General features: G+C 33.5%; 35 protein-coding genes (1 of these 35 running past the window's edge). 29 read left to right on the top strand and 6 right to left on the bottom strand.

What is annotated here, in order from left to right; genetic code table 11:
• Window positions 1-6 precede the first annotated feature (6 nt).
• From tssD to ACFFLS_RS05610, 12 genes are all read left to right on the top strand, one after another.
• Complete coding sequence (tssD, locus tag ACFFLS_RS05550; protein WP_379689324.1) at window positions 7-132, top strand: type VI secretion system tube protein TssD; 126 nt, start codon at window positions 7-9, stop codon at window positions 130-132.
• A 257-nt stretch (window positions 133-389) separates the two neighbouring features.
• Window positions 390-1,181 carry a hypothetical protein gene (locus ACFFLS_RS05555; protein ID WP_379685533.1) on the top strand — a complete coding sequence of 264 codons (792 nt, stop codon included), beginning with the start codon at window positions 390-392 and terminating at the stop codon, window positions 1,179-1,181.
• Window positions 1,182-1,201: 20 nt separating this feature from the next.
• Window positions 1,202-1,816: a hypothetical protein gene (locus ACFFLS_RS05560; protein ID WP_379685534.1), complete on the top strand. Its 615-nt coding sequence runs from the start codon at window positions 1,202-1,204 to the stop codon at window positions 1,814-1,816.
• Between the two features lie 199 nt (window positions 1,817-2,015).
• A complete protein-coding gene (locus tag ACFFLS_RS05565; RefSeq protein ID WP_379685535.1) occupies window positions 2,016-3,794 on the top strand; it encodes a type VI secretion system Vgr family protein in 1,779 nt (592 codons plus the stop codon).
• Between the two features lie 6 nt (window positions 3,795-3,800).
• Window positions 3,801-5,144: a hypothetical protein gene (locus ACFFLS_RS05570; protein ID WP_379685536.1), complete on the top strand. Its 1,344-nt coding sequence runs from the start codon at window positions 3,801-3,803 to the stop codon at window positions 5,142-5,144.
• 388 nt (window positions 5,145-5,532) lie between these two features.
• A complete protein-coding gene (locus ACFFLS_RS26130; protein ID WP_379685537.1) occupies window positions 5,533-6,132 on the top strand; it encodes an immunity 17 family protein in 600 nt (199 codons plus the stop codon).
• Between the two features lie 9 nt (window positions 6,133-6,141).
• Window positions 6,142-10,782 carry a DUF6531 domain-containing protein gene (locus tag ACFFLS_RS05585; RefSeq protein ID WP_379689221.1) on the top strand — a complete coding sequence of 1,547 codons (4,641 nt, stop codon included), beginning with the start codon at window positions 6,142-6,144 and terminating at the stop codon, window positions 10,780-10,782.
• Window positions 10,783-10,786: 4 nt separating this feature from the next.
• Entirely contained in the window at window positions 10,787-11,998 is a 1,212-nt protein-coding gene (locus ACFFLS_RS05590) for a leucine-rich repeat domain-containing protein (RefSeq protein WP_379685540.1), read from the top strand.
• Between the two features lie 862 nt (window positions 11,999-12,860).
• Window positions 12,861-13,226, top strand: coding sequence for a hypothetical protein (locus ACFFLS_RS05595; RefSeq protein ID WP_379685541.1), 366 nt, complete (start codon window positions 12,861-12,863; stop codon window positions 13,224-13,226).
• Between the two features lie 160 nt (window positions 13,227-13,386).
• Window positions 13,387-13,923 (top strand): hypothetical protein, encoded by a 537-nt coding sequence (locus ACFFLS_RS05600; protein ID WP_379685543.1) that lies wholly within the window; start codon window positions 13,387-13,389, stop codon window positions 13,921-13,923.
• Between the two features lie 224 nt (window positions 13,924-14,147).
• On the top strand, window positions 14,148-14,591 hold the full coding sequence (locus tag ACFFLS_RS05605; protein ID WP_379685545.1) for a hypothetical protein: 444 nt from the start codon (window positions 14,148-14,150) through the stop codon (window positions 14,589-14,591).
• Between the two features lie 188 nt (window positions 14,592-14,779).
• Window positions 14,780-15,508, top strand: a complete 729-nt coding sequence (locus tag ACFFLS_RS05610) for a hypothetical protein (RefSeq protein ID WP_379685546.1) — start codon at window positions 14,780-14,782, stop codon at window positions 15,506-15,508.
• Between the two features lie 197 nt (window positions 15,509-15,705).
• Here the strand turns inward: ACFFLS_RS05610 and ACFFLS_RS05615 are convergent, their stop codons facing one another.
• A complete protein-coding gene (locus tag ACFFLS_RS05615) occupies window positions 15,706-16,584 on the bottom strand; it encodes a helix-turn-helix domain-containing protein (protein ID WP_379685547.1) in 879 nt (292 codons plus the stop codon).
• A 251-nt stretch (window positions 16,585-16,835) separates the two neighbouring features.
• On the opposite strand from ACFFLS_RS05615, the gene ACFFLS_RS05620 reads away from it, so the two are divergent.
• The 4 genes from ACFFLS_RS05620 (at window position 16,836) to ACFFLS_RS05635 (ending at window position 21,784) form a co-directional block, all read left to right on the top strand.
• On the top strand, window positions 16,836-18,479 hold the full coding sequence (locus ACFFLS_RS05620) for an alpha-L-fucosidase (RefSeq protein WP_379689223.1): 1,644 nt from the start codon (window positions 16,836-16,838) through the stop codon (window positions 18,477-18,479).
• 340 nt (window positions 18,480-18,819) lie between these two features.
• Entirely contained in the window at window positions 18,820-19,635 is an 816-nt protein-coding gene (locus ACFFLS_RS05625; RefSeq protein WP_379689224.1) for a helix-turn-helix domain-containing protein, read from the top strand.
• 208 nt (window positions 19,636-19,843) lie between these two features.
• Window positions 19,844-21,016: a hypothetical protein gene (locus tag ACFFLS_RS05630; RefSeq protein ID WP_379689227.1), complete on the top strand. Its 1,173-nt coding sequence runs from the start codon at window positions 19,844-19,846 to the stop codon at window positions 21,014-21,016.
• 240 nt (window positions 21,017-21,256) lie between these two features.
• Window positions 21,257-21,784 carry an RBBP9/YdeN family alpha/beta hydrolase gene (locus ACFFLS_RS05635; protein WP_379689228.1) on the top strand — a complete coding sequence of 176 codons (528 nt, stop codon included), beginning with the start codon at window positions 21,257-21,259 and terminating at the stop codon, window positions 21,782-21,784.
• Between the two features lie 297 nt (window positions 21,785-22,081).
• Here ACFFLS_RS05635 and ACFFLS_RS05640 read toward each other — a convergent pair whose 3' ends face one another.
• Window positions 22,082-22,828: an NUDIX hydrolase gene (locus ACFFLS_RS05640; protein WP_379689231.1), complete on the bottom strand. Its 747-nt coding sequence runs from the start codon at window positions 22,826-22,828 to the stop codon at window positions 22,082-22,084.
• A 395-nt stretch (window positions 22,829-23,223) separates the two neighbouring features.
• Between ACFFLS_RS05640 and ACFFLS_RS05645 the strand changes: the two genes are divergently transcribed.
• The 10 genes from ACFFLS_RS05645 (at window position 23,224) to ACFFLS_RS05690 (ending at window position 46,056) form a co-directional block, all read left to right on the top strand.
• Complete coding sequence (locus tag ACFFLS_RS05645; RefSeq protein ID WP_379689234.1) at window positions 23,224-25,482, top strand: TonB-dependent receptor; 2,259 nt, start codon at window positions 23,224-23,226, stop codon at window positions 25,480-25,482.
• Window positions 25,483-25,492: 10 nt separating this feature from the next.
• A complete protein-coding gene (locus ACFFLS_RS05650) occupies window positions 25,493-27,805 on the top strand; it encodes a glycoside hydrolase family 3 protein (RefSeq protein ID WP_379685565.1) in 2,313 nt (770 codons plus the stop codon).
• 304 nt (window positions 27,806-28,109) lie between these two features.
• Window positions 28,110-29,000 (top strand): alpha/beta hydrolase, encoded by an 891-nt coding sequence (locus ACFFLS_RS05655; protein WP_379685567.1) that lies wholly within the window; start codon window positions 28,110-28,112, stop codon window positions 28,998-29,000.
• A 751-nt stretch (window positions 29,001-29,751) separates the two neighbouring features.
• A complete protein-coding gene (locus tag ACFFLS_RS05660) occupies window positions 29,752-32,202 on the top strand; it encodes a beta-glucosidase (protein WP_379685568.1) in 2,451 nt (816 codons plus the stop codon).
• Between the two features lie 324 nt (window positions 32,203-32,526).
• Window positions 32,527-36,225: a two-component regulator propeller domain-containing protein gene (locus tag ACFFLS_RS05665; RefSeq protein WP_379685569.1), complete on the top strand. Its 3,699-nt coding sequence runs from the start codon at window positions 32,527-32,529 to the stop codon at window positions 36,223-36,225.
• Window positions 36,226-36,401: 176 nt separating this feature from the next.
• The gene (locus tag ACFFLS_RS05670) at window positions 36,402-39,371 is read left to right on the top strand and encodes a SusC/RagA family TonB-linked outer membrane protein (RefSeq protein WP_379685570.1); all 2,970 of its coding nucleotides are present in this window, start codon (window positions 36,402-36,404) and stop codon (window positions 39,369-39,371) included.
• 15 nt (window positions 39,372-39,386) lie between these two features.
• Complete coding sequence (locus tag ACFFLS_RS05675) at window positions 39,387-41,129, top strand: RagB/SusD family nutrient uptake outer membrane protein (protein WP_379685571.1); 1,743 nt, start codon at window positions 39,387-39,389, stop codon at window positions 41,127-41,129.
• 248 nt (window positions 41,130-41,377) lie between these two features.
• Window positions 41,378-43,171, top strand: coding sequence for an alkaline phosphatase (locus ACFFLS_RS05680; RefSeq protein WP_379685573.1), 1,794 nt, complete (start codon window positions 41,378-41,380; stop codon window positions 43,169-43,171).
• Between the two features lie 34 nt (window positions 43,172-43,205).
• The gene (locus ACFFLS_RS05685) at window positions 43,206-45,479 is read left to right on the top strand and encodes a GH92 family glycosyl hydrolase (protein ID WP_379685574.1); all 2,274 of its coding nucleotides are present in this window, start codon (window positions 43,206-43,208) and stop codon (window positions 45,477-45,479) included.
• 13 nt (window positions 45,480-45,492) lie between these two features.
• Complete coding sequence (locus tag ACFFLS_RS05690) at window positions 45,493-46,056, top strand: hypothetical protein (protein ID WP_379685575.1); 564 nt, start codon at window positions 45,493-45,495, stop codon at window positions 46,054-46,056.
• A gap of 372 nt (window positions 46,057-46,428) precedes the next feature.
• Here the strand turns inward: ACFFLS_RS05690 and ACFFLS_RS05695 are convergent, their stop codons facing one another.
• From ACFFLS_RS05695 to ACFFLS_RS05705, 3 genes are all read right to left on the bottom strand, one after another.
• Entirely contained in the window at window positions 46,429-49,644 is a 3,216-nt protein-coding gene (locus ACFFLS_RS05695; protein WP_379685576.1) for a TonB-dependent receptor, read from the bottom strand.
• Window positions 49,645-49,945: 301 nt separating this feature from the next.
• Window positions 49,946-51,313: a HAMP domain-containing sensor histidine kinase gene (locus ACFFLS_RS05700; RefSeq protein WP_379685577.1), complete on the bottom strand. Its 1,368-nt coding sequence runs from the start codon at window positions 51,311-51,313 to the stop codon at window positions 49,946-49,948.
• Window positions 51,297-51,995, bottom strand: coding sequence for a response regulator transcription factor (locus ACFFLS_RS05705; RefSeq protein ID WP_379685578.1), 699 nt, complete (start codon window positions 51,993-51,995; stop codon window positions 51,297-51,299). Before ACFFLS_RS05705 ends, ACFFLS_RS05700 begins: the two co-directional genes overlap by 17 nt.
• 213 nt (window positions 51,996-52,208) lie before the next feature.
• On the opposite strand from ACFFLS_RS05705, the gene ACFFLS_RS05710 reads away from it, so the two are divergent.
• The 3 genes from ACFFLS_RS05710 (at window position 52,209) to ACFFLS_RS05720 (ending at window position 57,136) form a co-directional block, all read left to right on the top strand.
• Window positions 52,209-53,330, top strand: coding sequence for an IPT/TIG domain-containing protein (locus ACFFLS_RS05710; RefSeq protein ID WP_379685579.1), 1,122 nt, complete (start codon window positions 52,209-52,211; stop codon window positions 53,328-53,330).
• A 737-nt stretch (window positions 53,331-54,067) separates the two neighbouring features.
• Window positions 54,068-56,302, top strand: a complete 2,235-nt coding sequence (locus ACFFLS_RS05715; RefSeq protein WP_379689236.1) for a DUF6055 domain-containing protein — start codon at window positions 54,068-54,070, stop codon at window positions 56,300-56,302.
• 414 nt (window positions 56,303-56,716) lie between these two features.
• Complete coding sequence (locus ACFFLS_RS05720; protein WP_379685583.1) at window positions 56,717-57,136, top strand: response regulator; 420 nt, start codon at window positions 56,717-56,719, stop codon at window positions 57,134-57,136.
• A 359-nt stretch (window positions 57,137-57,495) separates the two neighbouring features.
• Here the strand turns inward: ACFFLS_RS05720 and ACFFLS_RS05725 are convergent, their stop codons facing one another.
• A protein-coding gene (locus tag ACFFLS_RS05725; RefSeq protein WP_379685584.1) for a DUF4374 domain-containing protein crosses the window boundary here: on the bottom strand, window positions 57,496-57,671 show its end. The gene runs 583 nt beyond the window's last position; the window shows 176 of its 759 coding nt (coding positions 584-759); its start codon lies beyond the right edge, outside the window; its stop codon occupies window positions 57,496-57,498.

Below are 57,671 nucleotides of genomic sequence, written 5' to 3' on the forward strand. Positions count from 1 at the left end.
GCTTTTATTGTATTCTTCAGCGAGCAGTTAGACGCTATGGCAGAAACTCCGATGACTACAGAGATTACTTTCTCTGCAGAGAAAATTTCATTAGGAAATGCAACATTAGATAACAATTGGGCTAAATTATAATTAGTCTCCATAATCAAGAAGCGGTAATCTGCCGCTTCTTGTTTTTTTGCAGACAAATAATTTCATCCTTTTAAATTCGGAAAAGCTATTATCTTAAAAATATTAGGCGATTATTTAATCGTATAGCCGTAGAAAGTGAAAATATAGAAATCATTCCTATTTTCCTTTTTTAGGATGTATACTTGATTTCATCTAATTAATAAAAGATTATTCAATAGAACTTCTTCTTTACAAAATAAATTCATCAAAATAGCACAATGTTTAGATCATCATCTTCTGGAAAATATAGAAACTCAAATTTATTAGGAACTAAAGATCCTAGGTACAATATTGAAATGGATAGATGGGAAAACACAAGTGCTTTAGCGTCTATTATTGAAAGAAGAAATATAGAATATCGACCGAATAAGCCATTTGATGTGGTTCCGTATTTGGTAACAAAACTGGTTGACAATTCAATAAGACCAATATTTAGAGAAGGAATTTTCACGAGAGAGCTTGGGCTTACAATGAGAGATATAATGAAGACCCATACGGGTAGAAATTATATATCTCAGTTTATGAGAAAAAACGATATGTTTTACGGATATAAAGCCAAGAATGACGGGAAATACTCTGATGTAATACTTAATATTGTTCAGTTCTCTTTAGATAAAGAGTATAAAAAACATGAAGGAGCGCTTGGTTTTGCGCACCGTGAAGGAAATGTTACCTTATCTGAATCAAGTGTGGGCAAATTACTAATTAATATTTATGTTAATGAATCTTCTATTGAATCTATTTCGCATGAACTTTTTGTTCACAATGCAGGAGAAATAGAAGAAATTATTCAAGGTTTTAGAAGAGGTGGCTTAGAAGAAGCGCTAAGGGTTCAAAAATACGACGCTGACGATGACCATTTGGCACTTCGTGATTTAAACTCTAATCATCAAGGAGTTAAAATGTATAAAAAACTAGCAGAAGAGCTCGAAAATCTCGACCCAAAATATGAGAAGATTTTTGACAACATAGAGAAAACGAATTTATCAAAATATAGTGATCTAAAATAACTTTTAAAGCTCTTACTGATATGAAGAATATAATTTTGATACTTATTTTTTTAGTGTTTTCAAGTTGTGAGAAAAAAGAAAAGAGAGATGAAAGTTCGATTTTAAAAAGTAAAAATATTAATGAAATTGTAGCGGCAGTTATTGCTCAGGATAGTTTACCGGTATCTAAAAACAATGCGAGTTCAAGAATGTTTTGTGTAGATCTTACAAAAATTAATATTTATATTCCAGAAAAATCAGATAACCCGAATTTGCCTCCTCCTCCTTCATTTAATGGTATTTCAATAAATCAATTATTAAAATCGAAAGTTAAAGAAGAGATATTTTTTTCTACAGCTGATTCTGCTTTTTTGATTTCACAAAATAAAGAACAAAATGAATTTCAAATAGAAGAAGAAATAATAAAAAAAATAAATTCTACCACATCTAAGGAAGAAAAAATAAAACAGGAAAAAGGTGAAAAATACGATTTTTATAAAATAACAATACCTGTTTTTTCAAAAGACATGACTAAGGCCTATGTCGAACTGAATCATTTTTGCGGCAGTCTTTGTGGAGAAGGGAGAGTGCTTTTTCTTTCTAAAATTAACGGAAAGTGGATTATTGTAGCTAACTACCAAAAATGGATCAGCTAAAAATAATTTCATAAGAATTTATTTAAATATTTAAGACGAAATTGCCTGAGTTTGTTATATGAAAAAAAGTAAATATTTAAAATTAATGCAATATATAATAGTCAGGACATCATTTTTGAATAAGAATGAACATTTTTGATAATTTAGAAAATTATCAAGGATTAAAAAAATATACCACACCTATTTATAAAATAAAATTATGAGACCACCAACAATAATATTTGGAATCGATTCAAAAAAGATTAGCCACTTTACGAGCATCGAACTGGTGCAGGTGATCAATGATCATCATCAATTTATAATTTCTGTACCTCATTCTGTTGTAGAAAGTCCTTTAGCATATACTTTGGAGAATGCGCAGGAATGGCTGGGGAAAGTGGTACACATTGTGTTGGAAGAAAAAAATAACTTTTTGGGAGTTATTACCAATATCGATTTTGATCAAGAAATGGGGCATTCTGGCAATCATATTGTTGTGTCCGGGTATTCTAAAACTATTTTATTAGAGTCGGGTGAAAAGATGTATTCATGGGAAGAATCAACTTTAAAAGATGTTGTAAAAGAAGTAATCAAAAACGGGGCAGGAGAACAGCTTCAGAACGATATAAATCCAGAATATAGTAGTAAGATGGAATATCAGACTCAGTATTTGGAGACCGATTTTCAATTCATACAAAGATTAGCAAAGCAATACAATGAATGGCTGTATTATGACGGAGAAAAATTAGTTTTTGGGAAACCAAAAAGTTTCGACGATCCGATATCCTTAACCTACAACAGCGATATTTCAAAATTAAAGATTTCGGTACAGGCAGTGCCAAATAAATTCAGTGCATTTACTTATAACGAAAGTAATGATAAACGATACACTGCCAATTCTAAAGATGCCGTAAGCGGTCTTCCAAAACTAGGAAACGAAGCATTTGAAGCCTCAAAAGAAATATTTGCAACACCAGCTTTTACACATGATTTAATAAATGCAGCAGATGATGTTGCCTTAGAATCTTTCTTAAAAAAGAAACAAGAAAGCGCCGCAGCCAATACAACTTATGTTTCGGCAAGCACTAAGAATTCTAAATTAAAAATAGGAAGTATTGTCAATATTCAATCGAGTATTTTAGAGAATACAAGCATAATGAAACAAGAAGTAGGTACTTATATTATTACCGAAATAACGCATCATGCAACTCATTTAGGAGAATACCAGAATAACTTTAGAGCAATACCCTCAAAAGTAGTTTGTCTGCCAGAACCAGATGTGGCTTATCCAATTGCACAGACACAGCAGGCAATTGTAGAAAGTAATACTGATCCTAAAAACAAAGGAAGAGTAAGGGTTCAGATGTTATGGCAGGAAGGCAGTTCGATGAAAACACTTTGGTTACGAGTAATGTCTCCAGACGCTGGAAGCAGTGAAAAGGTAGGAACCAATCGTGGAATGGTTTTTATTCCGGATCCGGGAGACCATGTTATGGTGCATTTCCGTTATGGAGACCCAAACAGACCTTTTATTCTAGGAAGTGTTTTTAATGACAAAACTGGAAACGGAGGAGGAAGTGATAATAACAGTAAGACGATAAAAACCAAGAGCGGTAACGTAATCTCTTTTGATGACAGCAAGCAGAGTATTACAATAACAGATGGTGCCGGAAACTCTGTAGCACTAGATGGCGCTGGAAATATATCGGTAAACGCATCTGCATCAATATCATTGTCGACAGGAAGCAGCAGTCTGAAGCTAAATTCAGACGGGACAATAGATTTAGCAGGAAAAATAGTTACGATTACAGGACAGGACTCTTTGGACCACAGTGGTAAAAAAGTTACAATTACAGGTTCTGAAGAAGCTGTAGTTACATCGCCTATAAAAGTTGATATCAATTCTGCAGCAGAGGTAAGCATGACAGGTACAGCCAAAGCCTCATTATCTTCATCGGCTATTACAGCAGTTGAGGGTACAATTATAAAATTAAATTAAGCATTAATGAATCCAGTACAGCAGAACATTGAAAAATTGGTCGTAAAATGGGAAAAAGCCTGTAAAACTAAAGAAGTAAATATTGTTTGCATTACCCATACACAAAAAGAACAATCAATGATTGATGCTTTTTTGGAATATATTTTGGCTGTTGACAGCAGGAATAAATTCTTTGTCTGGATTTTTGAATCGGTTTTTGAAAGTTTAGAAACTTTTACAAATGCTATATTGCTTGAGATGCAGGAGTCTATTGCGATGTGGAATACCATGAAAAAACCAGAACAATATGAAGGTACAGTAATTGACTGGACGCCGGAATTTAAATTGGAGAATCCAGAAAATGCAATGCAGTTGTTGATAAATAACCTAAACAGTTTTGCTGCTTATTTAAATCCGGAAGAAGGAAATAAAGTTTGCTACGTTTTTAAATCTTATGGGATTACAAAAAAGGAAGCTGATGTATGGATCAAAACTTCGCTTAAAAACAGTTTCCATAAAAATAGTGTCTGGACTGTTACACAAACAAGTGAAGATTCTTTGTACAGAGATGCTATTTATAATCATGATAAGAAGATAAAAAATATTGATTCGGAAATAAATGTCAATGGAATGCTTGAAGAATTAGTTGCTCAGGCAGATTTGACCAATCCGGAAAATGCATACAGAAACGAGCTTGTAAAATTAATGCATGCTGTAGAAGATCGTAAAAAAGAAAAAGTGGGCATTCAGGCAAAAAAGTGTTTGGATATTGTTGTGAAGCAATTAAAAAATGATCCAAATTGGATTGCCCAGATCGTAACAGTTTATGTAATATTATACAATGATCAAATAGGCTATAAAAACTACGACGAAGCGCTTTACTTTGCAGACAAAGCGGTTGAGGCTGCAGTAATAGCACAGCAGACAATAGATGAATCTTTAGGAAGCCGGCTTGCGGGTCAGGCCTATATTGGTAGAGGAAGTATTTATGTATTAAAAGACGACTGGCAGAAAGCCAATGCCGATTACATAAATGCCAAAAAGGCTTACGAAGACTGCGGTGATTATTTAATGCAGATAGAAAGTTGCCGTCTTTGTGGCTGGAGTGCAGAAAAATTTGATCATGAAATAAATGTAATTCCTTACTATGAAGAAGGTTTTAATCTGCATACCAAAATAGATCACCAATTGCTTTTAAACTCTAATTTTCCTTTGATGCTGAAAGATGTTATTTACAACACAGCTTTTGAAAAAAAAGTAACAAAAAAGGCTCTCGACGAATTATTAATACCGCTTTTTGGAGAAAATTATAAATCAGAAATTGCTGCTTATGGAGATCCTGATAAGTTGCATAATACAGAATTTAAATGAGACATGTAAGTAAAGAAACAAACCCTGAAATTACAAATTTTGTAAACAAATGCCTTTCTGTTTTTCCAGAAGAATATAGAATGCCTATTTGTATAGTCGTGTTAATAGTGATATTCTTTTTTTTAATACGTTATTCTATAAGCAGTCAGTTTCCTAATAGAAAACCAAAAAAAATCGGTAGCATATCGATATCAAATGCTACTTTTCAAACAATCATTTTTATGTTTTTCATATTAATGAGCTTTTGTATTTCTATGTATTATTATAAGAATTCAAAATATTAAATGTTGAGTTTATCATTAAAAAGCATTTTTGAAATTAAAGATTAAAAACAGCTCTGGCAGTTGATATTAGCGCTTATGGTAGGTAACTTTTACGAATTGCTTTTATGACAGAAATAAAACCACATTATGCTTTTTTATTAATTACATTTTTTCTGATTGTACACCTTATCGCAATTATTAGAAATAAAGATTGGGTATTGCATTCAGGAAGTGGAAAATACAATTTTGGTTATTTTATAAAAATTTTTGGAAGAACAGCTGTAAGATGCTTTATAGGATTTTTTACAGTTTTAGGAATCATAATTTCATTTTTAACTTTTTACAATTATCAATATAATAATACTATTAACAATTCAAGAATCAATATTATGAAAGATCAAGTAGCAACCTACAGTAGTCAATTTACAAATTTTATGGCTTTAAACCCAGAATATACCTATCTTATTCTAGCAGGAATAGGCTTTATTGTTGCTTTTGGTTTTTTTAAAGATTGGGATTGGCTGTTAGAAACGTCTAACTCTAGCAGTAGTTCAATTAGCTTGAGATTTTGGCTTGAACTTGTTGGCAGAAAAACAGTACGTCTCTATTTGGCCTTTCTTTTTCTTTTTGTATCGATAGTATGTCTTTTAATTTTTGTTTATGAAAACAATACTAAGGAACAAAATACAATTTCTAAAAAAGAAGAAATTGTAAAACTTAAATAATAAACTAAAATGGCAGAGGGAGAAAAAGCAGCTGATAAGAATTATTTTGAAAAAGTTAGTGAAAAAGTAAATGAATCTGTAAACAAACAAGTTGAGAGCGTACAGCAAAACAACAAGGAGATTCAAAATACACTAAATAATGATAAACTTTCACCGGCAACAAAAACGACAACGGTACTTGTTAATGCAGCTAAAGCAATAAATACGATAACAAGCTCAATTGACACTATTAAATCAGATGTAAACAAAGTTATTACTGAGGGTATAGAAAGTGTATTAATGCCTTTATTAAAAGGCTTAGGAATGAAGGGACAAGCCTGTCTGCCAATTTCTAAGCAGCTTGATCCTGTATTAGGTATAGATATTCATATGGTAACTATTCCGCCATCACCAGCACCTGTACCTATGCCGCACCCGTATATAGGTCTGCTTTTTCGTCCAAAAGATTTCTTGTCAGTTACGGTTGCTTCTCTGATGCCATTACCTCCAGAACCTCCTCCAGTAGAGAATCCTGATAATCCTACAGAAGAAGAGCAGCAACAAGTACTATTACATGAAGGTAAAAGTTTTGTATACAACTTAATTTTGAGCAAACTTGGTGCTACAGTAAAAATAGGAGACTTTGCACCACGTGCGGTCGCAAGTACTCCAACTAAGAGTATTCCTCATTTTCCTATGGGCGCAGGTTTTCATCCGGTGTATTCTAGAATGTGCAGTAAAAATAACGGACATGCATTATTAGGAAGTTTATTGGCTTTGGCAGATGGAGACCCTATCAGCGGAGGCGGTGCGCATTTACATAACAGTTGCCAAGATGTAGGGATTTTTTCGCCTCATACTATGCGTCCGACCAAGAATAAAGACGACGGTATTAAAATGGGGTTAGAATTATATTTACCAACAAGTGTGATTATTCCGATACCACCAAAAGGAACAATCATAACCAATCCAATTCCCGCACCGTTTAATCCAGTTGCTATAGTAAAAAAATTATTACTGAATGGTTTTGCTAAGTTTGCAAAAAAAATAAAGGGACGCTTAATAAAATTTAATCATAGTGGCAAATGCCCAAGGTCGCTCAAAAGAGTTCTGTGCCGATTAGGGTTCGAACCGATAAATCTGGTAAATGGAGCAGTAATTTACGAGGGTAGCGATTTTGATATTGCAGGACCTCTAGCATTAAACTGGACACGTCAATGGTATTCTGATTCTCCCTATATCGGCTGGCTCGGACATGGCGTACATTGTAATTACGATCGTGCTGTAGAATTATATCCAGAATTGGGTACCGTAGGACTTCGTATGGATGATGGAAGAATCGCCGCTTTTCCTGAATTGCAGCTTGAAGGACAATTTTACCTAAGAGAAGAAAAAATAACGCTAAAAAGAACTTCTGATGGGTATCAGGCGTATGATTATAATAGTCGACTTTTTTATGATTTTACACTTTTTGACGGAAGAAAATACCAGCTTACTAAAATCTCCAATCCAGACGGACTGGCTCTTGTTTTTGAGTTTGAAGGCTATCGCTTGACTAAGATTATAGAAGCTGCAGGCAGAGTTATCAAAGTAAGCACTAAAAATGGCTTTATTGAAAAACTAGAACTTGAAAGCCCTGAAGGCCTTGAACTTTTAATTGCCTACGAGTACGATGAGCTGTACAATATGACCGCCATTATAGACGCACTAGGCAACCCTACCCGTATAGAGTACGATAAAAACCTGATGGTAAAGAAAACGGACCGTAACGGACAGGCTTTTTACTGGGAATACGACAGCCAGAACAGATGTACTCATACTTGGGGTGACGGAGGCTGGCAGGAAGGCTGGATGGAATATCATCCGCAGGACGGCTATAATTTGGTTACAGATGCAAACCAGGCTGTAACAACTTATTACTACGATGCAAACCAGCTGGTAACCGAGATAGAAGATCCAATGGGGAATTCTGTTTTTTACGATTATACCGAATACATGGAGCTTTATCGAGAGATAGATCAAGAAGGTCGCGTTTTTGCATTTGTTTATGATGAAAAAGGCAATAAAACGACAACCATTTATCCTGACGGAACAGAAGAAATGACGCTTTATGATGACGAAAACCGTCCTTTTATCTCTATTGATCCGGAGGGAGAGAAAACGGTATTTCTTTATGAAAAAGAAAAAGCCCATCAGCTAAAAACGATAATTGCACCCGATAAAAGCCTTACCAATTTTACTTATAATGAGCAGGGAATGCTTCATACCATTGCCAAAAACAGCAACGAACTAGAGCTGGTTTATGATAAAGCGTACAACCTTATAGAATGGCGCGAAAACGGTCAGAAACTAAAAACATGGGAGTATGACTACCGCGGACGTGTGCGTGCCATTTACACTCCTATGCAGATGGCTGATTATTTTACCTATGATGCCCTAGACAGGGTGCAGAAGATTATAGAAAAAGACAGCAATGTTATAGAATTTGATTATGATAACTATGATGATGTAACAGCTTTAAGAGACAATAAAAATAATATCAAGTTTAGCTATACTCCAATGGGAAGCCTTGCTTCACGAGAACAAAACGGCGTAAAAGTCCGTTTTGACTACGACAAGATGGAGCAACTCAAAGGGATTCGAAACGAAGACAACGAAACGTATTATTTTGTTCGCAACAAAGCAGGACATATTGTAAAGGAAACTGCTTTTGACGGTATCGTAAAAAAATACAGCCGAAATCTGGCAGGAGAAGTAACCAGAATAGACCACGGAAACGGAAAATATACAGAATACGAGCAGGATGCTCTAGGGCGTATTACCAGAGCCGATTACCATGACGGCACTTGGGAAATCTATACCTACAACAAAAACGGACAACTGGTAGAAGCCGGCAACCAAAACGTTAGTATTTTGTTTGAACGTGATGCTGTTGGGCGTATTGTAAAAGAAACACAAAAACAACAGCTCGATGCCAACGAAAAGGGCATTATCCTTACATCGACTTACAATACTTTAGGACAGCGTATTAATTTAAGCACCAGTCTTGGCGCCAATATAGACACGCATTACAACCAAAAAGGACAATTGGAGCGAATAGAAGCCCAAAGTAAGGAGCTCAAAGAACAGCATCAGACTTGGGAAACTACCCTGAAGCGAGACGAACTCGGCAGAGAAATTGAACGTTTTGCCACAGGAGGCTTACACATAAAAACCAGCTACAATAATAGCAGTAAACAAAAAGAGCGAGAAGTATTTGCAAACGGCAAACGTACAGGATCTCGTTACTACAACTGGGATACCAACCAACAGCTTCGCAGCGCCGTAAACCAAATAACCCAAAGCATGACTTATTTTGATTATGACGACTTTGGTAATTTGGCCAAAGCGAGTTATAACGGAAAAGAAGAACTGTACAAAACACCAGATGCTGTAGGAAACCTTTACAAAACCCGCGACCGCAGCGATCGCAAATATGGTAAAGGCGGAAAATTGTTAAAAGATGAAACGCATTATTACAAATACGATGAACTGGGCAATTTAGTACATAAAAGCCCAAGAAACATAAGCGAACCATTAAAGTTCGAAGCACCAACCAACTGGATAGACAAATTAGCAGGTAATAAAGCCGAAGAAACCAGATTACAGCAAGAACACGAACAATGGCAAAGTGGTGATACAACTTATACCTGGCTCGCCAACGGAATGCTGGAAAGTGTAACCAACCCCGACGGGAAAATAGTACGTTTTGAATATGATGCCTTAGGAAGACGTACTGAAAAAATTGCAGACAACGAAATTAATCGTTATTTTTGGGATGGCAATGTTCTTATACACGAATGGAAATATGATCTAAAAGAAAGGCCTCAACTAATTGTTATTGAAGATGATTTGGTTTATGATAAAGTTGAACCAATAGAGAATTTAATTACTTGGGTATATGAGGAAGGAGCTTTTGTGCCTTCTGCTAAAATTATTGGAAATGAAAAATTCTCAATAATTAACGATTATATTGGTCGTCCTGTTCAGTGTTATTCTCAAAATGGTTTATTAGTTTGGGAAACGGATTATGATATCTATGGTGATTTAAGGAATTTAAAAGGAGATAGAAATTTTATTCCTTTTAGGCAACTTGGACAATATGAGGATATAGAGACTGGCTTATACTATAACAGGTTCAGGTATTATAATCCTGAGGCTGGGCTGTATTTATCTCAGGATCCAATTGGATTGTCTGGAAACAATCCTAATTTTTATGGATATACTTTTAATTCTAATATAGAATTTGATCTATTTGGACTGAACAGTATTCCTCTCCCAAGTAAAGGTCAAGCATATCTTATACAGAATGTAAGAAAGGATGGTGGCTTTCATTACCAAGCAATTGATTCTGATGGGAATTTGGTTCATTTAATAGGTACTGATAATGTTGAAGTTGCAACTTCTAAATTGACAAAAACTGTAAAAGCAGATAATTATAAAATAATTGATGTTTCTAAAAAAACAAGTCTTAAAGACTTTAAAGATAGTTATAAAGGGAAAAAATATGATTTAGGTGAATTAGATTGTTTTTCAGCTGCAACTGATTATTTAAATAGAATGGGAGCTAAGTTAAACCTTATAGGAGATGATAATGCAGCAAAATTTGATAGTATAAAATGTAAAGGCTAATAAAATGAACGAATATATTAGAAACATAGAATTTAAATATGACATAAAAATCATAAAATCAAAGAATACTGAAAATGGCGTAAATAGTTATTATACAGATAGGAATAACAATGTAACAAAATTGTCTTTAAAGGATATAAAAATTAAAAAAAATTTAGATGATTTACTTCCATTTTCGGAACATTTAAAAGAATTAGAACTTGTAGTTTGTAATATTTCTTCAACAAAATTTTTAAAAAAATTTCCTAATTTAAAAACACTTAAGTTGGTGGGGAATAATATAAAGGGAACGGAGGGTCTAAATAAATTACGAAAATTAGAAAGATTAATATTATGGGAAGATTTATTTTCTATTACTGGATTAGAGAATTTAAAAATTAACGAATTAGATATTAATAGTGAAACAATATGTGTAAAAAATATTTGTTCTCTTCCTTCGTTGAAAAAATTATATATTTCTCAATGTCAATTATCAAATTTAAAAGATTTAGCGCATAAATTTCCATTACTGGAAGAGTTAAAAGCAGGATCTAATTTTGATTTTTGTAATATGTCTGATTTGGAAGAGCTAGTGTATTTGAAAAAATTAGATTTGTCTTACTGTCATATAGAAAAAATTGAAGGTATTGAAAAGTTAATAAATTTAAAAGAACTACTTCTAAATTATAATGTAATAAAAAAGATTCAAGAACTAGATCAATTAGTAAATTTAGAAGAATTAGGACTAAGAGGTAATTATATTAACAAAATTAATGGTTTAGAAAATTTAAAAAAACTTAAAAAACTTGATTTAAGTAATAATGATATAATATCTTATGATGTTGATTTCAATAAAGGACTAAAAATATTAGATTTGCGATTTAATAAAATCTATAAAATAAATGAAAAATTATTTGATGTAGATAATATTTTACTGACTTCCAATAGAATAGATAGAATCTCAGAAAAATATTTACAAAAAATAAAAAATAAATGTACGATTGATTTAAGACTTAATCCTTTGAGTGGTTTACCCGAAAATATACCCGAAAATATAACGTTGATAACCAAAGTAGTAAACCAAGATACAGGCTATTTTTATAATTACCGTTACCATGAAGGGAGTCATGCACGAATGGATACTCCAAGTTTCGAAAGCTGGTTAAAAACGTTAGATTCCATTGTTTTTGAAAATAATCCTTGTACTCTGAAAAATATGGATAACTTTTTTAATTAAATGTACTTATTGTATAATATATCGAAGTTATTATTTCCGCTCAGTACAAATGAATCTTATAGAAAAATAGGTAATGTTCCAAAATTAGTGATAATCATATTTAGAAATATATTTTATTGATTATTAAAATTTAATTCATAAAAATGAGAACAGGATTTATCTTGATCTAGTCTATTTTTTGTAGAAAAAACATATCATAAGTAATTGGTGTTTCAAAAATACCTTATAATGCGTCAAACATGATTTAATTGAGAGAATTAAAATCTACTGTATCACATTGTATAGTACCTTGTAAATAAAATAAATATGGAATCAACAGGACAATTATATGGTTTTTATTCTAATAAAACCATCGAATCGGTCTCACCGCTCCCGCACGAATCCTTTCGTGTGGCGTAATAAAAAGAAAACCCGCTGAATTTTTTTTTGGCGGGTTTTATAATTATGTTGATATTGTTTCAAATTAAGGAAATAAAACGTTCTTATTCACGAATAGAAATATGACCAGAAAGAAAGACCTCAATTAATTGTTGTAGAAGATGATTTGGTTTATGACAAACCAGAACCAATTGAAAATCTAGTTACTTGGGTTTACGAGGGAGGAAGTTTTGTGCCAAGTGGTAAGATTATTGGAGGAGAGAAGTTTTCTATTATCAATAGATTATATTGGTCGTCCGGTACATATTCACAAACTGACTATTTAGCATGGCAAACGGAGTATTAAATTTCAGATTTAGGAATTAATAACAGCTGTTTGTTATACAAGAAAAAAGAGTAGAACTTCTGGTATCTAAAAGTCAATTAGGATATGCTAAATTCTTAGGTAATAATGGTTTTAATTTAATCAAACGGAAATAACATTATGGGAATGTTACAATGTGAAAAACACGGTCTATCTGGAATCGCAATTAATATTGAAAAATCTATATGCCATAAAATTAATAGAAATCAACAAATTTTATCATCTGATTTAATTGTTGTTAAAGTTTATTTGTATGACAATGACCAATATTTATTCAATTTGAATTACATTATTACTAAAGAGTCTAAGAAAAAATACAATATTAAATCAATATATGAAATTCATAACGAGGAAGATGAAAAACAACTAAACGAAATTGATAGTTTGGTAGGCGTCATTTGTGAAAAGTGTTTTGTTGAGTATAAATTCATTAATAATATTAAAAAAATTGTCAATGAATATAAACATAGAGATTTGAAAAATTAAATATGAACTAATGGAGTGCTCCTAAATTGCTAGCCGAAAAAAAAAATAAATCTTTAAGTTGTAAATAAAATATCTGTACTATTAATTTTGTTAATTGTAACTCCTAAAATGTATTTTCTTTTTAAACCTAAGTTTTATATAAAATCTTATGCTGTAAATAATGAATATTAAAGATTATCTGATTAGTTTACAATTTGAGCGAGATTGGCAAGTTGAGATAAACTCCTATAATTCACTTCCTATATTTGATAATACTGTTGTATTTAGTGCAATTAATAAAACACTAGGAAAAGAATTTTACATAGAATTTGAAAACGATGAAACTGGCTATGTGTTGAATGAAGTTATTCTGAGCAGAAGTAATTTTTGTCTGAATCTAGACGAAAACTCTAAAATCTACAATCAAATTTCATCAAATACAAATATTGATGTATTAATAGGATATTTGAATAAAAAAACCAATCCAAATGATTTAGATTTAATGTATCTTAAGATAAATGGAGGCTGGAAAATATTTTTAAATAGATTATTCAATACGAATGAAAAATATGATGAAATCGAGTTTTTGTTTTTTGCAAAAAGAGACAATCAAATAATAGAAGTAAGTTGGATAGAATCAGCTAAATATAGAGCTACTGTTGGAAAAACAAAGTATAAAAATAATTCAGATTTTATTAATAATCAAGAACTTGAATAAATTGCGATTTATGACTTTACAAATCTTGAACTATTAAAGGAATTTATTGAAGATTATTTGTCAAAACCTAGATAATCCTACCGGTGATTTGTAATCAGCTCCCGAAAAAGAAAATCAAAACTTTTAATTGAGAAAGATTGTATTTTAGTTGATACACGACAAAAATGAAGATGTATAAAACAAAGACATAATAGAATCAGGAATAGAAAGATGTAAATAATGATATGATAAATAAAAATGTTTATCTCAATTTAAAGTTAAGTGATTTTGTTGGAGATCAATATAATACAATTGAAGATTTTACCTATGCTGATGTATTGGGGAAATCTACTTTAGTTGGGTATCATATTATATTCTTTAATCGAATTGAAAGTGAATTAGGCGCTTTAATTATAAACGATTTAGGAGATAATCATCAATTGATCGATTTAGCTAACAGAATATTGAAGACTATTTCTTTTGATTTCAACATAGGTCAAAAATATAGTGATACACTAACTAAAACTTTTGGAGCTTATCAATATAAAGATTCTGTTTTTGAAGATATAACTCGATTTTATTTTCTGAAAAAAGACTTTTTAATTATTCTTGGAATTTCTGATAAGAATGTTTTAAAAACTATAGAGATTGTAATGGATAGTGAGATAATAAGAAATAGAATGAATTAGGCAATGTCCTAGTTCAGAGTTTTTACTATAATAGATTTAGATAATATAATCCTGAATAAAGACTTTATTTACCCCAGGCTCCAATTAGATAGTAGGGAACAATCCGATTTTTTATGTGTATGCCGATGATTCGAATAGTTGGTTGGATGAATCAAAACTTATCAAATTAAATAGTAATAAATAATTTTATGGAAAATGTTCGTTTTTTTTATTCTAACAAAGAAGTATTGACCTCCTTCCGAAACGAAGTAATAGAGCGTGATGATGTAGAAAAACTTAAAAAAAATATACAAATAAATTTTTGCCTTGATTATTCATTTAAAAGCTTAAAAACAATTTCGCTAGAATATTTTAATTTATGTGTAGGCAGAGTAGTTAAAAGTAAGCGAGAAGAAACTTTTGACTATTGTGATTTGCTAGATTCAATATTTTATTTATTTGTGACTGATTGTGATCTTAAAAAAAATGAGGTACGGAATGTTTTTGAATTATTAAAAGCTCACATTACTTTAAATCAGCAATCAAAAATTGAAATTGAGGAAGAGTTATTAAATCATTCTAAAACTTATATTTCGATTATTATTCAACATATACTTAATGAAAAAATCGACAACCAAATAATAAACAAAAATCATGAATTATTAGGTTTTGATGAGTTTTCGGCTCTTTTTAATGGAAATCATGAGATGTTATATGATTCTGTTGAAATGGATTTAAGAAGTATAAATAGGATGAGAAATTTGTATAAAGAAAAATCACCAGCCAAGCCAATAGGGTTTCAAGATTTTAGTAATATGTTTGCAACATTAGGAAAAATTGAATTTTGGAAAAGACTAAATATAAACTTAGATCAAAATAGAATTAATCAATTATTTGTAAATGAATTTGGAAAAAACTTAAATTACTTTTCCTTTTGATAGTATAGATTTTGCTTTTAACTCCGTTCTATCCGAAATCCTTTCGTGCCTTTCAAAAATAAAAATAAATGTAAACCTCGCTATTTTAGAGGGGTACATTTTCCAATTTAGATAATTTCCTATCTAGAAAACAAGAATGTAAAATTGTTTAACCTGATGATATTCATCTTTGAAAGTTTGGTTTAACGCTAATAGTTTTACCTTAAATGGCTGTTTTGATGGCGATATTGACCGGGTGTAAGACTTACTATATGTTTGAACATTTTTGAGAAGTGCGGTAAATTAGAAAAACCAGTATCAATAGCAATTTCTAAAAATGTCTTATCTGTTGTTGCTATGAGATATTGGGCCCTTTCTATTTTTTTTTCATTTATATAATTTAAAGGCCTTTGTCCTGTATGAAGTAAAAATTGTTTTGAAAAATAATCCTGGTTTTGATTTACTCTTTTAGATAATTTGGAAACAGTAAGATTTTCGCTCAAATGAAGCTGTATGTAACGTATCGTGTCAAGTATTTTTGAAGATGTTATTTGTGAATTGGTTGCTTTAAAATCTTTAGAATTTAAAAATCTGGAGATTAACTGAAAAAGAATTCCTTGATTTTCAAATTTAAGATAGATCGGCATAGTGTCGTTTAGAGATTGATATTCTTTGTAATATAATTCCTTTTCATAAATCTGAGGATTGTCAGACCTGTTTATTCCTCGACCTGGATTATTTTGGAGCATTTTTTTTATCAATGCAACATCAAAATCAGAAGCAGGCAATTTTATGATATTCCGATTATTGTTAAAAAGCGAAGTCCCGTCTGGAGATTCTTCAAAAAATTGAATAAAAAACTGGCTCAGGTAATCTTTACAATTCAGATTACATAATGTAAAACTGGGAATAAGATACAAATAGCCAGGTTCTAAGGTAAAATGACCCGTGCTGTCAGAAACAGATCCAATTCCTTCATCAATGTAGTATAAGCGATTGTATGGACTGATAACATTGTTAAAGTTCCAGTTATGATTAAGTTTCACATAATCAATATGAAGCAGAGAGAAAGAGTATTTTAAAATGTTTTTAGACATAAGGACATAAAACTATTTAAAAAAACGTTTTTAGGTAATAAAAAAACGTTTTTGGATAAAAGGATATATTTTGAGGAAGTTATATTTGTTTTGTTTAATTCAAAAATACTAAACAAAATAAATTGATAATAAAATTTTTATCTAAAATTACTGCTGTATCTAGATATTTAAACGTTTTTTAGGGTTAAGATTAATAGCTTGTTTGAAAAAAAATAACGGAAATATATAATTACTTCCAAAATCATAAAAATATGAATAGAAGAAATGCCTTAAAATTAGGAGCCTCAGCATTAGCAGGTTTATATTTGTCTCCTTTATTAGGACAATCCCAATTATTTAGCAGTCCATTAAATAATGGAGTATTCGAACCAACTTGGGATTCTCTCAGTAAATACATAGTTCCAGATTGGTTTCGTGATGCTAAATTTGGAATTTGGGCACATTGGGGACCTCAATGTGAGCCCGAAGCAGGTGATTGGTATGCGAGGGAAATGTATCAGGAGGGCTCAAAAAAGTATAAAATTCATATCGAAAAATACGGACATCCGTCTAAATTTGGTTTTAAGGATGTAATTAATATATGGAAAGCAGATAATTGGAATCCCGAAGAACTTGTTAATTTGTATAAAGATGTCGGAGCTAAGTATTTTATGGCAATGGCCAATCATCATGATAATCTTGATCTCTATGACAGTAAATATCAGCCTAATTGGAATTCTACTAAAATGGGCCCCAAAAAAGATATTATAGCCGGATGGGAAAAAGCGGCTCGAAAAGCTGGACTTCGATTTGCAGTAAGTGTGCATGCCGCACATGCATGGAGCTGGTTTGAAACAGCACAGCGAGCAGATACTAAAGGCAATTACGCAGGTATTCCTTATGATGGCAAAGTAACCAAAGCAGATGGTGTGGGAACCTGGTGGGAAGGCTTAGATCCTCAGGAGTTGTATGCTCAGAATCATATATTAAGCGAAAATAGTCTGAATGATGGGCAAATACACAAACAATGGGATTGGGGAAACGGGGTTGCAAAACCATCTAACGAATATATAGAAAAATTCCATAATCGTACTATAGACTTAATTGACAAGTATAATCCTGATTTGGTTTATTTTGACGATACAGCATTACCGCTTTGGCCAGTTAGTGACGCTGGTCTGCGCATAGCCGCTCATTTGTATAACAAAAGCTTGAAAAAAAATAAAAATGTTCAGACAGTAGTTACAGGTAAGATACTGGATGAACAACAGCGTAAAGCAATGGTCTGGGATATTGAAAAGGGGCAGAGCAACAATATAGAACCTTTGCCTTGGCAAACAGATACTTGTATTGGGCATTGGCATTACGACAGGTCAGTTTATGATAATAAAAAATACAAATCTGCTAAAACAGTTATTCATACATTAATAGATGTTGTTAGTAAAAACGGGAATCTGATGCTGAATATTCCGGTGAGGGGAGATGGTAGTATTGATGAATTAGAAAGGGCAATTGTTGTAGAAATCGGACTCTGGATGAAAGCTAACTCAGATAGCATTTATGGAACAAGACCTTGGAAGATTTTTGGGGAAGGTCCTCAGCAGGAAAGCGTCGGGGCATTGACGGCTCAGGGATTTAACGAAGGAAAAGGCAAACCCTATACTTCAGAAGATATTCGTTTTGTTCAAAAAGCCAGGATGCTTTATGCGACAGTTATGGATTGGCCAGAAAACGGCATAGCAGTTATAAAAAGCTTAGGCGCAGAAAAGAACTTTTACTCTGGTAAAATAAAACAGATTAAACTGGTAAGCACTGGCCAGAAATTGGATTTCAAACAAAACGCACAAGCTCTTGAAGTTTATTTTCCTAAACAAAAGCCACAGAATTCGTATGCTAACGCGTTAGAAATTACTTAGTTCTTTTAATGGATTCTTTATCTGTAAAATATTGTTTATTACGGATTTCGGAATGTTTAACGAACTAGGTTATGAATAAAGCCAAACACCGTGGCTTGCTTTTGAGCTTTCAATGCAGGAAATATGCTAATCAAAAATTGTGGTTAAGGAAAATGGCAAACAAATAATTTCTCTTAAAAGGCAGAGATAAGTCGAAGAACAAATCTTCGGAAATTATTCTTTAAATAATATTTAAAAAATCAAGAAAGCTCTCGAAACATTGTTTTTTATATTAATTTTGATATGTTATTAGCTGAACTAATAGGAATTTAGCAAAAACAAAGCAACGGAAGCAATGTAAATGATGAGAGTGAAATTTTACAAACCAATAAATGAGACCCTGAAAAAATATATAAAAGGATACTATTTTTTTTTAGAAAAAGACGAATATGATTCTATATGTTATTGGACTTTTCCAAACAACTACAATATTGTAAGTGTTACGCAAAATGTTTCCATAATAAAAAGAGATAATAAGATAATGATTACGCCTTCAAAGGAAAAAAATATCTTTTCTCATATTACCTATCGCTACGATACTCCTATTGAAATATTTTACGAGAAACCGTTAAATGAAATTACTATTTATTTTGAACCACTGGGTCTCAATTTCTTTACAGATAAAGTCGAAGTATATTATTCCAAAGACAATACAAAAGAAGTAGAGTTTGACCCATTTCCAGATTTTAAAAAAGAGATGGAAAAAATTTTCAGTATTCAGGAGAGAGAAAAACAAATTGAGCAGTTGGAGGATTACTGGTTATCAAAATTTGTACATAAAGATGTCTCTATGATAAAAGAATTAATTGCCGATATAGAAGCAAATGCGAAAATTGAAGAAGTAGCAAAAAAACATAAGATATCTAGGCAATATTTGAACAAAATATTTCAGAAAAATATTGGAAAATCTCCTTCCGAATATCGAAAAATCCACAGGTTTAGAAAATCAATTACTGATAAAAATCAGGTTAAGAACCTGACCGAATTATCATATGAAAACCTGTTTTATGATCAGTCGCATTTTGTTAAAGATTTTCGTGACTTAACTTTTAAAAGTCCAAAAACATTTTTTGAAAAGATAAATACTGAAAGAGAAACGGTTTGGTTTTTCCCTTAAAGGTGTTTCCATTTTTACAATTTCATATTAATAAGTTGCATTTTCTTTGTAACCAAATATTTGATTTGCCAAACAACTGTTTTAATGGATGATTTTTCATTTTTAATAGATATTGGGAGGTTTTACCTATTTGGCAAATCTTTATATTCAATAAACAAGTAATAATACATTTGAATAGTAATTTATATATCTTAGAAATATTTTTAGAATGAAGAAGCTCATTTTTGCGATACTTAGTACAGGTTTAATAACGGTTTTTGTAAACGCACAAAAAGCAAAAGTAGTAGTATTGGGTGTTGGTCACTCCACTCAGCTTGTAAACTTTAATCAACAGCCTTCAGCTATCCGTGCATTTATTGACAGAGTAAATCCAAGGGCTGTATGTGTTGAACGTTCTCCCGAAGAATTTTCAAAAAATGATTTTTATGAGTTTACTTTCGAGCAGCAATATGTAATAGTCCCATATGCAAGAGAGAAAAGACTGCCCTTGTATCCTATTGATTGGCTTCCCTCAGAAAACGACATGGATTTAGCATTTGGAATGAAAGACTTGGAAGTGCCAAAATTTACAAGACAAAAAAATGGTTTTTTAGGTTTCACTACATTTAAAGAAAAGCAAGATTTTGAAGATGATTTTTATTTTGCAGATAAAAAATCATATAAAGATAGTATTGCGTCTTGGTACAATACCAGTCCCGACAAAACCTCTTTTGATTTTCCAAGAAGATTATTTTTGTACCGTACATTTCTTCAGTCCGCAAGAATACAAAAAGTGTTAGAGAATTATAAAGAAACAGATACGATATTAGTGGTAATTGGAGCTTTTCACAAAAACGATATTGAGAAAAACCTAAAAGAAAAAGGATATGAGATTATTCAGCCAAGCTCCTTTGGGGAAATCAGTGAAAAAGAAATTCGTGACAACTTTAAAAAGCAAGACGCTTTTGCCATTTTATCCTTTAATCTTCTTGGAATGCAGTCCTATTTAGAAAAAGTAAATATACAACTGATAAACTCTGCTTTTGATTATTTAAAAGATGATCATTCTTCTGAGACGGAATTTTTCAGAATAAAATACAACATTTATCAGAAAAATATATCTTCTAAGGAAGCGATAAATAGGTATAATGCGCTGTTGAATAATCTTGAAGAACAGCAATTCAGCTGGAACGGAGTTAAAAATAAATCTCGAATTGATTCTTACTTTGACCCTTTTGGTAATCTTTCATTAAAGCAACGAATAAGGCTAGAATTGGCAAGAGAATTTTTTCATCTATCAAACAAAGATAAATATCAGAAAGAGATTCAATTACTTACAGCAGAATTTAAAGGATATAAGAAAGAAATGCTACAGAATTATATTGAGCAATTCATCAAATAACCACAGATGGTTTGCATTCTGCAGTGTAATCTCATTTTACTTTTAGTTTTCAGAGTTTGAGTAATTGATAACTATTAGTGTTTGTTAGTTTATTTAGCGAACCTACATTTTGATGTCATAAACAGTATATTGTTTTTGGTATTGCAAATGCAATTAGAGTAAATTTACCCATACATTATATCAAAGGTTAACTAGAAAAAAAGGCGTACCCCGCTACCATAAATTAAAAATAACTATAAAATGATTAATTATTTGATTGTTCCTGGCCTAGGAAATTCAGGACCAGAGCATTGGCAGACTTATTTTCAGAATTCAGGAGACAATTTCCACAGAGTCGAGCAACAAGAATGGGATGAACCAACCTGTGAAAACTGGATAACAGCTATTGATGAGAAAGTATTACAGTTTGATTTTTCTACAATCGTACTTATCGGACACAGTTTGGGCTGTTCAACAATAGCACATTGGGCTTCAAAATACAAAAGAAAGATTAAAGGAGCGATGCTTGTAGCGCCAAGCGATTTGGAAGCTCCTCAGTATACGTTTCCTGCTATTGGTTTTGCTCCAATTCCTCTTGATAAAATTAGCTTCCCAACTATTGTGGTAGCAAGTTCAGACGATATTTGGGTATCTTTAGATAGAGCTCAATTTTTTGCAGAAAGCTGGGGAAGTGAATTTATAAATATTGGAAATGCAGGACATATTAATGTCCAGTCGGGACATACGAATTGGGATGAGGGAATGGAAATATTGAAAACCATTGTCTAATCGAGGTATTGTTGGCAGTATTCATTTAATAAAAAAGAGCAACCTGTTTAACGGAAATAAATCAATTTTATACCTCAATCGAATAAAAAGGATACATTTCTAAAATGTTTTCTAAAAAAAAATAATTGAGAAACAAAAGCAAGAGCCTAAGAAAATCTGAAGCTCTTGCTTTCATGGATGAGAGGCTTTAATTTGTCTAGAATACAAGCTGTTAACCTTATTTCTATGTTTTTCTAAAAACGTCTTGGCTTTTTGTGTTAAAATTGGAGAACGCTCCAAGAACTATAAAAATGTATTTTACCAGTTTCCTTGTAAACCTTCTTTTAAAGCGCTGTTGTATTTTTCCAAATCAAAACTGTACAAATCTGGAGCTTTGTGTGCACCGCCTTTGCGAGATTCATCTAGTTTTGTGAGAATGTCGTAACGCAGAATTTTTCTGTAAAAATTACCGCGATTTAATTTTTTCCCTAAAATACCTTCATATAATTTTTGAAGTTCCGGCATCGTAAATTTTTCAGGAAGAAGATTATAACCTATAGGATGATTGTTTAATTGTTCTCTAAGCGTAATCAAAGCTTTATCAAAAATTGCCCTGTGATCCATCATAAACTCAGGGAGAATTTCTATCGGATGCCATTCTACAGCACTCGAAAATTCATCAATTACTAACTTAACTTGCGAATGTTCTGCTAGTGCATAATATCCAATAGAGATAAAACGCTGTTTGTACCAAATGTCATCGTTATAGTCAGCAAATGCATCTTCAGAACGATTACGGTTTCCAAAAGTATGAAACTGATGCAGGTAAATATTTTCGGTTCCGGTTCTATCTTTTAAAATTCGAACCGCTGCTTCATCCACATTTTCGGTCTTTTTTACATAGCCACCAGGCAGTCCCCAAGATTCCATATCCTTCATTTTTAAAAGCAAAACCTGAAGTTCATTTTTATGAAAACTAAAAATAACACTATCTATAGAAAGTGTCGGAATATACTTTTTCCAAGCCTCTATTGACTCTATTTCGAGAAACTTTTTGAAATCCATGACGGTATAATTAGCTTCAAATTTAAACTTTTTAATCTGTACGAGTCAAATTAGTTGAGTTTTTTCTGTCTTTTTAGAACTCGTCACAAAATAAAAGTCCAAAGTTATTTTTTTGTATTTCTTTTTGTCGAAGCTTTTGCATTTTTCATAATCTAAGACGGTGTTTTTTCAATGATTGCAATACTTTACGCAAACGAGGTAGTGCTTTTTTAAGTGTTTGCTTGACAATTAAGATATAGGGCTTTTTTGTTGGTTTTATGGAATTTATAGTTGGATTTTTATGCGATATTGAAAATAATAACACCATTTATTTGCTGAAATGGGAAATAGTAATTAATATTGCTTCATTATGAAGCAATGAAAATTTCATAAGGAAAACCTAACTTAAACTACTCATGAAAAAATTAATTATTTCCACAATCTGTCTGGCTTTTTTTCCAGCTTTTGAAGCTTTTTCACAAGAAGAGAATAAACAACAGAAAACCACAGATTCAATTAAAAAAACAATCAAAATTGTTGAAACAGACAGTAAAGAAGAAAAAAATAGAAATGTTATGCTTAATGCGGCCAACAATACTGGTCCGCGCGATGTAAATATCGGTTTACCGTCAACTGTGGGCGGAATTACCATTCAGGAAAATGACTTACCAGTGGTTTATTATTTCTGGCCAGAACTGCCAAACCGTACTTGGAGACAAAGTACAAGTTTAGGACGCACTGGATTATTAAAAATTGGAGAAGCAGCCATTACAACCGGAGATTTAGGTTTTGCCGTTAATTCTTATACCAAATTAGGAACAGATAAACTGGAAGTCGTGGGGAATTTTTCAGGTTCAAGTTTCGGATGGATGAAAGGCGACCTAAATGTTTCTGGACCATTAGCAAAAGGCTGGTCATACACAATGGGAGCTTATGCCAATTTTGATCCAAACTCTTTTGATTTGAAATTTGCCAAATATTCAGACCGAACTCAGATTTACAGAGCAGGTTTAACCAAGAAATTCAATAACGGAAAAGGACAAATCAGCTTTTTATACAAATATGCCAATTCGGCTTCTTTAACAAATTATGCTGTTTTTAGATACAAAGAAGGCGGAAAAGTAGAAGAATACAACGACTTTAGAATTGGGCGTGATTCATACATAGTGAATGATGGAATCATGAAGTTTAAAGACATCATGACGGGTGAAACGAAATTTGCTGATATGGGCGGAAGCGACGCTGCATCTACTTCTCATACTTTTGACATCTTAGGAAATTATGATTTAGCGAATGACTGGAAATTTAAGTTCTCAACTCGTTTTCGTTATGCTAAAGCATCTCAGTTAATTGCTATTCCGTTGGGAATTTTTCAAGCTACCGCTGGGGATAATTTCACTTACAAATCAAACGGTAATGCATACGTTGGAAATGTAAATTCGATGTTAGGTCTGTACACAGACGGAGTACCTACAAAAACAGCTTTATCTAGATTTGAAATCACTAAAAATGTGGAAAAACACCAATGGAGATTTGGTGTAATGGAATATTATTACCAAGTTGATGATTTTACATCAAGCCGTTCTTTCTTTAACCAAACAGTAAGCGCAAACCCTGATAAATTGGTTCGTAACACACCAGGCGGAACTTCAAACACAGATGCTGACGGATTTTACAACTACAATGTCGGAGGTGAATACCACAATGGTTTCGAAAATAAATTATCTGGATATTTCTCGGATAACTGGACCATTACAGACCGTTTGAGTTTGGCTTACGGAGTGAATTTAAGATACCATAAATTAAAAGGAGATTACTACTTAACACCAAGAACGTCGGATTTACTATTTGATCCAACCCAGAAAACCTATTTTGATAACAACTGGTTTCATTTAGGCGGTTCGATCAATGCGGTTTATAAAGTAACCAAAAGAGCCGGAGTTCTAGCCGACTTTACCTACACAGAAAAAAATGGACAGTTAGAAAGTTATTCGGGAGCGGTAGCACCTAATAATGCGAAATCAAAAAGTCCATTGGCGGCGTTCGGATTGTATTTCAATCATGATAAATTCAGTATCGTTTCTCAGGCAACTTATTTAACTCGAAATAATTATTTAGCAAGATTAAATTTAGTGAATCCGGCAGATGCAACTCAGTCAGAAGTAGCAACGGTTTTCTATGATATCCAAACTTTAGGATGGACAACAGATATTGTGGCAACGCCATTCAAAGGATTTAATCTGCATTATCTAATTACGTTCCAAGATCCAGTTTACAAAAATTATGATTTTGCTGCTTTTGGAAACAACTATTCTTATAACGATAAAAACGTACTGGAAATTTCTAAAGTTTTAATGGAAATTGATCCAAGTTATACGTATAAAGATTTCAAATTCTGGGCGAGTTTCAGATACTTTAGCAAGCAGTATGCGAACCAGACCAATGCCTTATATTTTGCGCCAAGATGGGAAACCTTTGGAGGTGTAAACTACAAAATCAACAATCATTTTGATATCGGCTTGACCGCAGTAAACTTCTTAAATCAGACAGGAGCAAAAGGAACAATCAACGGAGCAGAATTAATTACAGATGCTTCAGGTTATTACGATCAGCTTTTGGTTGGATCATACATTCGTCCATTCACTTTAGAAGCGTCACTTAATTTCAGATTCTAAATTTCATTCTATGAAAAAAATAGTCATAACTGCCGCTTACGCTTTTTTTCTAAACGTAACGATGCAGGCACAACAAGGAAATTTTACTATCGTTAAAAATAATAAAGGTGCAGATTTGGGATATTCTCCTGAATCTGGCATCAAAATATTGACGGTTAATGGTAAAAAGTTTAAGGATTTAAATAAAAACGGAAAGCTGGATAAATATGAAGATTGGCGCCTTTCTCCAGATGAAAGAGCCAAAGATTTAGCTTCCAAAATGTCGGTGGAACAAATCGCGGGATTGATGCTTTACAGTCGTCATCAGGCTTTACCAGCTGGAGTTTCGGGTTATAATGCAGGGACTTACAACGGAAAAATATTCCCGGAAAGCAATGCCAAAACTTCTGATTTAACCGATCAGCAAAAAGCTTTTTTAAAAGAAGATAATCTGCGTCATGTTTTAATTACAAGCGTTCAGACTCCAGAAACGGCCGCTTTGTGGAATAATAATATGCAGGCTTTTGTAGAAGGAATTGGACTTGGAATTCCGAGCAATACGAGTACAGATCCACGCCATACGGCAAATGTAACTTCTGAGTTTAATGCTGGAGCAGGAGGAACCATTTCTATGTGGCCAGACGGATTGGGAATGGCTTCGACTTTTGATCCGAAAATTGTGGAACAGTTTGGACAAATTGCGGCCAAAGAATATCGTGCATTAGGAATTGCAACAGCACTTTCGCCACAGATAGATTTAGGTTCTGAGCCGAGATGGTACAGAATTTCAATGACTTTCGGCGAAAGCCCGGCTCTAACAAGAGATATGGGAAGAGCTTACATTGACGGATTCCAGACTTCTTACGGAAAAGACGAAATCAAAGAGGGTTGGGGTTACAAAAGTGTCAATGCCATGGTAAAACACTGGCCGAGTGGTGGTGCTGAAGAAGGCGGACGCGACGGACACTGGGCTTATGGAAAATTTGCAGTTTATCCAGGAAATAATTTACAGCAACATATCGATCCGTTTATTAATGGTGCTTTTAAACTGAAAGGAAAAACAAGCAAAGCTTCGGCGGTAATGCCTTATTATACGATCACTTTTGGTCAGGATAAAAAATACAACGAAAACGTAGCCAATGGTTACAGCAAATATATTATTACCGATTTACTGCGAGATAAATACGGCTATGACGGCGTAGTTTGTACCGATTGGTTAGTAACAGGTGACGAAGGAAAAACGCCGAATCTTTTTGCAGGAAAACCTTGGGGAGTAGAAAATCTTTCTATAAATGACAGACATTACAGAGCGATTATTGCGGGAGTAGATCAGTTTGGAGGGAATAATGATAAAATGCCAGTTTTGGCAGCTTATGACATGGGCGTAAAAGAATTTGGAGAATCTTTTATGAGAGCTCGTTTCGAAAGATCGGCTGTTCGTTTGTTGAAGAATATTTTCAGAGTGGGTCTTTTTGAAAATCCTTATTTGAATGTAGAAGAAACGAAAGCAGTTGTCGGAAATCCTGAATTTATGAAAGCAGGATATGAAGCACAATTGAAATCGGTTGTTTTATTGAAAAACAAAGTGGCTGTTTTACCTTTAAAGGAAAAGAAAACCGTTTTTATTCCGAAAATCTACACGGCTTCAACCAAAGATTGGTGGGGCGTTGCAAGTCAGCCAAAACTAGAATATCCAGTAAATCTAGAGTTAGTAAAGAAATATTACAATGTTACCGAAGATCCTTCAAAAGCTGATTTTGCCATTGTTTTTGTAACAAGTCCACAAAGTTTAGAAGGCGGTTATGATTTGAAAGACAGACAAAACGGAAGTAATGGTTATGTACCGATTTCTCTTCAATACGGAACTTACACCGCAACCGAAGCCAGAGCAAAAAGTATCGCGGCTGGAGATCAAGTTATCGATCCAACGATTAAAGACAGAACCTATAAAAACAAAACCGTTACCGCAGCTAATACAATGGATTTGAGAACGATTCTCGATACCAAAGATATGATGAACGGCAAACCGGTTATTGTTTCGGTTACTGCTTCAAAACCAATGATTTTTAATGAATTCGAAAAACAGGTTGACGGAATTGTATTGAATTTCGGAGTTTCTTCTCAGGCTGTTTTAGATATTATTTCTGGAAAAACAGAACCTTCAGGATTACTTCCGGTTCAAATGCCAGCGAATATGGAAACGGTTGAAAAACAATTTGAAGATGTTCCTTATGATATGATTCCACACAAAGACTCTGAAGGGAATGTTTATGATTTCGCTTACGGATTGAACTGGAAAGGAGTTATTAAAGATGCCCGAACAGAGATTTACAAGAAGCAGTAATTTATTTAATGCCACGAAGGCGCTAAGGCGCAAAGTTTTTTTATTGGTGTTGAATTTTAATCTCGCAAAGTCGCAGAGTCGCAGAGTTTTTATTTAAAGTCTCTACTTAAATCTTAAAAAAATAAAGATTAAAAAAACAGTATTTTTTTTTCACGCAGATTCTGCAGATTGAGGAGATTTTAATTGATAATCTGCGCGCACCTGTTTAAATCTTTTTAAAATCTGCGTGAAAGAAAAAAACTTTGAGACTCTGCGACTTTGCGAGATTAATTAGTAAAAAAATAACGATAAAACCACAATTCATATGAAAAATAAAATCACATTCTTATTTGCTTTTCTACTGCTTGTCGGTACAACTGTAAAAGCACAGGAAACGATAAAATTATATCAGGGAAAAGCACCGGGATCTGAAAACTGGACACAAAAAGAAGCGGAGATGTACTCAGATTTATTTAAAACCGAAGTGGTCTACAATGTAACTGATCCGACTTTAATCGTTTATCAAGTTCCAAAAGGAATTAAAAATACAGGAACAGCCATTGTAATTGCGCCTGGAGGAGGATTTCAGAGTTTATCGATTAACAGAGAAGGAAAAGAACTGGCCGAAATTTTAAGCAAAAAAGGAATTACTGCTTTTGTTTTAAAATACCGTTTGAACAAAACCGAAACAAATGATCCAGCAAGAGAAATGATGGATAAATTAAAAGACAGAGCAGCTTTTGAAAAAAATTCTCTGGCGACAATTCAACTGGCAGCACAGGACGGAAAAAATGCTTTGAATTATGTTCGTGCCAATGCTTCAAAATATGGAATTGATACTAAAAAAGTCGGAATCATTGGTTTTTCAGCTGGAAGTACTGTGGCAATGGAAACGGTTTTAGACAACAAACCAGAACAGCTTCCAGATTTTGTAGCAAATATTTATGGTGGACCAAGACCAGAACTTTTAAGTGTTCCTGCACCAGATAAAAAGATTCCGATGTTCGTTTGTGCAGCAAGCGACGATCAGTTGAAATTGGCTCCAAGAAGCATTCAAATGTATAACAAATGGCTGGATGCTGGTCAGACAGTTGAATTACACATGTACTCAAAAGGCGGACACGGTTTTGGAACTGGAAAACAAAATTTACCAGTTGATTCCTGGGAAACTCGTTTTGAAGAATGGCTTTCGCTGGAAGGATTTTTAACTAAATAAAGAGAGAAGGTTTCACGCAGATTTAGACAGATTTGAGCAGATTTTATTAGAATAAATCTGCGTTTATCTGCTTGAATCCTTTTAAATCTGCGTGAAAAAAAATCAATTTTTTTGTGCAGCAACAAGAGAAAAGGTTTCACGCAGATTTAGACAGATTTGAACAGATTTTATTAGAATAAATCTGCGTTTATCTGCTTGAATCCTTTTAAATCTGCGTGAAAAAAAAATCAAATTTTTTGTGCAGCGACAAGAGAAAAGGTTTCACGCAGATTTAGACAGATTTGAGCAGATTTTATTAGAATAAATCTGCGTTTATCTGCTTGAATCCTTTTGAATCTGCGTGAAAAAAAATAAAATTTTTTGTGCAGCGACAAGAGAAAAGGTTTCACGCAGATTTAGACAGATTTGAGCAGATTTTATTAGAATAAATCTGTGTTTATCTGCTTGAATCCTTTTAAATCTGCGTGAAAAAAAATCAATTTTTTTGTGCAGCAACAAGAGAAAAGGTTTCACGCAGATTTAGACAGATTTGAGCAGATTTTATTAGAATAAATCTGCGTTTATCTGCTTGAATCCTTTTAAATCTGCGTGAAAAAAAATCAATTTTTTTGTGCAGCGACAAGAGAAAAGGTTTCACGCAGATTTAGACAGATTTGAACAGATTTTATCAGAATAAATCTGCGTTTATCCGCTTGAATCCTTTTAAATCTGCGTGAAAATTAATTTAAAGGACTTAATAAAACTATATATTATGAAACATAAAATTATAAAAACAGCTAGAGTAACGCTTTTGACGGCGTTAGTGCTTTCTAATTTATCATGGAATAGGATTCCGAGTGATGAAACGAATCCGCCTCTTGTTACGATTAAAGGGTTTACGTTTGCCGATTTTAACAGAAACGGAAAACTAGATCCGTGGGAAGATACACGTCTTTCTGTTAATCAGAGAATTGATGCTATCATCAAGGAAATGACCAATGCAGAAAAAGTTGAATTACTAATCGGAACAGGAATGCCTGGAATCGAAGTCTTAACAGGCCCAGTGGGCGATTCAAAACAGGGATTGGTTCCTGGTGCAGCAGGGGGAACTGCAGCCTTTGAACGATTCGGTATTCCTGCAACGGTTGTAGCCGATGGGCCAGCAGGTCTAAGAATTGCGCCAACCAGAGAAAATGATTCAAAAACCTACTATGCAACAGCATTTCCGGTTGGAACAGCTTTAGCTTCGACTTGGAATAAAGCGCTTTTGGAAGAAGTAGGAAAAGCAATGGGGAATGAAGTAAAAGAATATGGTGTTGATGTTTTATTAGCGCCTGCTTTAAACATTCACAGAAATCCATTGAACGGAAGAAACTTCGAATATTATTCTGAAGATCCTTTGATTTCAGGGAAAACAGCTGCAGCAATTGTAAACGGAATTCAGTCGCAGGGCGTTGGGACTTCAATCAAACACTTCGCAGTAAATAATGAAGAAACCAATCGTTTAACGGTTAATGCACATGTTTCAGAAAGAGCGATTAGAGAAATTTATTTGAAAGGTTTCGAAATCACAGTTAAAGAATCTGATCCTTGGACAGTGATGTCTTCTTATAATAAATTAAATGGCGAATATACTTCTGCGAGAAAAGATTTATTGACAGACGTTTTAAGAAACGAATGGGGTTACAAAGGAATTGTAATGACGGACTGGTTTGGTGGTTTCCCAGGATTCGAATCGATTCAAAAAGGTTCAAATTCGGAAGTGGTAAAACAAATGATTGCCGGAAATGATTTGTTGATGCCGGGAATTCCTGTTCAGAAAAAAGCGTTATTGGAAGCTTTAAATTCTGGTAAATTATCTCAAGAAGTAGCCAATACCAATGCGAAAAGAATTTTAGAATACATCTTCCGCACGCCGACTTTTGCTAAATACAAATACAGCGATAAGCCAAACTTAACCAAAAATGCAGCAGTAACCAGAAATGCAGCTGCAGAAGGAATGGTTTTGCTTAAAAATGAAAAAAATGCACTGCCTTTTGCTGACAAACAAAAAGAGGTTTCTTTGTTTGGTGTGACTTCTTACGCTTGGATTACGGGTGGAACAGGAAGCGGAAGTGTAAACAACAAACACACGGTCTCTCTTTTAGAAGGTTTAACAGCTGCAGGTTATAAATTAGACAAAGAATTGGTTGATTTGTATCAGCCTCACGCTGAAAAAGAAGTAGCAATTGAAAAAGAAAATAGAAAAGCAAGAGGAATTTTGGCTTTGCCGGAAAGACTTCCAGAACTAAAAATGGACGATGCTTTTATCGCTAAAAAAGCATCAAGTTCTGAAATTGCCTTTGTAACGCTTGGAAGAAATTCTGGAGAAGGCGGAGACCGAGTTGTAGACAATGATTTTAATATGGCAGACGAAGAAATTCTAATGTTGGATAAAATCTCAAAAGCTTTTCATGCGCAAGGGAAAAAAGTAGTTGTGATTTTAAATATTGGCGGTGTAATCGAAACCGCTTCTTGGAAAGATAAAGTAGATGCTATTTTATTAGCTTGGCAGCCAGGTCAGGAAGGCGGACATTCTGTTGCAGATGTGGTTTCAGGAAAAATTAATCCGTCTGGGAAATTAACGATGACTTTCCCAACGAAATATTCGGATACTCCTTCGGCTAAAAATTTCCCCGGAATTCCAGCAGATAATCCGCAGGAAGTAACTTATGAAGAAGGTGTTTATGTTGGATACCGTTATTTTAATACGTTCAATATTAAACCTTCATACGAATTTGGTTTCGGAAAATCCTATACTTCTTTTGAATATACCGATGTGAAATTGAGTTCATCATCATTCAAAGATAAACTGACCGTTTCTGTTACGGTAAAAAATACAGGAAAAGTTTCAGGAAAAGAAGTAGTACAGGTATATCTTGCAGCTCCTTCAAAATCTATTGATAAACCAAAAGAGGAATTAAAAGCTTTTGCTAAAACAAAAGAATTAAAAGCAGGCGAGAGTCAGACTTTAACTTTGACTTTATCTCCAAAAGACCTAGCTTCTTTTTTAGAGAATAAAAGCGCTTGGATTGCCGAAGCTGGGGAGTATAATGTATTGGTAGGAGCCTCTTCATCAGACATTAAGAAAACAGCAAAATTTTCGGTTGCAAAAGAAATAACAGTTGAGAAAGTGAAGAAAGCTTTCGAATTAGATTCGAAGTTTACAGAGCTTAAACCTTAATTAGTTATCGTTTGGTTAGTTAGTGATGAACCGTCCCGAATAAAATCGGGACGGTTTATTTGTTTATGAGGTTGTCGTTTCTCTTTAGTTTTAAGATAAAGACTGGAAATAAAGAAAATAAGGGTTATTATAGACCTGTAATCCGTAATTTATATGATTATTATGTCAAGATTTATTCCGTTTAAGGAAAATCTACTGTATAATTAATTTGACAACATTCGCTTTCTGTGGTAGAAAAGTTATCTCTTCTGCTTCTAAACTTAACGCATTATTTATGTTTAGATAAACTCCGTATTGTATTCTTGTGAGTTAAAACAATGTGCGATGAATAGGTTACTACTATTATTTTATCTTTTTACAATATTCTCATTTGGCCAGCATACAAAATTTGAAAATTTTACGACAAATCAAGGATTGTCTAACAATTCAGTTGTTGATATTGAAAGTGATAATGACGGAGGTTTATGGATTGCTACTTGGGATGGTCTAAATTATTTTGACGGATATAACTTTAAGGTTTTTAAAAATAATTTAAATAATCGCAAATCCATTTCGGGTAACTATATTACTAAATTAGAAAAAGATAAAACCGGAAAAATCTGGATTATCACCAAGGAAGGTCATGTAAACTGTTATCTCGGAAATGAAGAATTTGACGAATTTAAGTTTAAAACCACGCCTAAAAATATCTTTTTATCGCAAAAGGCAAATATCGTGGTGGAAACTAATACAGCCTATTTCGAATACATAGACAAATCATTTGTAGAGATATCTCAAAATAATGTAAAAAAAGCCGACTTCAGTAATCTAAAAAAAACATTACTCTCAAAACACCCTAAATTAATTATTAATGATGTTTTAAAAGATAAATGGGGAAATACATGGTTTGCTACTCGTGAAAACGGATTGTATATTATAAATAATGAAAACAAAATAGAGCATCTTACAGCAGATTTGTATTCGCCGTATTCTTTTAAAAATAATGAAATAGAAACACTTCATCAGGATGATTTCGGAAATATATGGCTAGGCCAAAAAGATGGAGGCTTAAGTATGGCATTTACAGGTTCTGAAGAAATAAATTCTATTCTGCCGCATCCTCTGAAACAACCTTACCTTCCAGACGAAACAATTCGAGCCATTACAAAAGACGATAAAGGAAAAATCTGGCTAGGTTATTATACAAGGGGACTTTATTGTTTTAACGATAAAAGTCATTTTTTTGAAAAATTTGAAATAGACAAAGCCGCATCGAACCCAGATTGGGAACGAATAAGAAGTTTGTTTACCTCAAGTGATGGGAGTCTTTGGGCAGGAACTTATAAAGGTATTTTGCGTATTTTGAATAATAAATGCACTAGCTACGAAAAAAACAATTCTGGTGGGGCTTCTATTAATAGATGTTATTCATTTTGCGAAGATCAAAATAAACAGCTCTGGATGGGATGCTGGGGAGGATTGGCTAAATTTAATTTGGTAACTGGACAATTCGAAAAGTTTAAAGGGCAGGAATTGTTAAGTAAATATCATATAAGGAATGTTAAAAAAAACAATCAAAACCTTATTATTTCGACCGAAAATAATGGTGTGATTGTATTTAATCTTGCGAATAATTCTTTAAAGCGAATTACAACAAAAGAAGGCATTCTAGGAAACAGTATATATTCTGTTTTTGTAGACAATCAATCTGATAATTATTGGATTGCTTCTTTGGGAGGTGTAACAGTTTTTAATGAAAAAACAGGTGTTGTAAAAAATATTACAGAATCTGAAGGATTACCTAGTCATATGGTATACGGACTTATAGACAACGGCGATAAAGTTTGGATTAGCACTACGAAAGGAATTGCTTCTATTGATAAAAAAAAATACACAGTTACTTCTTATCATCCTAACCACGGATGGCAAGGAACAGAGTTTTCAGAAGGAGCATATTATCAGGATTTTAAAGGGAATTTATTTTTTGGCGGAGTAGAAGGTCTTAATTATTTTAATCCAAGAACTATCTGTTCCAGCAATTCTAAAGCGAAAATTAAATTGAAAATTGATGGTATTGATAATTCATTAAAATCAATCAAAAAAAGCTTTAGTAACAATTCATTAGAAATTGAGGTGATTCCAATTCTTTTTCCAAGAATAAAGAAAACAGATATTTATTATAAACTGGAAGGAAGAGATGAAAAATGGATTTTGCTTCCTGCAAATAATAAAATAGAATATTCGAATCTTTATTCTGGCAATTACAGCTTTGTAATCAAACAAGGCAAAGACGGAAAACCGGAACCTGCTTATTTTTCTCTTCAAATAGGTAAAGCATTTTATGAATCGATATTGTTTTACATACTCTTGTCTGGTTTTATCCTTCTAGTTTGTATTGTCGTGGTTTATGTAAAAAATAAAGCAGCGCTCGTACAGCAAAAATATCTGGAGGAACTAGTTGTGGCTCGAACTGCTGTTATTGAAAATCAGAAAAAAGAAATGGAACAAGTTAATGAAGAACTGGATAAAAAAAACAGAAAAATCATTGAGCAAAAAGAAAAACTTCTGATTCTTCATAGTAACTTAAAAAAGGAAAATTTCGAGATAGAAAAGTTTAAGACTTTTATGCTGGCTGAGTTTCAGGAACCAATATCCAAAATTATTAAAAGTTCAAGTACGTTTAAAAAAGATGCAGAAACGCATCGTGATTTAATATTGCAGTCGAGCAAGCTGGTAAAGCTTATTTCTGAATGGAATTATCTGGAACATGTAAAAGATCTTGGCCCAACAAAAAAATCAACAGCAAATCTTTTTCCCATTTTTAAAAATAATGTCGAAAGACTAAAAAAAGATTTACAGTTTAATGAAGTCAATTTTAACTGCGAAATAGATAATTCTGAATGTTTTTCTATTGTAGACGTTCTTCGTTTAAAACTGGCGATGCAATATTTTTTTAATGACTTAAGCAAATATTCAGATAGAGACAGTACTTTGAATATTGCAATTGCTTACAAAAATAATTTTATCGAAATTAAAGCGACTTCGGATAGTATTATTCTAAAAGACAATTGGTACAATATTTCGCATTACAGTCCTTATTTTAAAGCGTTGCAGATTTTACTAGAAGATTTGGACGGAGAATTAATTCCATTTTCAGGAAACGATTTTGGTATGACTTTATGTATCCCAATAGTAGTTGTTGATCCAGATATTAATTTTAAGGAAACCATTTCGTGGAAAAATTTTAATAATGCAGATCAGTTTTCTTCTGATAAAAAATCCCTTCTAATTTTTGGCGATTCATACAATAATCCAGCTGCCAGCCAAGTTTTGGAAAGCGAAAACTTTAATCTGATTTTTGAAAGTTCTGTTTTCAATTTGAATTCAGTCATGAAACAAATAGATATTTCGGCTTTGGTTTTGTATCAGACAGAATTTTCCAAAAAGCTGATTGACTTTCTAAAATTAAACAAAGAAAATTCGAATATTAAAATACCGATGATTTATATCTCAGAAGATATCAATTATGAATTGAATGAACAATTATTGGAAATTGGAATTGAAACCCATATTCAGCTTCCAGCTAGTGCATCATTTGTGAGGAAAAAAATTGACAGCTTGATTAATCACAATATCGAACCGTTGAGAGAGCATAAAATCCAAGAGAAAATATTCGAGATCCTGACAGAAGACAACGAACATGTCACAGCAAATGAACGACTTTTAAGAAGAGCTTTAGAAATAATTAAGGAGCAATTGCATAATCCTTCTTTTAATGTAGAAATGCTTGTTGAGGAATTGGGTACTTCAAGAGTAAAATGTTATCGCATTTTTAAGGAAACTTTAAACCAATCTCCTTCAGATGTTTTAATGTCGCTTCGATTACAAAAGGCTGAAGTTTTATTGAAAACGAAGAGATTAAACATCTCAGAAATAAGTTTTGAATGCGGGTATAACGATCCAAAATATTTTGGACGTTCGTTTAAAAAGTATTTCGGAAAAACTCCTAAAGAATTTAAAGAACTTAAAGAGTACACAGTTTAGAATTTTTGTTAGCCCTGTATTTGCACAAAGTTAGGACAATGTTAATGTGCAAAATTCCGCTTTTTTGCTGTTAATCCTGTCCTAAATTGAATTAAAAGTCCTCTTTTGGAAAACAAAAATCCTCCCTTTGAAGGAACCGTTAAAATACTTTTGGCAAAACAAAAAAACTATTTTAAATGAAAAAAATTTATGCATTATTACTTCTTGCCTTCGGATGTATGTCATACTCCTATGCGCAGGGAAATGTATCAGGAATTGTGGTTTCTGATGTAGAAAAAGTGCCGGTTCCAGGTGTCTCTGTTTATATTAAAGGAGAACCAAAAGGAGCTGTTACAACAGATTTTGACGGAAATTTTGTAATTAAAGTACAGCAAAATGAGGGTATTTTAGTTTTTTCTTACGTTGGATTTAAAACAAAAGAAGTTCCTTTCTCAGGGACTCAAAAACTGAATGTTTCTTTAGCAGAAGAAGTGAGCACCTTAAACGAAGTAGTAGTTGTAGGTTACGGTACTCAAAAGAAATCGGATGTAACTGGAGCCATTGGTTCTGTAAAAAGCGAAAACTTTAACAAAGGAGTTGTTGCCAATGCTGGACAATTGATTCAAGGTAAAGTTGCCGGGGTTAATGTAACGGCAGCAAGTGGTGAACCTGGTGCAAATCAAGATATCATTATTCGTGGAGTTGGAAGTTTACGTTCTGGAACAACACCTTTATATGTTGTAGACGGATTTGTTCTTGACAACTCTGGTAATGGTGTTGCTACAAATCCTTTAAACTTTATTAATCCTCAAGATATTGAGAGCATTGATGTTCTAAAAGATGCGTCTGCTGCGGCTATTTACGGTTCTAGAGCTGCAAATGGAGTAATAGTAATTACAACTAAAAAAGGAGCAAAAGGACAGGCAAAAATTAACCTTTCTATGACTACTGGATTTTCTTCTTTAGCAAATAAAGTAGATGTGTTTAGTGCAGATGAATTTAGAAGACAAGTTGCTGCTGTAAACGGAAATTTACAAGATGGCGGAGCAAATACAGACTGGCAGGATGAATTAACAAGAACTGGAGTTTCTCAAAATGTTAATTTATCGATGAACGGCGGAACAGACAAATCAAATTATGCAGCTTCTGTGGGTATGGATAACCAAGAAGGTATTCTACAAAATAGTGATTTAAAACGCTATTCAGGACGTTTGAATTTAAACCAAAAAGCATTAAACGATAAGTTAAATGTTGCCTTTAACTTGACAGCAACTAAACTTGAAAATTCAAGACCAGATGCAAGAAATGTTGTTGGAAATATGCTTACACTGAATCCTACTGACGCAGTATATGTTAACGGACAACCAAATGTTAACTTAAGTAACGATGCTGTAAATCCTTTAATCAGTCAGAGAATTTATTCTGATGAAACAACCAACAATCGTATTCTTGCTAATATTAGTCCATCATACGAATTTATAAAAGGATTAACTTATAAATTTAATCTTGGAGTTGATTATTCTATGTCTCAAAGAGATATACAAGTTTTGCCATATACTTCGGCTACTAATACAACCGAAAGTACTTTGAACAACATTGTTACGAATAATAATAATGTTTTATACGAAAATACATTAACATATAATTTTAATGTTAAGGCTCATAATTTTACGGTTCTGGCAGGTCAGTCTTATCAGAAAACTCAAGTAAATCAGAAGAATTTTAACTTTAGAGGATTTCCGGATAATGGTGTAGAACCTAAAAATCAAATTGGAGCTGCTGGAGACCTTAGAAGCAAGTCTTCTTCTGCGGTAGAAAATGAACTTCAGTCTTTCTTCGGAAGATTAAACTATGGGTATGACAACAAATATTTGCTGACCGCAACTTTGCGTGCCGATGGTTCTACTAAATTTGGTAGTGACAATAGTTACGCCTATTTCCCATCTGTAGCATTGGGATGGAACATTACTAAAGAGGATTTCTTAAAAGAGTCTGAGGTTGTAAATAATCTTAAATTAAGAGCAAGCTGGGGACAAACTGGTGTTCAGGAAATTCCTTCTAAAAAGACAAAAACAAGTTATACAGAAAGCAACAGTGGCTACGATACTTATCCACTAGATCCGACTGATACCGATTTAGCTAGTTATCCTTATGGTTCAATCTATACTCGTTTAGCAAATCCAGCTCTTCAATGGGAGGTTTCAACACAAACAAACATTGGTTTAGATTTTAGTTTATTCAATAGCAGGTTATCAGGTACTGTTGATTATTTTAACAAAGTTTCAGATAACATTTTGTTAGAAGTTGCGCCGGTAGACCCTATTCAACCTGCATCAACATATTGGACAAATATTCCTAATATGGAAGTTCGAAACAACGGTATCGAAGTTGCTTTAGATTACAGCAGTGACAAAAGTAAAGACTTCTCTTATAGCATTGGTGGAAATGTATCTTTTACAAAAAATAAAGTAGTAAACTCTCCTTATAAAATATTGACAACTGGAGCGGCGCAAGGTGGCGGACAAACTGGAGCAACTATCAACGGAGTTTTGAACGGACACCCAATAGGTTCTTTCTACATGCTTGATTTTACAGGAATTGGTCCTGATGGTCAAAATCAGTTTGCAGACACAAATGGAGATGGTTCTATTCTAGATAATGACCGAATTGTTGCAGGAAGTGCATTGCCAGATTATATCTATGCTTTTTACTTGAATTTAAAATACAAGAATTTTGATTTCGTTGCTAATTTTAATGGTGCAGGCGGAAATAAAATCTACAATCACGTTGCAATGACTTCATTCAATAGAGGAAATTTAGCAAACTCTTTTAATACTACAGACAGAGCTTCACAATATTTAAACGAAGCCTCTACAAACTCTAATACAGTTTCTACAAGATACTTAGAAGATGGAAGTTATTTAAGATTAAACAATGCGACTTTAGGATATAACTTAAGCCCAAAATTAGTTGGACTTGGTGATGTGATGGACAATATACGTCTTTCTGTAACAGGACAGAATTTATTTGTAATCACAAAATACAGCGGTTATGATCCTGAAATTAATACTGGAACTTCTGTGGGCGAAATTCAGGCTTTTGGTATTGATTACTTTAGTTACCCAAGAAGCAGAACCATTGTATTTGGATTAAACGTAGCATTCTAATCAAAAAAAGAAAACATGAAAAATAAAATAATTATAGCAGCTCTTGCATTAGGCGTATTATTTACCTGGAGCTGTACAGATTTAGAAGAAAAAGTGCTTGACGAATCCTTAAACGGAGCCGGACAAGCAGAAGCAATCAGCGGTGCGATTGCTCCAGCTTATGGACAATTAAAATCTACGTGGTACCATACAAATAATTTTGGTTTACAGTTAATCGCCAGTGATGAAGGTATTTTGCCTTACAGAGGAGGAACTGATTGGTACGATGGAGGTAAATATTTAGCAGTACATGCGCATACTACAACACCTACTAATGACTTGGTTACAAGTACTTGGAACGCGCTTACTAAAAATATTTCGAGAACATTATCTGCTATTGAAGTATTGACTCCTCTTGCAGAAAGCGGAAATACAGAAGCACAAGGAGCACTTTACGAGATGAAGGCACTAAGAGCTTATTTAAATATGATGACATTAGACAGCTGGGGATTGGTATTCAAAAAAGAATCATCGGCGTCTACTTCAGAAATTTTAAGAGGACAAGATGCTGTTACTTACATTGAAAATGAATTACTTTCAGTTGCTGATGTAATCAATAAAGATAAAGGTCCAGGAAGAATGACTCAAGCTGCGGTTTGGGGGCTTCTTTCTAAATTATATCTAAATGCTCCTGTATATCGCGATCCTTATGGGACTCCTACATTTGCTGCAGCCGATATGGATAAGGTGATTAAATATACAGATAATATTATCAACTCAGGTAAATTCAGTTTATCTCCAGAATATTTTGACTTATTTGATGACAACAATAACTCAAACAAAGAAGTAATCTTTTCGATAGATCAGCGTGGAGTTTTGGCTGATGAGCACAATCGTTGGGCTTATTGGTCAATACCAGGATCTATGTTCCCAAGACCAGAATCAATCAATGCAGATGGTACAGACGGTCCAGCGATTACTTCAGATTTCTATCGTACATGGGTAGACGCTTACGGTTCTGTAGATCCAGCCGAAGCTGATTCAAGATTTTATAAGGACAATGCAAAAGTACCAGCTCATTTGAAAGATCTTACAGGACTTTCTCCATTAAATGATGAAAACCACTATTACTGTGTTAAAGCTGAAGATTTTGAAATAGACAGAGGAATTATGAGAGGTATTCCTTGGGCTGCAAGAAAAGATGCTAACGGAGCATTTTATAAATGTGATGGCGGATACAGAATTTATCCAGTTAAACAAATTAAAGGAAATGGACCTGATAAAAACGTTGGTTATGTAAACCTTACAGAAAAAGTTGATTTTACTAAGGAAGGAAGTATGCACTATTCTGGATATAGAGTATCGAAATACCAATTTAGCCATACTTCTCCTGATGGAAACACATTTAGTAGTGTAGACATGATAATGCTGAGATACGCCGAAATTTTGATGATGCGTGCTGAAGCTAAATTAAGAAAAGGAGATACGTCAGGTGCGTTGGCTGATATGAATACAGTTAGGACTTCAAGAACAGCTCGTACCCCAGTTCCTGCTGCGCTTCCTGCAATCAGTTTAGATATTTTGTACAGAGAATATGGTTTCGAATTTTACTGGGAAGGTTTAAGAAGAAACACTCAAATCCGTTTCAGTCATTTTGAAGACAAATGGACAGAAAAATCAGATACAGATGTAAACAAGAGATTGTTCCCGATTCCGCAGGTAGCAATTGACGGTGCATCTAATACTCCTGGATATTTAGTACAAAATAAAGGATATTAAGTTTTAGTTTATTTTTTTTACGTTGAATCGAAGACTGCCATTGTATAGTGCGCTATTGTAAAATAGGCAGTCTTTTTGTGTTAGTTGTTAAAACAGGGTAGTTTTTGAACCTTTAAAAAAACACCCTGTTTTTTTTTTCATTTTTTTCAAGCATTTATTTTGGCTGATAATCTCCGCCGACAAACCTTTTTTGCCCCCTACTGCCAATCTGCTATTTTGTTCATTCAAAATTCATCAATTTATTCAAAATGAAAAAATCATTTTTATTCATCTGGCTGTCCCTATTTTTCTGGGTAGCAGGTGATCAGCTGTATTCTCAAAATTTAGTTGCAGTACATTCTCATAACGATTATAATCAAACAGTTCCTTTTTGGAATGCTTATGCAAACGGTGCTTCGTCTATAGAAGCCGATATTTTTTTGAAAGACAATATGTTGTATGTGTCTCACGATGAAAAAGGAATTTCTGCTGCAAGAACTTTAGAAGATTTATATTTAAAACCGTTAGAAACGGCTCTAAAAATGAATTATAAAAAAGAGCACAAGTTATTTTTACTGATAGACATTAAAACAGAAGCCGTAGCTACTTTAAATAAGCTTATTTCGGTCTTAAAAAAATATAATGCAATAACTGCAAATAAGAATATTAAAATCATAATATCAGGCAATAGACCAGATGCGGGAATGTATCTTAAATATCCTGATTTTATCTTTTTTGATTATCAGGAAATAGACAAAACTATTTCAAAAGAAAACTGGGAAAAAGTGGCAATGATCAGTTTAGATTTTAAAAAATATTCAGTTTGGAATGGTTTAGGAAGATTGACTCATGATGATTACAATCGAGTAAAAGCAGTAATTACAAAAGTAAAGGCGAATAACAAACCATTTCGTTTTTGGGGATGTCCAGATACCAAAAGTTCATGGAAAGCTTTTGTTGAATTAGGAGTTGATATCATTAATACCGATTCGCCTTATAATTGTTTTCAGTACTTGCAATCTTTTCCTAAAAGATTGGTTACGGCAAGTAATTCCTCAAAAGTTTATATTCCAAGTTATAAAACCGATCAGAAAGAACTTCCTGTAAAAAATATTATTCTTTTAATTGGAGACGGAAACGGCTTGTCTCAAATTTCTTCGGCTGTTTTGGCTAATAACGGGGCCTTATCTGTAACACAGATGAAAAGCATTGGTTTTATAAAAACACAATCGGCAGATGATTTCACGACAGATTCTGCAGCAGCGGGAACAGCATTGGCAACAGGTCAAAAAACAAACAACAGAGCAATTGGAACAGACAGTCTGCGAAAACCAATTCCGAATATTTTAGAAGTCCTACAACAAAGAAATTTCTCAACAGGAATAATTACAACAGACGAAATTACGGGAGCTACGCCAGCTTCTTTTTATGCACATACTGAAGAAAGATCAAATACAGAAATAATAGCTAAAGATTTAGTAAAAAGTAAATTGAATCTTTTTGTTGGAGGCGGTGCCGCTACTTTCAAAAATACTTCCTTGGCTTCTAAATTCAAGTTATTGAATTCTGTTAAAGAACTAGAAACAGTAGTGAATGATACCGTAGGTGTTTTTATTTCTGAAGGCAGAGTTAAATCGGTTTTAGAAGGAAGAGGAGAATTATTGGCAGATGCGACAAAGTACAGTCTTGATTTTTTGAATAGAAAGAAAAAGCCTTTTTTCCTAATGGTTGAAGGAGCGCAAATAGATAGTTTCGGACACGTAAACAATGTAGGCGGAATAGTAGCCGAAACAATTGATTTTGACACAGCTATTGGTCAGGCGCTTATGTTTGCTGATAAAAATGAAGGAACTTTGGTTATTGTAACAGCAGATCACGAAACTTCAGGATTTGCTATTCCACAAGGAAATGTAAAAAAACGAATAATCGAAGGTGATTTTATAACCAATGACCATACGGCGACAATGGTTCCTATTTTTTCTTATGGGCCGCACTCAAAAGATTTTCAAGGTGTTTATGAAAATAATGAAGTATTCAGTAAAATACTTTCGCTATTGCAATAAAATTGGAGAAGACCGAATAGTAAAATAATACAAAATGAAACTACAAATCAATATTCTAATTTTTTCAGCTATAACCTTACTCTTTGCACTCAACAGCAATGGTCAGAACGTCCACCAATACGTCGATCCGATGATTGGTTCAGAAGGCGTTGGCAGGGTTTTTATCGGCCCTTCGTGCCCTTACGGAATGGTGAAGCCGAGTCCGGACTGTACCTCAAGCCCGAACAGTGGCTGGCTTCCGATGCCTAAAGAGGTCACAGGATTCAGTCAGGTACACGTGAGCGGAACCGGTGGCGGGCCGAAATACGGAAATATTCAGATTATGCCGTTTTCGGGAGCTTTGGACAAAATGGACCAGACTTCTTTCAGAGCAGAAGAAAATGTAAAACTGGGTTATTATGAAACGGTTTTCAAAGAAAACAATATTAAAACAGAAATTACAACTGGGGAAAAAGTTTCGTTTTACAGAATTACTTATCCAAAAAATAAATCAAAGGAATTAAAGATTGATCCAGGATTTTTCCTTGGAGAAGAAAAAATTCCCGATGCCAGAGAAGCCCAGCAATTTGTAGGTTCTCAGATAGAAATTGTTTCAGACACAGAAGTAAGAGGTTACAGTCGAATTCGAGGAGGATGGAATAACGGACGTGCTTATACCGTTTATTTCTGGGCCGTTTTCGACCAGCCGATTGCCAGATATGTCACTTTCAAGGACGGAAAATTTTACAGCAATCAAAAAGCGCATTTTGATTCCGGAAAGAAAACCGCAGCGTTGCTTTCTTTTGGAAACTCAGGAAAAGAGGAACTGAATGTCAAAATTGGAATTTCCTTTTTAAGCGAATTAAAAGCCAAAAACAATATAGAAGTCGAAATCCCGCATTGGAATTTCAATGCCGTTTTGGCCGCTTTAGAAAACAAATGGGAAGATTTATTAAGCCGAATCAAATTATCGGATGATACTTCGGCAGAATACAGAAAAATGTTCTACACAGGTTTGTATCATACCATGATAATGCCGGTTGACAGAACAGGAGAAAATCCGTTATGGACAAACGACGAACCGTATTATGATGATTTTTATACGATTTGGGACACCTTCAGGACTTCAAGCCCATTAATTACTTTAATAGATTCTAAACGTAAAGTAGACATCATAAACGCAATGCTGAATATCTACAAACGCGAAGGATACATGCCTGAAGGAAGAAGCGGAAATGATAACGGAAGAACGCAGGGAGGTTCAAATGCTGAGGTTGTGATTGCCGATGCTTTTGTGAAAAACTTAAAAGGAATCGATTACGAACTGGCTCTGCAGGCCATGATCAAGGATGCTACAGTACCTCCGGGAGGAAACGAGGAAAGAGAGGGAAGAGGCGGACTTTTGGATTATCTTAAATTAGGTTACGTTCCGTACGGCACCGACCGCGCAGGAAACCGAACAATCGATTATTCATACAACGATTATAATATTGCGACAGTAGCCAAAGGCTTAGGCAAAACAGAACTGTACAATCAGTACATGAAGCAGGCTGAAAGCTGGCAGAATTTATGGCGTGCAGATTATGAAAATAATGGAGCAAAAGGATTCATCATGCCGAAAGACAAAGACGGAAACTGGCTGGATGATGTCGTTTTCGGAGAATCTAAAATCCAGAAACCGACTTTTAAATATACGCCTGTCATCATCGAATCTCCCTGGTATGTCTGCCATTGGTGCGTGTTTTTCTACGAAGGGACTTCATGGGAGTATTCATTCAGCCTGCCGCACGATATTCCGGAACTGGTAAAAAAATCAGGTGGAGAAAAAGCATTCGAAAACCGACTGGATATATTCTTTGACAATAATCTGTTCAATGTTGCCAACGAGCCTTCATTCCTGACGCCTTGTCTGTATCACTGGATTGGAAAACCGTATTTAAGCAGCGACAGAATCAGAACCATCATCAAGAACAATTTCAATACGTCAAGAGAAGGACTTCCTGGCAACGACGATTCAGGAGCGATGTCTTCGTGGCTGGCTTTCCACATGATGGGATTGTATCCGAATGCAGGACAGCCTTATTATCTGATTAATACGCCTTTGATAAAAGAAACGGTTATGAAATTAGAAAACGGCAAAAGTTTTAAAATCACGACCAAAAAGATGAGTGATAAAAACAGATACATCAAAACCGCTTTGCTGAACGGAAAACCATACAACAAAGCATGGATTTTGCATGAGGATATCAATAACGGAGGAGAACTGATTTTAGAAATGGATTCGAAACCTTCAGCTTGGGGAACAACAATTCTACCACCTGCAAAATAAAATGATGAACAAGATGAAAAATATATTTTTAATGATTCTTTTCTGTATTGTTTATCAGAAAGGAATTTCTCAGAATTACATTCCAACATTAAAAAACAATACCCAATTGCATTATGTCTGCAAGCTTCACGGACAAACGAGAACTTTACAGCTTACGGCTGAAACTTCCAACAATGCATTGGCTTTTAAACTGGAAACAAGAGGCGTAAAAAGTAAAATAGTTATGCTTCCCGAAGCTGTAAAAAACGGAATCGAATTAAGTTTTAATCAGGGAGAATATGCACCGGTTTTAAACTTAAAACCGACAGAAACGTTCTTTATGATTTCGCAGTCGGCTTATCAGGATCTGGTCAAAAAAGGTTCATTCGTTTATAATAACACAACTTATGTTCTGGATAAAAGCGAAGATAAAAATACCGTATCGATTGACGGCAAAATCGTGGATGCATTCCATGTAGTGGCACAGATCGACGAAACCGAGATGTGGATCATCAAAAATCCTGACTTTCCTTTGATCTGCAAAATCATCAAGAATCCGTTAGGAATTAATCCAACACTAGTAAAAGTAGTGAATTAATAATACATGCAGAAAATAAAAAAATGCTAATCTTTAGATTTGCTGAGGTTTTCTGTTTTTTTCAACAATTTTATAAAGATTGAAAAAGTCTCTTTTTAAGCTCTCAGCGGAGAACTACGGTTTTGAACTTTGATTTGGTAAGACTTCATTTTGCTTAGATTTTACTTTTAAAAAATTCAAAGCACCATGATTCTGTCATAAATAAGACTTGCAAAAAACAACAAAAACTTATAATTGATTAACAATAAGTTTAAATTGATTTTTTAAATGCACAATTTTTAGTTTTCTATTCTTAGTAAGAAAAAATATAAAATCTCCCAGTTTCGTAAAGGTTTGAAACTGGGAGATAATCAAAATAAACACAAACTATCTTTAGAACGAGTATCTTAAGCCAAGCTGTCCTTGGAATCTTGAAGCTAACTGATCTATTGTATAAGGTGTAGAAGTTGGTTTTTGGAACGTATAAGTTGGATCGCCTGTTGCAACTCCGCCTAAGTTTCCAGATTTTGTTAAACCAATACTTGCTGTTGAATTATAAGTGTTAGGAACAAAATAGCTTCTTCCCCAATCTTTGTTGATAAGGTTTCCGATATTGGCCATGCTGAATGAAATTTGGAAAGTACCTACTTTAGTTACTTTAATTTCGTCCATTAATTTTAAGTCAGCTTGAATGTTCCATGGAGTAGTATCACCATTTCTTTGTGTGAATGTTCCTCTTCTGCTTTTTAAATAGTCATTTCCGTTAATGAATGCTTCGTAATCTGCCACTTGCTGTGCAGCTGTTGCTGAAGGAACTCCTGCAGCACTTACCCCAATATATTTTGCTGCTTCTGCTGCATCTTTAAAGATATAAGCTAAACCTGCTGCTTGCCCTGTTCCTGCAATCGTAGAGTTTACAAATCCCCAAGAGAATGGATTTCCTGATTGTGCATTAAAATATACGTTAGCAGAGAAAGTATTATTGTCAGCTAATTTTACTGCATATCCAACATTAGAAACAATTCTGTGTTTGATGTTGAAGTTTGAAGTTGCCAATTGAGGATCATTTGGTGTCAACGATTGATTCATTTGGAAGTTACTTTCCATAGAGTTACGAATTCCGTTTGTAACGTCTTTAGAATCTCCGTAAGTGTAAGCTACCATAAAGTTAAGACCAAAATCGTATGTTTTAGAAATCATTTCTGTGATGCTGTAACGGTATCCTTTATTCGTATTAGACAACAAATAAGCATTTGAAAAAGCTAAATTGATATTTGCTGCATAAATTGGCATCTCATGTTTGGTATCGTAAGAGAAATAAGTTGGATTATCTGTCTTATTTACTTGCTGGAATTCTAAATCACGAATTACTTTAGTGTACATTCCTTCCGTAGTAAATTTATATCCGTTGATGATTTTATCTATTGCAAGTGAGTTTCTTAAAACAGCTGGCATTTTGAATTTGTTATCAATTAAATCGGCCTGAACTTTTGGAGTTGCATCGTGGTATCCGTTTAATCCGTTTGGAGATAAAGGATCTCCTGCTGCGGCAACTTGAGCAGCAGTTAAATTGTTTTTGTCATAACTTCCGTAACCTACACCATCATTGTAGTAAGCATATCCTAACCATGCAAAAGGAACTCTACCGGTAAATACTCCAGAACCACCTCTTAAAACTAATGTTTTGTCTTCGTCAACATTATAAGTAAATCCGATTCTTGGAGAAACTAAAGCTGAACCAAAGAAATTGTTTTTGATTTGGCTTAAAGGTGTGTAAGAATACGTTGTACCATAATTTGGATCAGCTGGAGAGTTTTGAACCTGCTGGCTCAATTTTGGTTTAGTCGGCATATCGGTATAATCTACTCTCACACCTGGAGTCACTTTTAATTTACTGCCAATTCTAATTTCATCCTGAACATAAGCACTGTAAAGGTTTACGTTAAATTGTGCATACGGATTATTGAAAATTTGATCTCTTGAAGAACCATCAAACGGATAAGTTCCACGTACACGAGTTGGTAATTTGTTGTAGAAATCGGCAAGAGATTTATAAGAGATTCTTCCGTTAAGTGCATTTACAAATCCGTAATTGATATCGTAGAACTCGTTGTGCGTACCAAACAATAAAGTGTGGTTTCCTGTTTTGTAGGTTAAGTTATCAGTGATTTCAGTTGTATTCTGTTTCATATTGAAAACAGTAGCTTCACGATCGTTTCCTAAGAAAATAGTTCCGCCGTTATAACCAATTTCTGTCTGTGGAAACATAATATTGCTTGATTTCGGATCACGGTAATCTTTAATTGCAGAATAACTTGCTATGAATGAGTTTGACCATTGGCTGTTGAAATGACTTTTTAATTCTAAAACCGTACTGATTGCTTGGTTCTTTTGAGTAAAATCCATTCCAGAAAATCTAAAGTTTGCAGCGTCGCGCTCTAAGTTTGTTGCTTGAGAAATTACCGTATTGTTTCGTAATGAAATAGAGTGTTTGTCATTAATTTTCCAATCTAATTTATTGAAGAATTTCTGGCTTTTAGAAAAGTTATTGTAAGAACCGTAAGTTCCTGGATCGAAACCGTAGTTTGTTTTAACAAAATTTGAGATTTGTTCAGCAGTAGTATTATCCAGTAATGAAGTTAGTTTTCCAGCTGAATTAGTTTGTCCTGCATTATAAAAAATTGGATCTGTTCTTTCTGCATATTCCATATTGGTAAAGAAGAACAATTTGTCTTTTACAATTGGAAGTCCTACTCTAAAACCAACTTGGTAATCGCCAAAAGCACTTGGCATTTTTGATCCGTCACCAGCATTGTTAGGGCCAGTAATTGCAGCATTTCTTCCGTAGCTGTAAATAGATCCTGTCACCGTATTTGTACCGCTTCTTGTTACGGCATTTACGCTTCCTCCTAAAAAGTTTCCTAATTTGATATCATAAGGAGCAATATAAACTTGAATATCCTGAATCGCATCTAAACTGATAGAGTTAGAACGCGTACTGCTTCCAGGCATTCCAGAAGTTCCAGATTGACCTCCTAAAGACGGACTGAAACCAATAGCATCATTATTAATAGAACCATCAATTGTTACGTTATTGTATCTGAAGTTAGTTCCGGCAAAAGAGTTGTTAGAACTTTGAGGCACTAATTTCGTAACATCCTGAATTCCTCTGTTGATTAACGGAAGACCATTTACTTGTTTTTCGCTAATATTTGTACCATTGTTTTTAGAAGAAGGTTTAGAACCTGTTATAACTACTTCTTCCAAAACATTATTGTCAGCTTTTCCAACTACAATAGTTGGTAAATCATTGTCTCCTAAAGCTAAATGTATTTGTGCATTAGAATAATCTTTAGTGTCGTTACTTTTAATTTCCAATTCATAAGGTCCGCCAGCATTTAAGTTTTCGAAGCTAAAGCGTCCTTGTTTGTCTGTTGTAGCTTTGTAAACAGCATTTGTAGGCAGATGTGTCAAGGTTACTTCGGCACCTGTAAGAGGGCTTGTGCCATCATTAACCCTGGCGGATAAAGATGAAGTTGTAATTTGAGCAAAAATGTTTCCCATGGTTAGGAGCATTAAAGCCGTAAAAAAGAGTCTTAGTTTTGTCATGTTGTTTATTAGTTTTTATTTCACGACAAATAAAATCTCTTTACTTCGATTCGATTTAAGGCTAATGTTAACGAAAAATCAAAAAACAATTCTTTGTTAAATTAAGATGATCAATATGTTATTTGAGAAAAAAACAGCTATCCCTTTAAAATCAATAGGTTTGTGTTAAGTCCCATGAAATAAGGGATTAGACTTAGATTTAAAGTAGATTAGAGATAGATTAGAGTATTATGTCAATGTTATCAAACGCAAAAAATAGAATTTTAGAACAATAAAAAAGCATTAAAATTTATGTGGAAATTTAGGGAAACAGAAGAGAAAAAACAGTGCCTTTTTCCAGTTCAGAATCTACAGTTAAAGTTATGTGGTGACGCTTCAAAATCTGCATGGTAATAAAAAGCCCTAATCCTTGACCTTGAATATGTCTTGTGCGATCACTTCTAAAAAACAAATCGAAAATAGATTCGATATCTTTCTGATCAATTCCCGAACCCTGATCTATAATTTTTAAAAGAAGTTTTCCATTATCTTCAAATGCAGCTACATTAACGGGTAAAGGAAAAGAAAACTTAATGGCATTGTCAATAATATTATATAAAGCTATAAAAAGCGTGTGTCTATTGGCATGCACAGTCAGTAAATCTTCGTTATTTATAATAGCATCTAGATTAAGAGCTATTTTAACGGCAGGATATTCTATTGCTTTTTTTTCAAGTACATTCCATAAAATTTCATCAATTCTGATGTTTTCCATCTGATGAGGCTCTGAAAGCTCCAATCCAGAAAGAATCAATAATCCGTCCAAAGTATGTTTTAGATGAAGTGTATCTTTTCTAAGTGATTTCAATACTTCTTCATATTGTTGATTAGTTCTAGGATGTTGTAAAGAAACTTCAATATCACCTATAATAATGGTGAGTGGCGTCTTTAATTCATGAGATGCATTTTTAATGAAATTTTTCTGTATCGTTACACCACTTTCTAATCTTTCTAAAAGATAATTAAAGGTGGTAATCAATTCCTTTATTTCATCTTTTCCGCTAGCAGCAGGCATTTCGAGTCTCGAATGCAAATTTTCTGTTGTAATCGTATTTACTTTTGAAATGACGTCTTCAAAAGGCCTGAAAGTTTGTCTAGACAAAAATCTTCCCAAAAGATAATTAAGCGCAATTCCGACTAGATAGAAGAGTAGAAATACGATAGCCAGCCTTTCGAGCTGCTGATTTCCGACATCATCAATTCCAGACACGACAATAATAAAATCACCTTGATTGTCCTTGTAATACAGTCCCGTAAATTGACGGTTTTCTATAGAAAAATTTAGTATTCGGTCTTTCGAAATAGCTTTTAATTCACGGTCGCTTAATTTAACGGGCACATCATCATGCAAATACACTTTTTTGCTTTTTGCATTGTAGATTCTGATAGATTGATTTGTTATTCTATTATACTGAGTTTCTATTTCCTCATAACTGATGCTGTCCATTTTAGTAATCTCATCTTTTTCAAAATAGAAAAAGGCAGTTATTAGTGCACTGTCCTCCAATCTTTCATAATAAAGATCTTTTCGATGGCTTTTAAAAAGCAAAAAAGACCCGATCAGAAGAAGTCCGACAATAAAAGCAAACAGTATTGTAGAATTTATTGCTAGTTTATTCTTGAGATTCATGAACTTTTTTCTTTAGCATATATCCGGTTCCTTTTACAGTATGAATGAGTGGTTCAGAAAAATTCTTATCTACTTTATTTCTTAAGTAGTTTATATATACATCCACCGTATTGGTATTCATATCAAGATCAAGATTCCAGACAGCTTCGGCAATTGCAATTCTCGAAAGTGCTTTTTCGCGGTTTTTCATAAAGAATATTAGAAGTTTTAGTTCTCTGGATGAAAGGTTAAGTTCTTTCCCGTCTCTTGTGGCATTTTGTTCTTTCATATTGATTTCAATTCCAGCGTAGGATTGAAAATCGAGAATTCCCGAACTAAATTCGGCACGACGGAGCTGCGCATTTATTCTGGCTAGAAGTTCCTCAAATAGAAATGGTTTGGCCAAATAATCATCTGCTCCCGATTGTAATCCTTTAACTTTTTCGTGAGGCGTGTCTAATGCGCTGAGAATAAGTATAGGTACTGTTATTTTTCTTTTTCTTAAAATTTCACAAACTTCAAAACCAGTAATATCGGGCAACATGATATCAAGAATGATGATATCGAAATCATTTTCGATTACAGTATTTATCGCTTCAAAACCTTTTGAAACTGCCTTTACTTTATAAAGATGCTCTTCAAGTCCTCTTAAGATAAAGGAAGCAACTCTCGGATCATCTTCGACTAATAGTACTTTATTCATTCGTTTGTAATTTTGCTAAAGTAAGATATTTAATTTTTAAGTTATAAAGGTCTTATTAAATTTGAATTCTAAAAAATTATTTACACTATGATATTTTGTTTCAATTACAGAAAATTAGTGATTTGACGTGAGATTTTGCCACTATGGATTTAATATTTTGTAAGAATATTTTATACCTTGCAAAACAATAACGATAAAAAACAAACATCCAGAATGAAACATTTTTTTTCAATTTTAGCACTATTTATTTTAATTAGCTGTTCCAGTAATGATTCAGAAGAAGTTCAAATCCCAGATCCAACCATTCAAAGCATTTCGACTAATTCAACTAATATAGGAGATACCGTTATAATTAACGGAGAAAATTTTGATCCGAATTCTGATTATACTATTACATTTAATGGCACTAATGCTAAAATTACTCAAATCACTTCAACTACGATAAGTGTTATAGTTCCGGTTGGTACAACTTCTGGACCACTTCAGCTAAAGGTAAATGATGTAACAGTTAATGCAGGTTATGTTTCTATAATTGGTCAAAATCGACTATTTGCATACAGAAGCAAAATTATGGAATTAAATCCCGTTACAGGTGCAGAAACCAAAACCTTGTTGTACAGTACAGGATATAGTTCTTTTACTGAATTAAAATACTTTGCCCCAACAAATGAAATTATTGGACAAGGATTTATTTCAAATAACATTGGCAACACTTACAAACTTTTGAAAATAAAACTTGCAGACAAAAGTACAACAGAACTAACTTATGCAGGTTATGACCAATTAATCGTAACAACAACAGGAAAATTATATGGTTACAAATTGTACCAAGGTATTGTTGAAATAAATCCGAATACAGGTTCTGAAATTGGAAGCTTAATAAGTACAGGAAGTGATCAAGTTTATGGATTTATTTACAATCCTCAAACTGATGAAATAATGGGAGATAAATGGTTGCTTGAAAATGGAAAGAACATTCATAAACTTTGCAAGATAAAACTATCTGACAAGTCGGTAACTGAAAATGTTTATTACGGCTATGACGAATTAATTCCTGCAACTAATGGAAAATTATATGCCTATAGAGCAACAAAAAAAATAGTTGAACTCAATCCTGCTACTGGTGCTGAAATCAAAACTTTAATAAATATTACTGACGAACATATCAGTAATCTCACTTATTATCCGCAAACAAATCAAATAATTGGAAAGAAAGTTATATTTAATAATGGAGTTCCCACATATAAACTTTTAAAATTAAACCTAACCAATAATTCATTGTCAGAAAATAACATCATTAATGATGATTACTTCTATTTTATTGTAACAAACTAAAGACGATCATTCCAGCAACATTAGCTGTTAAACGACCTCAAAAAGGTATATTTTTAACATAAATTCTAAAAACCAATCTTGTTTTAATAATTCGAAACAAGATTGGTTTTAGTTTTTACAATACGTAAGAATGTAAAAATTTTGTGAGCAATATGCAGCCAATAAACAGTCGCGAAAGCCATAATCAATCTACATAAAATCAGATTTTTGAGATAGAAATGGTATTCCTTCCAAAACGCAATACGCTACGATTCTGCGACAAAACTTAGACAGGTTAAAGATTTAGAAAATTTGCCTTAGCTATTTGGGTGGAAAAGAGATTAATTCTAAAAGTAAAATTTGGGCAAATTAAATCAATGTACTTGTGGCAATTTTGTAAAAAACTAATTCATAGAAATTAAGGCACTGTAAGTGATGATTCATTCAAATACAGCATGAATTTTATTGATGTATCGTTTGCAAATCTGCTAAAACATTTGTTAAGAAAAATATTTTAGTGTTTTTTTTAAAAACATTGAACTTTTTCAACTTTTATAAAAATAATTAGATACAAATTTGTCTGATTAATTTTATTAAATAAATGATGCCGAATTCTGTTTTTTAATTATTAAACATACTTTTAGGAATCTACCTGTATCATGCTGAAGTAATGGTCAATTTTGGATATCCAATTCTAATTGTATGTGGTCTTTTGTGTCATATTAATAAATCCTATTGAACCCTAAATCAATAATTATATGAAAACACTTTTTTTACAAGTTATTCTTTTTCTGTGTAGTTACACTGTGATTTCTCAGAAAACTTTGTTCACACCTACAGAATGGAGTAACCCCAACAATGAATTTTACAATAAGATTTCCAGCGACAGAAGATATGAGTCGACAAATTTTGTTTTGTATTGGGGCGATAAGGTAGGCACTAATCCGGCAGGATATACTGATGCTACATTACGCTTTAGTCCGAAGGCGGTTGCAGATACTCTTGAGCACAGTTTTAAGCGTTATGTTACAGATTTAAAATTTGTGAGTAATGCACCCACAACTAATGTAGGAAAGTACAAAATAATCATCATGGTCATGAATACATGGAATTCTACAGATGATAGACTGACAGCTTTTGCCCATGCCAGTTCTTTTAGTAATACCATTGGTGCGATGTTTGTGCATCCTCAAGCCACAAGAGACGGAGGTGCTTTGTCACATGAATTTGCGCACACACTTCAGATGATGATGCGAATTCAGGAAAATCCCGGTAACGGAACTGCATTTGCAGGTTATGATTGGGCAGGTCCATTTTTTGAAGGTCATGCCAATTTTATGAGAGCTCAGGCTTATCCGCAATGGGCAGAAATTGATGGAACACTCACCAGATGGATACAAACGAGACATTTTATGTGGTCTTCTAACCGCCATCACTACACTAATTTCCATTTAATGTATTATGTACAGGAAAAAGATGGTTTTGATTTTACCAGAAGAATGTGGGCAGAATCTAAAAATCAGGAACATCCTCTGGAAACAATAAAAAGACTTAAAGGTTTTACTCAGGATCAGCTTAATGATTATCTATGGGGCTACGCGCAGCGTCAACCGGCCTTTGATTATCCAATTCAATGGAATTCTCAAATAAACAATGTGAGTAATTTTGGAAAGAAAATCAGGGAAGTTCATAAATTTATTCAAAACAGCATGCCGCGCTACACCAGCAGGCAGTACACATTTCTGTCTAAAGTAGCAGGAACAAGCGACCAGTTTTATACCAATAATGATTGGGCGCCACAGGATTACGGGATGAACATAATTCCTTTGTACCCAACTTGTTCAGGCACAGAAAAAAAGATTACTATAAAATTTAAAGGGCATACAGAGGTAAATCCAAATCAGGCTGGCTGGCGATATGGTTTTGTTACCACAAAGTCAGACGGTACTGTATCTCGTTACAGTCCAATGTATAAAACTGACGGAGAAGCTTCATTTACCTTGAATACAGCTTCTGAAGCTGGTATTTTTTTAGTAGTTTTTGCAGCTCCTAAAGCACACGTAAATTACAATATGGATGAAGGATATCCAAAACAAAGAAGATATCCGTATGAGCTTAAAATTGCTAATGCAAATCCTGAAGGTTATCAGCCAGCAGCTGATTTTAGAAAATTTCTTAAAACAAATGGTCGTATACATACAAATGGAGGAGGATGGGTTTCAAATAATGCCAATGTTGCATCATCGGTGTTTGTCGGACCTTATGCAATTGTAAGAGGTGGTACGATTTCGGGAAATGCCCGTATAGAAGGATATGCAATGGTTGAAGGAGGTAATATCAGTGGCAGCGCAATTGTAAGAGACAATGCATGTATTTACAATGCAACCTTATCAGGAAATGCTCTTTTGGAAGGTAATGCGTGGATGGAAGGCGGCTCAGTTGCCAATACAGCAAACATAAAAGGAAATGCTATGCTGTTTGCTGGAAATTTCGGAGGTTCGGTTGTCGTTGGAGGTGATGCAGAAATAGGCAACTGCTCTAATTCGGGAGTCTATCTACAGTTTCCTTACTGGAGAAATGGAAGAACAGAATGCGATGGAAAAGGAGCAGGGGATGTTTCAAATGTAGATATTAACACGGCATTTACCAACTTCTCAGCAGCATCAATGGCATTTAGTACGACGCCGAATTGTACTGTTCAAACACTTTCTACTGCAAAATCAATTCAAGAGAACTATGATGTTAATCTGAATATTTATCCAAATCCAACAGGAGGAAATTTAACAGTGTCTTTTGTACAGACCGAACAGCAAAAAGTTACTATTTCATTGTTCGATATCAATGGACGAAAACTGAACACAATTAGCGATAAGACTTATGATGCGGGAAGAATTGATGTTTCTTACAATTGTAGTGATCTTCTTCCGGGGATTTATTTGATACGAATTCAGACAGGAAACGATTTTATAACCAAGTCCTTTATCAAAAAGTGATAAGAATAAGCTAGTATTGTTCTCATGGAATGAATTTCAAAAATTTAATTCATTCATAGATTATATTAAAAGCCTGATTTCTTAAATCAGGCTTTTTCATAAACAAGATTCAGTTATCGGTAAAATGGGCGCTAAAATTGGATTAACCATTTTCCTGAAATTAATTTCATAATAACCCCAAATGATTAACAGCAATTATATTGTATTTTAGTATAACTGCTAATTATATTACAGAGTCATATTTAAATTTATCTAATTTAAAGACTAGACTGTAGTTATTACAAAGTTTTTCAGGGATATTACAAATTAGCACTGTTGCTATTTGATATAGTTTTATTTTGTTATAAAATTGTCTTCAAATTAAAAACAAAGACTGTCTTAATACTATTTTTTCCTTAAAAATGTAGCTGGAGTATGAAATACAAAAATATTTTATTAGTCAATGATGATACTGATGATGCTGAGATTTTTGTATCAGTACTGAATGCAATTAACCATTCGATTAGGTCTACAGTAGAATACAGTGCGCTCGAAGCGCTAAAAAAGCTACAGGATTCAAAATTATCACCAGATATAATTTTCTTGGATTATAATATGCCATACCTTGATGGAACTGGATTTCTAGAATTACTTCGAAATATAAAAGGCTTTAAAAAAATTCCGGTTGTACTTTACTCTCGAAATTCCGGAGTTATGTTGCAGGATGCAGTAGAAAAATTCAAAAGAGTGCAGTTTTTGAAAAAGCGTGCAAACTTTAGAAAGCTTTTTGAATCATTGCAAAAAATAATTATTTCTGAAAAATCTATAAAAAAGAATTTTGACTTGAAATTATAACTTCGGATGTTAGTTATATTAGTATTTTACGATATAAAGCGTAAGTCGATTATTAAAAGTATTATCCAAGAAAACTAAATAAGTTTCAAAAAAATCTGGGAATGTATGTTCTTGATATTGAAGTTTTAGCTAGAAAATATTGAATACTATTTATTGAATACTATTTATTGAATATGCTATGATTCTGTTACAAATTCAAAATTGTTGGAATCTGAGATAAAAGGAGATTTAGTCAAATATATTTAAGCTTTAAAAAGAAAGAATCTGCTCTTAATGGCAGATTCTTTCTTTTAAGGATTAATGTAATTTATTGTAATAATGTTATTTACATTCTAAAAAATAAAATGTAGGTATTCATATTATCTTAATTTTCCAACAAATATTAAGCTCCCTCCAATCGCTTCAGAAACTGCTTCAAATTCAGCAGCTCCTTTTTGTTTCAAAAGACTGAATTTACCATCAGGAGCAGTGATATTACCATAATATTCTACACCATCAATTGTACCAACAGTGTAAACGGTACCGTATTTTTCAA

The sequence above is a fragment of the Flavobacterium procerum genome, assembly GCF_042431625.1.
GTDB lineage: Bacteria > Bacteroidota > Bacteroidia > Flavobacteriales > Flavobacteriaceae > Flavobacterium > Flavobacterium procerum.

Coding starts and splice junctions, on each gene's coding strand:
- ACFFLS_RS05555 (WP_379685533.1), top strand. CDS start 390: ATGTTTAGATCATCATCTTCTGGAAAATATAGAAACTCAAATTTATTA.
- ACFFLS_RS05560 (WP_379685534.1), top strand. CDS start 1,202: ATGAAGAATATAATTTTGATACTTATTTTTTTAGTGTTTTCAAGTTGT.
- ACFFLS_RS05565 (WP_379685535.1), top strand. CDS start 2,016: ATGAGACCACCAACAATAATATTTGGAATCGATTCAAAAAAGATTAGC.
- ACFFLS_RS05570 (WP_379685536.1), top strand. CDS start 3,801: ATGAATCCAGTACAGCAGAACATTGAAAAATTGGTCGTAAAATGGGAA.
- ACFFLS_RS26130 (WP_379685537.1), top strand. CDS start 5,533: ATGACAGAAATAAAACCACATTATGCTTTTTTATTAATTACATTTTTT.
- ACFFLS_RS05585 (WP_379689221.1), top strand. CDS start 6,142: ATGGCAGAGGGAGAAAAAGCAGCTGATAAGAATTATTTTGAAAAAGTT.
- ACFFLS_RS05590 (WP_379685540.1), top strand. CDS start 10,787: ATGAACGAATATATTAGAAACATAGAATTTAAATATGACATAAAAATC.
- ACFFLS_RS05595 (WP_379685541.1), top strand. CDS start 12,861: ATGGGAATGTTACAATGTGAAAAACACGGTCTATCTGGAATCGCAATT.
- ACFFLS_RS05600 (WP_379685543.1), top strand. CDS start 13,387: ATGAATATTAAAGATTATCTGATTAGTTTACAATTTGAGCGAGATTGG.
- ACFFLS_RS05605 (WP_379685545.1), top strand. CDS start 14,148: ATGATAAATAAAAATGTTTATCTCAATTTAAAGTTAAGTGATTTTGTT.
- ACFFLS_RS05610 (WP_379685546.1), top strand. CDS start 14,780: ATGGAAAATGTTCGTTTTTTTTATTCTAACAAAGAAGTATTGACCTCC.
- ACFFLS_RS05615 (WP_379685547.1), bottom strand. CDS start 16,584: ATGTCTAAAAACATTTTAAAATACTCTTTCTCTCTGCTTCATATTGAT.
- ACFFLS_RS05620 (WP_379689223.1), top strand. CDS start 16,836: ATGAATAGAAGAAATGCCTTAAAATTAGGAGCCTCAGCATTAGCAGGT.
- ACFFLS_RS05625 (WP_379689224.1), top strand. CDS start 18,820: ATGATGAGAGTGAAATTTTACAAACCAATAAATGAGACCCTGAAAAAA.
- ACFFLS_RS05630 (WP_379689227.1), top strand. CDS start 19,844: ATGAAGAAGCTCATTTTTGCGATACTTAGTACAGGTTTAATAACGGTT.
- ACFFLS_RS05635 (WP_379689228.1), top strand. CDS start 21,257: ATGATTAATTATTTGATTGTTCCTGGCCTAGGAAATTCAGGACCAGAG.
- ACFFLS_RS05640 (WP_379689231.1), bottom strand. CDS start 22,828: ATGGATTTCAAAAAGTTTCTCGAAATAGAGTCAATAGAGGCTTGGAAA.
- ACFFLS_RS05645 (WP_379689234.1), top strand. CDS start 23,224: ATGAAAAAATTAATTATTTCCACAATCTGTCTGGCTTTTTTTCCAGCT.
- ACFFLS_RS05650 (WP_379685565.1), top strand. CDS start 25,493: ATGAAAAAAATAGTCATAACTGCCGCTTACGCTTTTTTTCTAAACGTA.
- ACFFLS_RS05655 (WP_379685567.1), top strand. CDS start 28,110: ATGAAAAATAAAATCACATTCTTATTTGCTTTTCTACTGCTTGTCGGT.
- ACFFLS_RS05660 (WP_379685568.1), top strand. CDS start 29,752: ATGAAACATAAAATTATAAAAACAGCTAGAGTAACGCTTTTGACGGCG.
- ACFFLS_RS05665 (WP_379685569.1), top strand. CDS start 32,527: ATGAATAGGTTACTACTATTATTTTATCTTTTTACAATATTCTCATTT.
- ACFFLS_RS05670 (WP_379685570.1), top strand. CDS start 36,402: ATGAAAAAAATTTATGCATTATTACTTCTTGCCTTCGGATGTATGTCA.
- ACFFLS_RS05675 (WP_379685571.1), top strand. CDS start 39,387: ATGAAAAATAAAATAATTATAGCAGCTCTTGCATTAGGCGTATTATTT.
- ACFFLS_RS05680 (WP_379685573.1), top strand. CDS start 41,378: ATGAAAAAATCATTTTTATTCATCTGGCTGTCCCTATTTTTCTGGGTA.
- ACFFLS_RS05685 (WP_379685574.1), top strand. CDS start 43,206: ATGAAACTACAAATCAATATTCTAATTTTTTCAGCTATAACCTTACTC.
- ACFFLS_RS05690 (WP_379685575.1), top strand. CDS start 45,493: ATGAAAAATATATTTTTAATGATTCTTTTCTGTATTGTTTATCAGAAA.
- ACFFLS_RS05695 (WP_379685576.1), bottom strand. CDS start 49,644: ATGACAAAACTAAGACTCTTTTTTACGGCTTTAATGCTCCTAACCATG.
- ACFFLS_RS05700 (WP_379685577.1), bottom strand. CDS start 51,313: ATGAATCTCAAGAATAAACTAGCAATAAATTCTACAATACTGTTTGCT.
- ACFFLS_RS05705 (WP_379685578.1), bottom strand. CDS start 51,995: ATGAATAAAGTACTATTAGTCGAAGATGATCCGAGAGTTGCTTCCTTT.
- ACFFLS_RS05710 (WP_379685579.1), top strand. CDS start 52,209: ATGAAACATTTTTTTTCAATTTTAGCACTATTTATTTTAATTAGCTGT.
- ACFFLS_RS05715 (WP_379689236.1), top strand. CDS start 54,068: ATGAAAACACTTTTTTTACAAGTTATTCTTTTTCTGTGTAGTTACACT.
- ACFFLS_RS05720 (WP_379685583.1), top strand. CDS start 56,717: ATGAAATACAAAAATATTTTATTAGTCAATGATGATACTGATGATGCT.